Below are 49,987 nucleotides of genomic sequence, written 5' to 3'. Positions count from 1 at the left end.
TATACATTTCAGTATCATCAATGTTCTGATAAAGAGGTGTTTAAATGTTTAGATTTGATAAAAAGCAACAAGTATTCAAGGTAGGAGACGTCCATTTTGGAGGACAACCCGGTGAATATCCTACTGTTCTTGTAGGTACAATGTTTTACAACAGGCATAAAATCGTAACTGATGAAGATAAAGGAGAATTTGACAGAGAAGCCGCCGAAGATCTCTGGAAAACCCAGGAAGAAATGGGCGATATCACCGGCAACCCCTATGTAAACCAGATTGTTGGTGAAACTAAGGAAGCCATCAGGAAGTACATAGACTGGTTTGTGGAAATCGATGACAGCACACCATTTTTAATTGATTCATCAGATGGAAGTGTACGTGCTGAAGCTGCAAGATATGTAACTGAGATTGGAGTTGCAGACCGAGCCATTCACAACTCTATTAACGCAAGTATCCATGAAGACGAAATTGAAGCTGTCAGCCAGAGTGATATGGAAGCTTCAATCGTGCTTGCATTCAATGCAACCGACCCCTCCGTGAAAGGTAAAATCGATATACTTGAAGAAGGCGGAGGAGGTATTGAAAAAGGATTACTTGACATTGCAAAAGAAAGCGGTATCACCAAACCACTGGTTGATGTGGCAGCAACTCCACTTGGTGCTGGTGCTGGTGCTTCAATGAGAGGCGTTACCACTATAAAAGGTCATTTCGGACTTCCTGCAGGTGGTGGATACCACAATATGGCATCTGCATGGGACTGGATGAAACAGTTCAAAAAAGAACACCGTGAAGCCTACATGCCTGCCGATATTGGCACAAACCTTGTTGCACAAACACTTGGATCCAATTTCCAGCTGTATGGTCCCATCGAAAATGCAAAAACTGTATTCCCTGCAACCGCAATGGTTGACATAATACTCGGTGAAAACGCCAAAGAACTTGGTGTAGAGCTTGCAATGGATGAACATCCATTGTACAAACTGGTATAAACACCAGTTTCTTTTTCTTTTTTCAGACAAATAATATATAAGTCCAGAACATATCATCATTTTATGACAGATGTTATGCTTTTATGGGACACGAAAACATTGTTTGAAAAACTGTTCCAGGAAAACGACCTCAACTGTAAACGAGTTTTATCATCATCACTGGGTACACCATTCCTGCCACCATGCAAATCAGTAATAATACCTACAGGTTTTGCCAATCCCCTTTACACAACAATTACATCAGGTATTGAACAAAACAAAAAATCGTTTGAAAAATTCCTGAAAAACGGCGGGATTGTCACGGTATTCGGTCCAATGGTATCTGAATATCAATACCAATGGCTACCTTTGAAATTAACCTATATCCAGGACCATAAATCTGCTCCACTTCAAAAAGTAGGGGAACATGAAGCACAATCCATAATAGAAAATCCCGATTATTCGGTCGAATGCGATGGATATTTTTCAGAAGCTGACGGACAGGTACTATATAAAAACGATGAAGGAAAACCTGTAATGGTTGCCATGGAATACGAGAACGGATTAATCATCGCTACCACAATCCATGAATTTCCATCCAGCAACTTCCTTGGATGGATAAAGCGTTTTGGTAAAAAAACACAAATCTGATATTATTTTTTAGTTTTCACATTTTTATCTGAACGCAGACGTTTTACTTCTTCAGGTTCATCTCTAATTCTCAATACAAATAATCCTGAACACGGTTTAACATACTGAAAAATCAAATCAGAATCCTTAACACCTACAGGTATTTCAGAACCACCCCTTAACACCACTCCAAGCAGTTTATATCCACCCGGTACATAGAATACTTCATCTGAATTTTCTTTAATATATTTTTCACTCTCTCTAGGCGTTACACCACTTAAAACTATTTCATAGGGAAGGTCACTTATACATGTCATATTTGATACCCAATCATTTTATTTAATTACAATATCTGAAACCCGTATTCCGCTCTCAACAATTCTGCCTACTACCTTACCTCCAACTATTTCGGCAGCCTCATCAGCCTGCTCCTCAGGAAGTATTATAACAAATCCCATACCCATATTGAAGGTTTTATACATTTCCGGGTCTTCAATATTACCTTCATCCTGCAGGAATTTAAAAATGTCGTTTACATCAAGAGGGTCATAAAAATCAAACCCCAACTCTGTAATCCTGTTAAGTTTTAAAAGCCCGCTTCCAGTGATATGAGCAAGACCGTGTACATCCAGTTTTTTAATTACATCCAGCACTTCCAGATAAATTCGGGTTGGTTTCAGGAGTTCATCACCTATTATAACTGAAGTGTTGTAAGGACAGGGGTCTGAATAGGAATAACCTGAATTCTCAATGACCTTTCTCGCCAGTGTATACCCATTACTGTGTATCCCGTTACTCGGAATTCCTACAATCGCATCTCCCTGACGGATATTGTCCCCTGTGATTATCGAGTTTTTATCCACCATTCCAAGGCATGTACCTGCAAGGTCAAAACCCTTGACAATATCCGGCAAGGTTGCCGTTTCCCCTCCAACTATTGAGATATTGGACAGTTCTACACCTTTTGCCAGACCTTCACCGATTTGTTCAGCGAACTCTTCACTATAGGATTCAACAGCAAGATAATCTACAAAGGAAAGAGGTTCAGCACCAATAGCAAGCAAGTCATTTACATTCATTGCAACACAATCAATACCAACTGTATTCCATCTTTGCATTTCATTGGCAATCAGTACCTTTGTACCCACACCATCAGTTGTCAATGCTAATGCATATTCTCCAAAATCAATGAGACCGGAATAATGACCAATATCACTCAGTGGTGCACCCAAACCCTTTCGTTTATATTTCATTTTACTGGTAATGGACTTAATAGATGCTTCTTCCTTTTTAATATCAACACCTGATTCCGAGTATGTCATATGTTTCCGCAATTCATTTCCCTCACTTACTTGATTCCAGTTTGAAATCTCTATGCAAAATTCTTACAGCATCAAATGATTCCTTTTCACTGACCACAAAAGAAATGTTGTGCTGGGAAGAACCCTGACTGATAGCAATTACATTGATTTTCTCCCTCCCGAGTGCACTGAAAACCCTACCTGAAACACCCGGGATACCTGCCATTCCTGCACCTACAACTGCAACCACACATATATCATCATCATAGGTCACATCTTTTATAACATTTCTATCAAATTCTGAATTGATAGCATCAACCGCTGCTTCCAGATGGTCTTCATCAACCACTATAGACATATTGGATTCAGAAGATGCCTGGCTAATCATTATTATGTTGACATTTGCGTTTGCAAGTGAATTAAAGACTCTGGCAGCTGTCCCGATGGTTCCTACCATCCCTGCACCAGATATATTGACCAGTGCCACATTTTTAATAAGAGTGACAGCCTTGACTACATCTTCTGTTGGTTTTTGTTCGGACACAACAAGTGTACCAGGGAAATCCGGTTCAAAGGTGTTTTTGACACGTACTGGTATACCGTTCCTGATAGCAGGCTCGATTGTTCTGGGATGTAAAACCCTTGCCCCGAAATATGAAAGTTCCATTGCTTCAGCATAGGATATCTGGGGTATCGAACATGCTTCAAATACAATTTTGGGGTCAGTGGTCATTATTCCATGAACCTCTTTCCACAACCAGATTTCATCCGCACCAATGGCTGCACCTATGATAGAAGCAGTAAAATCAGAACCACCCCTTCCAAGGGTTGTTATTACCCCTCCCCTGTTCTCTGCAATAAACCCTGTTACTACTGGGATGGTATCAGAAAGGATTGGTTTGAGTGTATCTCCAACGTTTCGATAACTCTGTTCAAGGGGTCTGGCGTTTCCGTATTCATTATCAGTTACAATTCCTACATCTCCTCCTGTAAACATTTTCGATTTAATGCCAAGCGACCTGATTGCTCCTGATACTATAGGAGCTGCCAGACGCTCACCATAGGAAGATATGTAATCTATAGAACGTGGTGTGAGTTCTCCCAGATAACATATACCAATAAGTGCTTTTTCCAGTTCATCAACTCTGCAATCAATAGCCTGAATGGTTTCATCGATAATATTTTCATCATCAATAGCTTCATGAACAGCACTGTAATGTTTATGCGTTAAATCAGAGATGAACTCCTTAATCTGGGATACCTTGCCTTTTTTTGAGACTTCAATTGCATTTGTCAACAATCCATCGGTCACACTACCCAACGCAGATGTTACTGCAACAACTTCATAACCGGAGTTGTAATAGTTTTTCAAAAGTTTTGCCACGTGGCGTATATTATTGCCGTCTGCAATGGATGTTCCACCAAATTTCATCACAATTCTCATTATTTAATCCCATCACCGAATTCGTTATTTAATAAAAATTAATTATATGGTCCTTATTGCTTTATTATAGATAGCTCAATCAACCTGTGTTTATAATAGTTTTTCCATTCATGCTCACCAATGTTAACGTAAAAGACTCAAGATAAAATACGCCAGAATAGAAAATACTATCATAGTAATAACAGCCGACAGTGCCCTAACTAAACCAGAATTTCCAGATATTCCTGACACATCAGTACTCACATTTGTACTGGATTCAGTTACTGTATTGTTATTTGTTATCCTGTCAATTACAGACCCTGCAAGCTTTTTCAAGTTATTCGCTGATTTTGATGTATTATCAGATTGATTCATGCCCATTGAGGACTCTTCTGATGCAGAACCAACTACAAAATCTGTTGTTTGTTTCACCTGTGATCCGTCATTATATACTGCTACAACTGTTGTATTGTGGACACCTTCGGTAAGATTGCCTGTCAAAGTGACATATGTACCTGCATTCACATCGCGCCTTATATCAATCTGGTCTCCATCAAGCATTACCTGCACTTTTGAAAAATTACTGTTTTCAAGGGTATAAGAAATAATTGCCTTATCACCCTGATCGAGTCCATTGTTGTTTAAATCCCTCACCCTGATATTTAAATTTATATTAGAATTGAGCCCTGAATCAGGATCCGAGATATTGTCCTTTTTTAAAGTGACATGTTCAAGGAAAGCTGTGTTATAGTCTTTGCTTGTAAATATCTCGCTCAGTTCAGCCAGGAATATGGTGGATTTTCCATTACTGGTAGCTCTGTTGTAGGTGAAAAAATCACCTTTATCTATTTTCTTTTCCTTGACAACTGAACCGTCTTTTTCTAATGTTAAAACTGCTGAATCCTGAATCAATTTACTGGCATATAATGTATATCCATTTTCAAGCTCCAGTGGTTTGATATTATTGACAGATTTTGACCTGTCAATTAGAAGGTAGTCATCTGTACCCATTTCAGGGTCAATATATTGTTCAATTTTGAACTTCACCAGGATTTTGTTCGGACTTTCAATTAACTCTAAAGGCGTAATCCGGAGAATAAGATGGTCTACTTCATCCCCGTTTTCTGTCACAGTTTTTACATATTCAAAAGGGTCATTTTTTTTACTGAACTGGTCATCGGTATCGATTTTATTTCCGTTTAAATACAGTTCTATCCAGCTGTTGCCTGTATCACCATTGGAGTCATGGACTTTAAAAGAATAGCCCTGCTCCAGTGAGTAAGTATCTCCTATACCCAAAGATTCTTCAGAATAATGTATCATCGCATCTGTTTTCTGTGCATATCCTGTGGTAACCAGACCAAAAAATACCAGGATTATAAGTGCAAAATATATATATCTCATAGATAAATCAACATCTATTATTGGTTGGAATTATTTAAATGTCCTTTTTATATTTAGAACATTAATAAATTAATTTATAGATATTATGCTCTGCAAGGTGAATTGATGAAATACATAGTACTTATAGGAGACGGAATGGGAGATTATCCTATTAAAGAATTGAACAATGAAACTGTCCTGCAAAATGCCAGAACTCCAAATATGGATTCTATCGCAAAATACGGAATCACTGGATTTGCAAAAACTGTTCCTGACGAAATGCATCCCGGGAGTGATGTTGCCAATATGTCCATTATCGGATATGACACAAGAAAATACTACAACGGAAGAGCTCCTCTTGAAGCCGCAAGTATGGGTATATCCCTTGATAAAAACGATGTAGCATTTAGATGCAATTTGGTCACAGTCAACGACGATACCTTAAAAGACTACAGCGCAGGGCATATTTCAACCAATGAAGCAAGAGTTGTGATTGAAGAGATTAACCAGCAACTTGGAAGTAAGGATATCCAGTTCTATCCTGGGATGAGTTACAAACATCTCATGGTTGCAAAGAATAACATCGGAGCAAATGCTAACTGTACACCGCCACATGACATTATGAATAAGGATAAACATCATTATATGCCATCAGGTAAAGATTCTGAATTACTTTGCGATTTAATCGACAGATCATACAATATCCTCAAAAACCATAGGATTAACATCAACAGAGTCAACAATAAAAATCTTCCTGCCAATTCTATATGGTTATGGGGTCAGGGTTATGCACCAAAAATCCCGCATTTTAAAAAACTGTATGGATTATCAGGATCCATAATTTCAGCTGTTGACCTTATAAAAGGGATAGGTACATATGCCGGTCTTGATGTGATAGATGTACCAGGTGCGACAGGTTATCTGGATACAAACTATTCTGGTAAAGCCAACTATGCTATAGATTCGCTTAAAAACCATGATATTGTAATCGTACATGTTGAAGCTCCTGATGAAGCAGGACATATGGGCAGTATCAGTGCAAAAACACAGGCAATTGAAGATTTTGACAGTTTGGTTGTGGGTAAAATTCTTGAATATGTACAGAATAATGAATCAAATGAAGACTATACCATTCTGGTAACTCCTGACCATCCAACTCCCATTTCACTAAAAACTCATACATCCGACCCGGTGCCATTTGCAATTTATTCTACAACAATAAACCAACCAGATGAAGTTGATTCATTCAATGAAATATCCATGGAAAACGGAAGTTTGAACACTGTCGATGCCAGCAACTTCATAAACATGTTACTCCAAATCAACCAACAATAAATGGCATCTATCATCTCTTTTTTATAATTATTTGTCCGAAATTTTTATATAGTATCACTGACAATCTATTGTTTGGGTGTAAAATCCAGAAGGAGTGTAAGGGGAACGTAATACAAAAAATACAATTCAAGGAGTGTAAACTGTATGGCACGCGGTATAATCAGATGGGATCCAGTTGAAGACGTAACACGATTACTGGACAGGTTTGCTCCTGGTGGAGAAATGCTTGCTGGTAGAACAATGGCTCCCCTGGTAGATATCAGAGACGAAGATGACAACATAGTCATCACTGCTGATTTACCAGGAGTCGATAAAGATGATATTGATATAACAGTCAGTGATAACACTGTGCAGATTAATGCTTCATTTAAAAAAGAATCCACAGGTGAACATGTATATTACAGACAGGAACGGACATATGAAGGATTCTCAAGAACCATAATATTGCCAGAATCAGTAACTGAAGAAGGAGCAAATGCAAAACTTGAGAATGGGGTTCTGAAAGTTACGCTACCTAAATTAGAAAAGGAACATAAAATAACCATACAATAAAGGGGTGATTTACTAATGGCTGAAATGATAAGAAGGGGACCGACCGGAATACGAAGAAGAAAACCGACTGAAATCGCAAGAAGACCATCATTATTCTCATGGGATCCGTTTGAAGATATCAGAGAAACCCAAAGATACCTGAGTGACCTCTTTGAGGACATGATGCCTGCAGAATGGGCAGAAAGTGAAACCTATGCTCCGCTTGTGGATGTTAAAGAAGAAGACAATAACGTAATTGTCACTGCGGATATACCAGGAGTAAATAAGGAAGATGTGGATATCAATATCAGGGATGATACAGTCGAAATTAATGGTCAGCACAAAGAAGAATCCGAAACTGAAGAAGAAGGATATTACCGACATGAGCGCACATACCGTGCATTTTCCAGAACCGTTCCCCTGCCGGCATCTGTGAATGAAGAAGATGCAAGTGCAAAACTGGAAAACGGTGTGCTACATATCACTCTGCCAAAATCCAGTGAAAAAGGGGAGAAAAAAATCACAGTAGAGTAAAGGAGGTGATACATAATGGCTGAAATGGTAAGAAGAGGACCAACCGGTATACGAAGAAGAGACCCCTTCGAAGAAATCAGGGAAACCCAGGATTATTTAAGTGATTTATTTAACCGCTTTGCACTTGGTGGATTCAGTGGAGTTACAGGCGAGACGTTTTCACCTCTTGTCGATATTAAAGAGGAAGATAATAACGTAATTGTTACTGCAGATATGCCAGGTGTAAATAAGGATGACGTGGATATCACAGTGAGAGATGACACACTGGAGGTCAACGCCAAATGTAGTGAAGAGTCCAAAACCGAGGAAGAAGGATATTACCGACATGAGCGCACGTATCGTGTATTTTCCAGAACCGTTCCCCTGCCGGCATCTGTGAATGAAGAAGATGCAAGTGCAAAACTGGAAAACGGTGTACTACATATCACTCTGCCAAAAGCCGAAGAAGAAAAGGAACGCAAAATCAAAGTTGAATAATGTGGATAATAAAAAACGATTTATCCACTACTTTTTTTGATATCTTGATTTAGCGGCATCAGAAATTATAATTTCATCATTTTTTGCTCAGTCGGGGTAACTCTCATCATCGCCGCAACAGATGTTATATATATGGTATTATATATTCCTACTGCTATTTTTAATTGTTACAGAGAGAGGTATATAAGTGAAACTGGAAGCTTTTATTGTGGATAACATTCCTCTGATTAAAGAAGGGGACAACCTTGCAGAGATTATCTGTAACAACACAAAATTAGAAGACGGTGACATTGTTGTAATCGCTTCCACAATCGTAGCCAAATCAGAAGGTCAGATATTCAGGCTTAAGGATATAACACCTACTGACAAAGCAGTAGAAATTGCAAATAAAAATAGATTCAGCCCTGCTTTTGTACAGGCTGTTCTTGAAAGAAGCAGGGATTGTCTGGTGGATTCTCCCATCATGCTTGTTGAAACGTATAACGGAAATGTTTGCATAAATGCTGGTCTTGATGATTCCAACATCGAGAACGGATTTATCCTTGATCTCCCGAAAAATCCAGATGTAAGTGCAGAATACATTGGTTTACATCTTCAAAACCTGACCAGTAAAAAAATCGGTGTCGTTATCACGGACACCAATGGCAGGGCTTTTAAAACCGGGCAGACAGGTGTAGCTGTGGGATTGTATCATATACCCGCAATCAAAAACTGGCGCGGTAAAAATGACCTATATGGTCATGCTCTCGATATCACAGAAGAGGCGATTGCAGACGAGATTGCCGGCACTGCCAACCTGCTCATGGGAGAAGGTGATGGTGGTACACCCGTGGTAATTATCAGAGGATTGGATGTATTAACCGGTAAAAAAGTGTCAGTAAAAAACATGTACCGCCCGGATGACAAAGATATCATTAAAAAAGGATTGCGCAGTTTAAATCAATCAAATCTCTGACTGAAATTTATGGTTTCAATCCCTGCATCAGAAAAGAATTTCAATGCTTCATCATCAGGGTAATGCGAAAGATATACCACTTTTTTGATGTTTGCGTTAATTATCATCTTCGCACAAAGTATACAGGGTTGATGAGTGCAGTAGATAGTTGCATTATCGGTGCTTACACCATGAAGCGCCGCCTGGATTATAGCATTTTGTTCAGCATGGACTGCACGACATTTTTCATGATGTGTGCCGGATTCAATATTGTACTGTTCCCTGATGCAACCGATATCAAGACAGTGTTCAAGGTTGCTCGGAGCACCATTATAACCAGTGGATATAATCCGTTTGTCCCTTACAATAACCGCTCCTACCTTATTACGCAGACATGTCGCCCGTTTTGCAACCACCGATGCTATTTCAAGGAAATATTCATCTATACCGATTCTGTCCTCATTATCTGTCATCGCTATACACAAAATAAAAAGTGGTATATATAAGTATAAGTGTCTAACCAGTTAAATAATTGAAAAGAAAGTCTTAAAAATATACGGTATCTTTTTCAACCAAAAAGATTTGGAAATAATAAAGAGATTATCTCAAAATTACCAGATGTGGAGTTTTAAACCATGATATTCAGTATGATAGAAAATCTGGATTCATTTGTAAAAAATCATAATAACCGCCAGGTTTTAATGGTTCCTGTTGCAGTATTCCTGACATCGCTTTTAATCATCGGAGTGATGTTTTTAAGCAGTGGTGCTCCTGTTAAACTCGGAATGGAATTTGAAGGAGGGTCAATGATTGCTATGGACACACATGACTCTGTTGAAGAGCTTGAAAATCAGTATTCTGATTATCCCCTTCATGATCTGCGTAAATCCGGTGGCAGGGTAACAATGCAGTTTGGTCCTATGGATAGTGAACAACATATTGCTGTTGAGGAGGATGTGTCATCCAAGTATTCAAATGTTGAAATACGACAAATCGGACCTGTTTATGGAGAATCTTTGCAGAGGCAGGCATTGATGGCGCTACTTATTTCGTTTATAGGTATGGCTGCTGTAGTATATCTGATATTCAGGACACCGGTACCATCTCTTGTAGTCATTGCTTCTGCCGTATCAGATATTACAATAGCTATGGCACTTATGAACATCACAGGGATTGAACTATCCTTTGGAACAGTTGCTGCATTATTGATGATTATAGGGTATTCTGTCGATAGTGACATATTATTGAATAATCGTCTGCTTAAAAGGAAGGGCAATCTTAATGAGAAAATAACCAGAGCAATGCATACAGGAGTACTAATGACTACTACCACACTTGTTGCGGTAATAATGCTCTATCTAGTATCTACCTATGCATATCTCATTATACCATGGCTGTCACAGGTGGGTATGTTATCTGATATTGCTGTTGTACTTATCTTTGGATTGGTTGCTGATTTGATGAATACATGGATGTTTAACACCGGGGTCTTGCGCTGGTACCTTGGAAAAGGTAAAATCAGGAGGTCAAAAGCATGAGTAATGAAGAAGAAAACGGTGGGCTGCTAAGGAACAGGCGTGTCCAGATATTCATAATAGCACTTATCGCATCCCTGATTGCTATACAGCCAATATATGTACCCGGTGAAGGCGCTCAGTCAAATCTCAATTACGGGCTTGACCTTGAAGGTGGTTCGTGGCTACAGCTGCAACTGCAGGGAGCTATAGCCCAGGTTGATGGCGACCCTAGTGAAATGGTAAAAGAGGTTGTTGAATCTTCAACAGGTGCTGAGATTAGGATTTCAGATGTAAATATACCTTCCGATGACAGTGAAAGCGGAACTGTCACATTCACCACTGATACAGATCTTACCCAATCACAAATAAATATACTCAACATCGGTGAACCTACTATAACCAGAGATGAGGAAAAAACTACTGTGCAAATCCAGCCCTCGAAACAGAAATTGATAACTGCCTACCTCTCCGATTCACTGGGTTCTGAAGTGGTTCCTATATCCAGACAGGATGCTACTGAGTACGAAATTCGAACTTCTGTATCACAGCAGGAACTCCAAGAATTGATGGAAAAAGTTGACGGGTCTATTGTCACAGATCCAGATGGGTCGACAATATACAGTCAGGGTGTAACAGAAGATACAAGAGAACTTACCAAAGAAACCCTCAGCGAAAAACTGAATGCATTGGGATTAAAGGACATACCTGTACGCAGCGCTGGTGATAACTATATTTTGATTGATTTTGCCGGTGTTGACCTTTCCACTGCAAAAGAAATAGCCCAACAACCTGGTAAATTTGAGATTAATATTGTTACCGAAGGCAACAGAACCAGACATGTACTCTATGGAGAAGACATAGAAAGTGTAGATGTCCCGAGTTTACAGAATCAGCAGTGGAATGTACCGTTCACACTCTCTGAGTCCGGTGCAAGGTCTCTTCAGAAAGCTGCTAAAGAAACCGGTGCAATCAACAATCCTTCCCAACACCATTTGAAAATGCATCTAGATGACCAGGAAATCTACAGTGCTCCGTTAAGCCCATCAGCAGCCGATAAACTCCGTGACTCACTTATATATTCATGGCAAGCGTCCATTGGTGGTGGCGAAGAAGGTAAGGATGAAGCCAAACAACTCCAGATACACCTTCGTGCCGGTGCACTACCTGTAAACGTTGAAATTATAGGTTCAGGGCATGTGGACGCATCACTTGGAGAACAGTTTAAATTACTGGCTGTTATAGCAGGTGTTTTTGTATTAATAGGTGTAGCTGGTACGGTCTATAATCGGTATCGTGAAAAACGGATACTGATTCCTATGGTAGGTATATCCTTCAGTGAAGTTGTAATGATATTGGGATTTTCCGCTGCTATAGGATGGCAGCTTGACCTCCCAAGTATTGCAGGGATTATTGCCGTTATTGGTACAGGTATCGACCATCTAGTAATCATTACAGATGAGGTGTTATACGAAGGGAAATTACCACCGACAAAGATATATCTGTCAAGAATAACCAAAGCCTTTGGTATTATAATTGGAGCAGCTGCAACTACAATTATTGCAATGTCGCCACTTATGGTTCTGGGCTTCGGTGCGCTCAGGGGATTTGCCCTTACCACCATCGTAGGTGTGTTAATCGGTGTATTCATCGCAAGACCGGTTTATGGAATAGTTATAAAAGAAGTACTCAAAGACACCACAACTGATGGTATCGAACAATAAAAGGTGTGGGTTACATGAAAGATATCTGGACTGTGAAATACAAACCAAAAAAAATGGATGATATAGCAGGGAATGAAATTTCCATCAGTACACTGAAAAGGATTTTACAGTCCAGAAACCTTCCACATCTTATTTTACAGGGTCCTGTAAATTCAGGTAAATCTTCCACTGCTTTTGCACTTGCAAATGAACTCTATGGAGAACATTACGAGAGCAATTTAACCTATTTTAATGCATCTGATTTCTTTGACCAGGGTAAACGCTACCTTGTCAGGGACAGACGTTTCGCACGTATTATCGGCACCCAGGACCCGAAAAAAATACGTACGAGTGTGCTTTCTATATTCAAGGATATAATCAATGAATACGCAAGCATGCGACCCATTGATTCCGACTATAAAATTATTTTCATAGATTGTGCGCAGTCACTGGATACCAGCTCCCAGCAAGCACTTAGGCGTATCATGGAAAAATACACCTCAACCTGCAGGTTCATACTATCCACAGCACAACCATCAAAACTGATACAACCCCTGAGGTCCAGAGGATTGAGATTGTTTTTCACTTACGTATCCAGGGACGAGCTTATAAATTATATCCAGCCAATCGCAGAAAATGAAGGGATACAATTCACAGATGAGGGTCTTGAAGCACTGTGTTATTATTCAAGGGGCAACATTGCCAGAGCCTTGATTACAACGCAGATGGCGTGTATACAGTCGAAAAACAAAGACACAGAAATTACCTCACAGGATGTATATGAATCCATTTTGGATAATATCCCTGAAGAAAATAATATCAGAGAGCTTTATAATGCAGCCATAAAAAAGGATATAGATACTGCACGCAAAATTATCGACAACCTGTTAATTGAAAACGGATTTTCCGGGTACGAAATACTGGAACATCTCTACGATGTGGTGGTTGACTCCAATGAGCCCGATTTAAAGGTTGCAAAAATGGTAAAAAGGATATCAGATACTGATTTCTACATGGGTGATGCTGCAAACCCCCGTATACAGCTGGAATATCTGATTGCTGACTTGTACTGAAAAGTTTTAATTAGCAGGATTAATTAACCTAAAAATAAAAACAATCTCTTTTTGAATAAAAATGTCAGATGAAACTAAAGACGAATTCAGTCAGGTGTGCAGAGAACTTCTTGAAATGGTACTTGATGGTTCAATAACCGACAATATAGAACTGAACAAAGCCAAGAAAAAATTGAGTTCAACTCATAAGTTTTCTTCACTCCCAAGGAATTCTGATATCATAATGGCAGGAACCGAGGAAGAACAAAAACAGGCTATGGACATACTTCGTCGAAAACCTGTCCGCACAATCTCCGGTGTTGCGGTAATCGCTGCAATGACCTCACCTGCTCCATGCCCGCATGGTATCTGTGTACCGTGCCCCGGTGGTCCGAAATCTGATTTTAATTCTCCGCAGAGTTATATGGGACTTGAACCCGCAACCAGACGTGCTATACGCAATGAGTACGACCCATATAAACTGGTAACATCACGCCTATCCCAGCTGAAAGAGATAGGTCATGAGGTTGATAAAGCCGAATTGATTGTCATGGGTGGTACATTTACATCCAGATCAATCGATTATCAGGAATGGTATACAAAACGATGTATAGAGGCAATGAACGATTTCTATGATACTTCCTGGCGCAAACATGTTCACATAATAGGAAAATCTCATCCCTATATCACCCTTGAAGATGTGCAGAAGGAGAATGAAAACGCTGCAATCAGGAACATCGGCATAACCTTTGAGACCAGACCGGACTGGACAAATAACAAACATATTGACAGGATGCTGGAACTGGGCGCTACAAAAGTAGAAATCGGGGTCCAGAATGTATATGATTTTGTCCTGTCAAAAATTAATAGGGGTCACACGGTTAAGGATACTGCAGAAGCAAACCGTATGCTCAGAGATAGCGGTCTCAAAGTAGGGTTCCATATGATGCCACATCTACCCGGGATGGATTATGAGCGTGACCTTAGAGGATTTAAACGGTTGTTTGAGGATTCAAAATTCATGCCAGATTACCTGAAAATCTACCCTACCCTTGTTACAGAGGGTACTCAACTCTACAAAATGTGGGAGAAAGGTGAATATAGTGCACTTAATGACGATGAAGCAGTCGAGTTGATTTCAGATATTAAAGCCCTGCTTCCAAAATGGGTGCGTCTGCAGCGAATCCAGCGTGACATACCATCCCAGCAGATATTTGCCGGAGTGAAAAAAAGCAATATCCGTCAACTTGCAAGAGAACGTCTCCATGAGAAAGGTGGTAAATGCCGTTGTATTCGGTGCAGGGAAGTCGGACACAACATTCTGAAAGGCATCGAACCAGTTGATGAAAATATCAAATTCACTGTTGAATCCTATAATGCCTGCGGTGGAGTTGAACATTTCCTGGCTTTTGAAGATGTAAAACAGGATGTTCTGATAGGGTTCTTAAGACTTCGATTTCCAGCCAATCCCCATAGAAGTGAATTACAGGATGCTGCTGTTGTAAGGGAACTACATGTATACGGGTCACTGGCGCCTTTTGGATGTTCAGAGATGAAATACTGGCAACATAGAGGTTATGGATCTGAACTGCTTGGACAGGCTGAAAAAGTATCTCTTGAAAACGGATATAATAAACTGGCAATTATCAGTGGTATCGGTGCACGGGGGTATTACCGCAAATTAGGGTATCATCTTGATGGAGTATATATGTCAAAAATACTCCAGTAATCACATATCAAACTTTTCTTGTTTCATAAATACAAACATATATGCTACCATAGAAGCAATAGAAAAACTTTACTTGTTTTAGGTTAAAAGATATTTTTTGAAAGTTTTTAAATAATATCTCCATCATCATACCGGTTGTAGAACAGAAAACCCTTATGATTACAATGTCAGAAAATGATACCCTAAACGATATATTAGATAAATTGAATGAAATCAATAGTAAAATGGATAAACTGTTGCAGGATACAAACCGTGATGCTGGCGATAAACAAAACGAAACCATCCTGTCAAAATCAATGGATGTAATGACACTTATATCCCTGCCTGAACATCTACGTACCACCGCAACCACCCTTCTGAGGTTGGAACAGGCTACTGCTGATGAAATATCAGAGATTACTGGAAAAGAAAGAGCAGTTGAAAGCAATTATTTGAACCAGCTTGTTAAACTGGGTTATGTAACCAAGTTCAGAAAAGGAAAAAGAATATACTTTAGATTCCATGAAAACATTAATTAAAACTAAATGGAATAAGATTATAATAAACCATTTTTGAGGGAAAGTATCTTATGAGTTTTACACTGGCTGTTCATTCTTCCAAAGGTGGCACAGGCAAAACAAGTATTGCTATAAATCTTGCAGGTGTTTATGCATCACAGGGTCAAAATGTATGCCTACTTGATTATGATTTTAAAGCCCCCTCGTTTACCAATTTTTTCAATATCTACCCCAAATACTGGATAAATGATGTTCTTCATGACAAATGCAGTATAAAGGATGTTGTCCATGACGTCAGCAGTGATTTTGGGACAACGGGATATTTGTATGTAGGGCTCACGAACCCTGATGTTGACTCTATCCGGGATATTTCGAGTAAAGACCGGGACTGGCAGGCAAAAGCTCTCAGGTTACTTATCAGAGCAAAAAAGAAGCTAATCCAATCCGGAATAGATGTGGTCATACTTGATACAAGTCCGGGTATTGATTACGAATCGATTAATGCTGTTGCAGCATCTGATTATGTTGCAGTCGTGCTCAAACAGAACTATACCTGTATCAAAAGCACTGAACAAGTCATAGATGGCATATATAATCTACTCCATAAAAAATGTGTGATTATCGAGAATATGTGTCATGAGGGGTATCTGTATCCGCAAAACATAAAAAAATTCGATACACCTGTGATTGAATCGATACCTTGTATGTGTGATGTGACCTCAAAAACAGATAAAGACCTCATTGTATTTTCTGACCCTGAACACAGGTTTTCAAGGGCAGTGTACAAAATATCTGAAAAGTTCAAATGAATATATATCAATGTTAAAATCTGTTATAGTTTTTTTAGGGTTCATCATCCTGTTCTTCTTCAAGTATACGTTTGACATCGTGTTGTGCGTAATTCATGAGGTTGTCCATTTTTATATCTTCGATATTATTGTCACCCATATTAAGTTCTATGATTGAATACTGGAGCACAGCTACAATAATAAACATTATAAAAGCAGCTCCGAATGCAAGTATCATGCGCTCCAGTGGATACATAAAAACACTTGATTCAAACAATTGAGCTGATAAATCCAATGTCAACAACGCTGCGATATTGCCTGCCATATGGTCTGAAAGTACTGCAATAAGTGAGCCCATAAACAACAATATGAATGTGTATACACTTACATGCATCAACTTATGCTGATATTTCTTATAGAATATAATAAATGTCACAAGGACAATTATATGGAACCACGGTAAATAGAAAAGTTCCCGACCAATATCAAAAAAATACCACAGGACAATTAATGTGGAATAAATATACAGTGCTGGTTTTTCTCTCCTGGTTATTATAAGCCCTGCAATAAGTGATGAAAGCATGACAAACACAGGTGTCACAAGCAGGAATACATCATCTCCAAGACGACTGGTATTGGTTATAACATGTGTTATAATACCAAAAAATGATACCAATGGTCCGATATATGGACCCAGAATCATACCGTTTAAAGGTCCAAAAGCTGCAACTGAACTTATTATTGATCCTTCCACACCCTGTAGATGAAAATCAGGAAGCCAGCTTGCAAAATAAGTCAGGATAAATGCCAGTGTAATGTAAATCAGCTTGAGCTTCCGTTTTTTGAGCAGTTGATAATGATATTGTATGGACACAATATCATTCTTGAAACCTTTATATTTATATAACTTGGCATTAATTATTCATTTTTACAGACATACTTCCACTAACCTACATATCTATTTTATGTTAGAAATAATAATCTTTAAGTAGTATAGTGTATATACAGAAAAATCACATTGTGTAAATTATTTTACGCAATATAACAAAAAACCACTAAAATTAGTAAGGGATACTATGAAAATTCGAGTTGTAAGTTCAAAAGAAGAAATTGAAAACCTGGATGAAAATGAAGAAATCGTTCATCTAGCTTTCAGACCATCCAATACCGACATCTTTTCATTGGTAATGAAATGTCCAAACCTGAAAGCGTTACATATACCAAGCTCCTACAAGAGGACAATTTCCAGTTCCGCCAAGATGTTTCTGGATATGCAGGGAATTGGATTGCTGGAAGGTGATGTATGGGGACACAGAAAAGACATCAACGAATATTCTGAAGTATCCAAAAATGTATACAAAAGAATAAAAGATTTGAAGGAAAGTGGTGTATCTGATGAAGATATCGTTGACAGGATGGTCAAAGAAACCAGACTTAGTGAAGATTTTATCCAGTTCCTTATGAAACAGCAGGAGTCCCCAGAAACTCCGAAAGCTACAGTTTCGAAATAAAATATCAGTTTTTGGTCCAACCGTAATGGTTGGACTTAAACATTTTTTTACTCTCCATATATCTGGAGTATTAGTTCTCTGTATCGTGGTCTGTTATCCAGATTTATCAGTACAATCTGCTGCCACTGACCATTGGCAAGTTCACCTTCTATTATCGGAAATGTTTCACTTTGACCCAGAAGAGATGCACGAATATGTGAAAAACCATTTCCATCATTCCATTTTTTGTCATGTTGATATTCAACATCACTTGGTGCTATTTTCTCAAGCGTCTGGGAAAAATCATATATCAAACCTGGTTCGTATTCTATAGTTGTTACGGCTGCTGTTGAACCAGGTGTAAAAACTGTGATTATGCCGTTCTTGATACCTGAATTTTTAATGGTTCCTGCCACATCCGACGTTATATTTACCATATCGATATTTGCTTGTGTTTCATACTGGAGTTGTCTTGTCAATACACCCATAATAGACCAATCCTCACTGTTGTTCACCATAATCAATTTTTACCAATTTTATACCCAACAACGTAACAAGCAGTATAAATATCAAAAACGATATAATATAACCTTCTGGTGTCAATCCAGTCTCCTCTACCAGTATCATCAGGAATATTAGTATTCCTACTGAACCTATTGCCGATAAAATTTCAAAACTTTTCTTATTCATCATATATCAGATGTGAAATTAAATACATCAAGTTAACGCAAATTTAAATATACCTTTGCAAGCTAAACAAAAAATACATTTTACTAGGACAAATCCCATTAAACATATCATTTATAATAATCGAGATATATTTAGGTCGTGATTAGACAGAAATTAAAAATGATAAAGACAAAAATAAAGATATAGCAATGTATGTAATATTTTGAGCTAATCTAGAAAAAACAGGTATCTGGTTTACCCATGACAGAATTTGAAAGAGTACTTGTACAATCATTCAACTCATTTTTTGAGCAAAAAGATATTAAAGGAATTGCACATCGCCTTAAACAACATAGATTTGCCCAGCAATTTCTGGATGTACTTGTAGATTCACTCGACCCTGACTATTATCTGGGTATTGAATGCAAGAGCATATCGGTTGATAAAGGTGCAAATGCACTGTATTTCACCCAGCATTTTACAACAGACAAAAACGATGTGCATCAGATAGACCGCATCACAGATTTTTTAAAAAAATCAGGAAGGACAGGATTTCTTGCTGTGGAGCTCAGAATGGGGTCAGGAAGTTCCAGAAAAGCACATATCATTCCATGGACTGAACTTGTTGAACGGTTTTATAATGGTGATTCAAAGTATAGCGTCTCTGAAATACAGTGTTTTCCTGAAATTGAAAGAGATGGCAGTGGATATATAATAGACCCAAATAAATGGCTACTTGGAAGCAGAGTTTGAAAAGAGGTTAAGTATAAAATGGATTACAATCAGGTAATGCAGGAAATGCGAAATCGTGCTTTAAAATGCGCAGATGAGATAAAGAAACATGATACAGTACATATTGTATCTCACATAGATGCAGATGGTTTGACATCGGCAGGTATCATCTGTAAAGCCCTCCAACGCAGAGATATTAACTACTCCACCCGTTTTTTAAAACAGCTGGATGAAAATGCCATAGAAGATATTGCCGGTGAAAACTATGACCTTGTGATATTTACAGACCTTGGAAGCGGGATGCTTGAGCATATAGTTTCAGCAGGAATCAATGCCGTGGTTTCAGACCATCACCAACCCAAAGGTGATACCCAGATAATACAAACCCATCTCAACCCGCATCTTTTTGGTGTAAACGGTTCGTCCGAGCTAAGTGGTTCCGGAACCACATATATCCTTGCATCAGTTCTTGGTAACAACCATGACCTGGCAGATCTGGCGATCGTAGGTGCTACTGGTGATTTCCAGCATTCAAAGAAAGGGTACCTTACAGGAATAAATCGATTGATACTTCGAGAAGGAGCTGAAAACGGTGTACTTCATTATAAAAAGGATTTAACACTTTTTGGCAAACAGACCAGACCTGTATTCAAATTGCTCCAGTTCTCATCTGACCCGTTCCTTCCAGGACTTACCGGTGATGAAGACGCATGTATTGAGTTTTTGCACAATCTCGGTATCCGGTTCAGAGGTGATGAGAGATGGAGACGGTGGGTCGATTGCACCCAGGACGAAAAACAGCGTATTGTTTCAGCACTTATGCAGCATTGTGTGCACTCAGGTGTTCCGTCCTACAAAATAGAAAGGCTTGTGTCTGAGGTATATGTCCTTTTAAAAGAACAAGAAGGTACAGAAATGCGTGATTCTTCAGAATTTTCCACACTTCTTAATGCTACAGCACGGTATGATCATGCAGATATTGGTCTTGCGGTCTGTATCGGTGACCGTGGTGAAGCCTACGAAAAAGCGAGCAAATTATTGAGCGAACACAGGCAAAATCTTGTTAACGGATTGATGTTTGTAAAGGAGAATGGTGTTGCAAAACTCAATAACCTTCAATACTTTGATTCAGGGTCGAATATAAAAGAGACTATAGTGGGAATAATTGCAGGCATGAGTACAACTGTTGTCGGTGACCGCTCATACCCAATAATCGGATTTGCAGATACCGATGACGGTGTAAAGGTATCAGCACGCGGAACACAGGACCTTCTAAGACAGGGATTGAATCTTTCTGAGGCTATATCCAGAACCTGTGATGAAGTCGGCGGTGCTGGTGGTGGGCATGATATTGCATCAGGCGCCACTATACCACATGAAGTAAAAGATGAATTTATAAAAAAGCTGGATGAAATTATAGGTACACAGATTGGAAGGTCAAAAAAGAATTCCTAATATTATTCATCAATCCAGACTTATATTTTTAATATCACTCATCTCTTCGATATCTATTACAGCAGACATTGCGTTTGTTTCAATAGGAATTCCGTGTTCTTTGACAATTGCCATCGGATTGGTACCGCCAATAACAACGATTCCGAGATGGTCTCTTTCAATTGGCACATCCAGAATCCGTCGATTTGGTTCCCCTACTTCCAGAATTCCGCTAAACCCCGCATCCATCATCTCTGAAAGAACATGGTCTATATCATATCTGGCAGCGATTGGCACTTCCCGCAGGTTCGCCAGTATTTTACCTGAACCGGTTCTTATCATCTGGGTTACTGATGTAATCTCTTGTGACATCAAAGCTTACAATGGGTCTATGGAAGTACTTGCATATGTCAGGACATCGGTAAAACGCACCGGTGATCCTTCTTCAATCTGGACCAGACCACCGAATTTTGGATTTACAATAATACCTTTTTTTAACAGTATACCATCGATTGTTATGCTACATACTGTAGCAAGACCTATTTTTTCTTCATCAACTGTTAAACTTCCGATGGTGTCCCCTTCATTGAGTATTTTTATAAAAGGGTTTACTGTCAACCCACTCATCATTGCTGTCTTGAAAATTTCAAGTACCCTGTTAAGATCCTGTTTGTTGATAAGAGAAATGTTGACTATTACATCACCTTTACCTGTTTTCAGATCATAGTTTGTCCTGAACATCAGGTCTTCAATCTTGGATAATGTAAATTGTACACGGTAATCCTTTTTATTTTCCTGTTTTTGCATTTAATTCCTCTCTTTATATCCTACATATATCAGCCTTGTATACCTTTGTGTTATCATCCAACCGGAACTATAAGCATTGATTATATTCCTATTATGTAGTTAAAATCGTCCATGAACTCTTGGGGTTTTTTAAGGAATCTCAACTTTCCAATCCCTGATACCAGATTATACATATCCTGACCTTCATTAAGACCGAATTTGGGATATTCAGTAGGAGATATATACCTTATCTGCGGAATTTCATAGTATTCCGGATTTTTGATGAAACCTGTATCAAGAAGATAATAAGCTCCTCCACTATGTCTTTTTATAGGGTCATAAATTGAAGAAAATTCACGGCATACCCAATTGGACATTTTTAGTGTTTTATCTGATGTATTGATTGTGATATGGCAGTAACCCGGTGGGATTATAACATAATCTCCTGCCTGTGCATTAATAACAACCACATCATAGACTTTACCACCTTCCATTTTTTGCAATAGGTAGGTACCGTGCCCTTCTAGAATTTGATACACTTCTGGATAAGAAACATCCGTACCTGGAACCTTGGGATGACAGTGACCTGCTGTTTTAACATATTCTCTACCTATCATCCTAGGGGGAATGACAGTGATATCGTATCTCAGGTTATGCTTTTTGATGGTTTCAAAATCATAATCATCTTTATAAATCTCACGATACATATAATACAGTTCAGGATTTCTTCGTATACTGACCTGGGACTTGTCATAAAGTACTTCACGCATATCATTTAACATTCTGACATCAGCAGTTCTGGTGATTCTGCCAAATTTAATCTCTTTAACCATGAATTACACTCCCGTTATCTGACCCTATTACCATTTAATCAGTTCATTAATCTATGCATAAGCAATATCGTTAACTTGAAAACTGTTGCAAATTTAATTTGGATGCGCTATGTTTTAAGTTTTACTATCTAATACATGAATGATTTAAGAATTCCACAATTATGATATAATCATTTTTGAAAGTATTGGGATATAAAAATTATTTGACCCCTTCTATAGAGCAGACATTTTCAGAAAAGCTTGTTAGATTAACAATTAACTCTTTTCGTTCTCAAAATAATCCACAATTCTTTGTGCAAGATTTTTACTGATACCTTCAACTTTCATCAGTTCTTTTACCGATGCATTCATTATACCATCAATCGAACCAAAGTACTCCAATAACGCACGTTTTTTTGCACCACCTATCCCCTGAATGCCGTCGAGTGCTGAATGAGTAAGTTTTGCAGTACGTTTTCTGCGGTGTGAAGAAACTGCAAATCGATGAGCTTCATCACGTATCCGCATGATCAGTTTTAAAGAATCCGATTTTTGAGAAAGAATTATTACCTCGTTATCCGGCGATATTATATGTTCATACTGTTTTGCAAGACCAATCATGGGTATATTACCCAGATTCAAACCTTCAAGGGATTTTTTTGCAGCACTGACCTGCCCGGGCCCCCCGTCGATAAGTATCAAATCAGGGAGTGGTTTGTTTTCATATAAAACCCGGCTGTATCTTCGATACACTACTTCAGATATCATTGCAAAATCATCGATGCCTTCCACATTTTTGATATTGAACTGCCGGTATTTGCTGTTAACAGGTGCACCGTTTTCAAATACCACCATCGAACCCACGGCATCTGTACCGGAAATATTGGAAATATCAAAAGCTTCTATATGATAGGGGAGTGTTTCAAGTAAAAGGTCAGATTTCAGTTTTTCAAGCACCTCATTTGTTTTTTGAGATTCCTGTTTCATTTGTGACTGTTTCATAGACATTTGAGCATTTCTGGCAGCAAGGTCAAGAATTCGTTTTTTATCACCCTTAAGAGGAACATGGATGTGAACATCCATCCCAGATTTGTGATACAGCCATTTTTTAATCAGGTCCCTTTCAGGGATATCATACTGCACTAGGATCTCAGGCGGAACAGGTGAATCCTGATAGTACTGTTTGATAAATCCGGACAATACCTCTGGAACCAATACTTCTCCATCACCCCTGTCCATTATAAATTCCGATCTGCCTACTATATTTCCGTTTCTGATATAGAACAACTGGACATAGACTGCATCTTCATCAGCAGCAGTTGCTATCACATCCCTCTCGTCTGTACCAGATATTACAACCTGTTGCTGAGTTAAGTTCTTAAGAGCTACAACCTGATCGCGTACTACACCTGCGGCTTCATATTCCTGATTGAGGGATAATTGCTGCATCTTCTCATCAAGGTCCTTTATTAGACCAGTACTTTCACCTTTTAAAAACCTGACAGCCGAATCCAATTCTTTTTTATATTCGGTTTCACTGACCGCACCTATACAGGGTCCAAGACAGCGTTTGATGTGGTAATTGAGGCATGGTCTTGACTGGTCTTTGTTTGCATCGATTTTTGTTTTACATTTTCTGATCTTGAAAATTCTAGAAATAATGTCAAGGGTTTTTCGTACTGCTCTGGTATTTGTATATGGTCCAAAATAGAGTGCATCATCCATCATCCTCCGGCGTGTCAGATAAATTCGAGGATATTTTGAATTGGTTACTTTGATGTAAGGATATCGTTTGTCATCTTTTAGGCGGACATTGTATCTGGGTTTATGTTTTTTTATCAGGCTGGCTTCAGTGATCAGTGCCTCTAATTCTGATTCTGTAACTATATACTCGACATCGTCAATGTGTTTTACAAGTGTCCTGGTTTTTGGAGAGTGGTACCTCTGAGACTGGAAATACTGGCTTACCCTCTTTTTAAGAGAACGTGCTTTCCCGATATAAATCACTGTATCTGATTTATCCTTCATCAGATACACACCGGGTAGGTCTGGAAATTGTGAAATATCAAAATTATAAGACATCTTTTTTATGCAGTTTTTTGCTGTTTTTTTAAAGCGATATTGTATCAGACAGTATTATTTGCGTCTGAAAATGTTTTATCAACTAATTTGGGATGAATGGTATCAAGGATTGTTTCAAGGTTTACTATATCTTCACGATTGTACTTAAGCAGTAAATCAAGGGCTCCTTCATCCCCTTTTTGATACCTGTCCCACAATACCACCGCGTAGAATCCTGAAATTTCTACCGTGTCATCACTCCTTGCAATACCAAGATTTTTCTCTATAGTTTTGAGACCACCTTTTAACCCGAGTTTTCGCAGCGGATACATCAAATCCACATGGAGTTGATTAAATTCCAGTTCTGGATACTCTTTTTTGATAAACGGAAGGTCAAAACAGGCTCCATTATACGTTACAATGAATTCGTATTTGTTCAACTCATCCTCTACATCATCGAGATTGATACCGTGTACAAATGACTTTACATGGTCTCCGTTGTATACACCTATCACTGTGATATGATCATCACTCTTGGAAAGACCGGTAGTTTCAATATCAACATAGGCAATGGAATTCGAAAAATTACGATAAGCCCTCCAGTGTTCTGAACCGGGTAATGTATTCGCAAAAAATTCAGAATCCCTGTTATCCAGCCGCTCCATTGATTCATCGATACCTTCCAGTATTACATTCCTCTTGGATCTAGGTATAGGAACTGTATCATGGTGCTTTATAAATTCGTTCCATGTTGTTATTCCTGATGCCCATATCTTATGTTCGGTCGATTTTCCGACTTTCGGGATGTGTATATAAGTACTTGTAAGCATAATCAACCCAAGTATAGATTTTTGAAGGCTTCCACCACCCGTTTGTTCTGGATATGCGTTCCTACTGTTACACGAATCAATGAATCTCCTGCATCTCTGAAAGATGTGCAGTCCCTGACAATAATTCCTTCCTCAAGCAGCCGCTCACATATCTCCTGAGCTTTTTGAGGTGCAACATCCACAAGTACAAAATTCGACTGTGAGTCATATACTTTAAAAGGTATATTGTCTTTAAGATATTTTCGTCCATTCCTTGCCAGTTCAACACTCTGTTTTAGGTGTCTGGTATCCGAGAGAGCAGCAATTCCTGATGTTATTGCCGGTCTACTCAAATTAAAAGGTGTGGATACTCTCATGTATTCGGATTTCAACCACTGCGGCATGATTCCGTATCCTATTCTCATACCAGCCAGGCCGAAAGCCTTTGAAAAGGTTCTACCTACAACAAGATTATCGTATTCAGTAACAAGGTCAGACATATTCCTGTATGCGAACTCTGCATAGGCTTCATCCACAAATACGAGACCTTTTGCGGATTCCGCAATACTGCGAAGTTCTCTTTCATCGATGAGGTTCCCGGATGGGTTGTTCGGTGAGCAGATAAAAATCATTTTGGTTCGGGATGATTCTGCTTCAAGTATGGATTCTGCTCCTACGTTAAAATCATTCCCCCTTTTCACAAAAACTGGTGATGCTCCGTTTGCACGTGCTGCGATTTCATAATAGGAAAACGTAGGAGTGGGAATTATAACTTCGTCACCCTTTGAAATAACAAGACGCATCAGATTATCCATCAAACCATCCATACCTGGTCCTGAAGCTACAAGATTTGATTCAGGAAATTCTGTATATTCAGAAAGCGCTTTTACAAGTTCACCTGCATCTGCAGATGGATACACACTTAGTTGGGAGTGTGCCCTGTGTCTTTCAAGTGCATCAACAGCCTCAGGTGATGGACCAAGCGGATTCTCATTCGAACCCAGTTTTATGATTGCATCAGGGTTAAGGCCATAGGACAATGCTATCTCGTCAATGGATTTTCCGGGCACATATTCTGATATCTCTTCAATACCGTTTTTAATGAGTTCACGCCTGCTCAATAATATCCACCACCCTATCTATCTGCTCTCTGGTTATAACAAGTGGAGGTACAAGACGCAGTACCGAATCCGATGTACAGTTTAAAAGCACCCCATTCTCACGTGCATAATTCAAAATGTCTTTACAACCAGATTTCAACTCTACACCAATCATAAGACCCTGTCCACGTACATCTACTACATCCTCACGTGAGAGACTTTTAAGACGTTCTACAAAATAATCCCCGAGTTCCTTTGAATGCTGTACCAGTGATTCTTCTTCGATGGCTTTTATAGCTCCAAGGGATGCTGCACAGGCAAGTGGATTACCTCCGAATGTTGATGCATGTTCACCTTTATCAAAGGTAATTCCTTTTTTTGATGCAATCGCACCCATAGGAAAGCCTCCACCCATTGCTTTTGCCATCGCCATTATATCAGGCTGCACACCGGAATGCTGTTTACAGAACCATTCACCGGTTCTTCCAAAACCTGTCTGTACTTCATCAAATATTAAAAGTGTATCTGTATCATCGCATATCTTTCGTACTTCTCTGAGATAATCACCAGATGGAATGTTTACCCCGCCTTCACCCTGTATGGGTTCAATTATAACCGCTGCTGTGTTTTTAGTTATTGATTCGGCAATAGCCTGCGAATCATTATAAGGAACAAAAGTAGCACCCTGTATTAAAGGGGTAAATGGTCTCCTGAATTTTTCTTTATGAGTTACACTGAGTGAACCCATGGTACGTCCATGGAATGACTGTTCGGTTGCAACAAAATCCGTTTTATTCGATACCGACCTGGCAAGTTTCATTGCGGATTCTATTGCTTCAGCCCCTGAATTACAGAAGAAAATGCGGTCCATTTCTGTAAGTTCAACCAATTTTTCAGCAAGTTCAGTCTGGATTTCTGTATAGTACAGGTTTGATACATGAATCAACTGTTCAGCCTGTTTTTTTATCGCATGTACAACATATGGATGGCAGTGTCCTACATTATTTACCGCAATACCTGCCAGACAATCTATATACTGGTTTCCATCCACATCATAAACAACCGCACCATCTCCTCTTTTTAATGCTATGGGTTGACGGGTGTAATTCTGCATCACATATTTTTCATCCTTACTAACTATTGATTCGTATATTTCTGACCGGGGCAATATTTCTCCCTCAACTGAATCCTATTAAATACAAGTAGACTAGTTAACTTAATTTTTTAAGTATAATCAAAGTTCATTTAATGAGCAATCTAATCCCTTAATACTGAATTTATTAATCCTATCAAATATATTAAGTTGCTGTATAATGGGGATGTTATATTGAATTAATGGTCATAATCACAATTTTGTTGTTAGGTTCTTTCCTAACAAGAAGAATGATTTCATAAAGTTATAAGCAGGATTTATATCTGGTGGTAAATATGAAACCTAACTTAAAAAAAGCAATTCTAATAATGGGCATGATTGCAGTACTTATAATTGCGGTACCTGCTTAGGTATATGGAGTGAACGGGGATTCAAATGAGAACTACCTAATCTATGATTCAAATCAGGGAAGTATAGTAGAGAAGGACATCAGACTTGAACTTAATAGTGGTGTCCAATGGATTGAACTTGAAGACCTTAAAAACTTGAAAAATGTCAATCCAGATTCCATAAAAGTTGAACCTGAAAACATGAATGCGGATGAAGTAATGGGTATCAAAACAAGTGTTGGAGACGATTTGAGAAACAACATCGGTAAACAAATCGAAATCGAACTCACTTCCGGAAAAACTGTTACAGGCATTCTTCTAAGAATTGAAAATAACTATCCTTCAGGCTATCTGGTTTTGGAAAATGAAGACGGTGTATTCTACATTACTGAAAACAATATCAATCAGATAAAAACAACAAATCAAACAGGTACAAAAGTTATGGCAAAGATTGATGCTACAAGGAGTGGAACTCATGATTTCCAGCTCAGGTACCAGATAGATGGTATCACATGGGATGCGTCCTACAACCTGTACATGAAGGATTCGGATAGAAGCAACAGGTTCAGTGGAGACATGATTATCAAAAACCCCAGCAATAAAAACTTCGATGGAAACTTCTATTTGATTTCAGGTCAGGTTATGAACAGATATGTTGGTTTTGCTGAAAGTCCTATGATGGACGAATTCGAAAGGTCAATTTCTGAAACCCAAAAAGTAGGCAGAATGTACCTGTACGACCTCGGACATCTGACACTGGACCAGCACTCCCAACAGTCCACCAAATATCTGGATCAAAGAATCGATTCAAAAACCGAATATCTATACACAACATTTAGGCAAAGTGGAAACGAAAATGTCCAGCAGTTATTGTCCTTTACAAATGATAACGAACCACTGCCAAAAGGTACTGTAAATGTATATAAGGAAAAAGACGGTTTACAGGTAATGATTGGTCAGAGTTCAATTGACAGAACTCCTGCTGGTGCAGAGGTTGAAATCAACCTGGGTAATACCTTTGATCTAAAGGGTGAGACAAGAATTCTTGAAGAAAACAAGAAAGAAAATAACATCACTAGAGCCGGTGAAATCACCATTACAAACTTTGACAGAAGCCCAAAAACTGTTACCGTCCATTACATGTGGGTATTTGGCGAACTGCTGAATTCCAATATTGATACCGTTGACAGAACTGCAGATTATATTGAATGGAAAGTCAATGTAGGAGCAAACAGTGAGAGAACCATAGAATTTGAAGTTGCAGAAGAAATCAAAGAAACAACAGTTAAAGGGTCTAAAGCCTCCGCTGAAAAAGAGATTTCACCTGGAAATTAATGAGATGAGACTTTTACCTCATCTTATCCTATTTGTTTTTTTTACTCAACCAGTGGGGAGCTTCTTGTTTTGAAATACCAGATTGCGACAGAAAGCATTACTACTGCAACACCCAGTAAAATAACTGTATCCCATGGTATAATAGAAAATAAATCTTCTAGTGGAGGTGCAGGAGCATTTTCAGAGGCTTCTCTGGATTCTTCATCCATTGGCATCATTTCAGTTCCAGTCTGGAAAGGACTGAAATACCTGAACAATTGAACAAACCCGGTAATAAACGCCACAACAGATGTTGCAAGTAATATCTTGATTCTTATGTCTGATTTTGGCTCTAAAAGATTCCTGCTTTTATCTGTTAACCGGTAGTAGACCCACTTTTCTCCACGATTTTCTTTATCAATCAAACCGGATTCTTCAAGTTTTTTTAAATGTTCGATAAGTGTAGGTTTGGATAACTGCATTTTTTCAGCAAGATCAGTAACCCGCATGTTATTTTTGTTGAGATTTTTGATGATTTCAATGCGGGTATCAGAAGCCAGTGCCTTGAATGATGATTTATCTAGTTCTACTCGATCCATATTTGATTCATCGTTACATAAACAAAAAAGTTAATAAAACTTTTGTAAAGCATATCACAATTAGTCAGATATCCAGTTTGATAAGTTCCTTTTTATCAGATTCTACCTCTTTTTCATCACCCATATTTTCTACTTCATCTTCACGCTCAAAACTGAGCCCACTAGGTGCTCTCATCAGACCATCCACAAGTGCACTCTCATGAATATGAATGGTGTTGGCACTCACTTCACCAAGTATATGGGTTCTTTCATCAATGGTTACATCACCTTTGGAAACAATATTGCCATGGATACTGTCATTCTTCCCTATGGTTATATCATTGCGGGTACGTATACTGCCATAGAGTGTTGTATTATCACCCATTTCAAGGGATGATGACCGGATATTCCCGATTAACCGGCAATTATTTCCTATAATGGCATGTGCAGGTACATGTATGGAATCCACTGAGATTCTGGAACTGTTTGGTACAACCATTGCACCGGATTTCATTGATTCTTCAAGCTCATCATCGGTAAAGAGGTCTTCAAGCGCCTTTTCAACCTCTTCATCTTTCCCAAGTCTGAGAAGTTCACTGATGTACAAGAACAGGTATACCATGACAGGTATTGGATTCCTGACAAGTATCCAGCCCTTTGCCACGAATCCGTCATTGATTTTTACATTGTTTCCAACATCAAGGTCGCCATTAACCATCAGTTTACCATCTATTGACACAAGTTCTCCTATATAGGCATTGGATTCGGTTTTTACATTTCCACCTATTTTGGACCAAGTGTCAATCCTGACATCTGATGTGGAGGATATATCACCTGATACCTGAACACTTTCACCTAATATCACAGAGTTTGCTATTATTCCGTAATTGAGACTGGAATGATTACCTACGATGGCTCCTCCATCCACAACTATGTTGTGCTCTTCCATTTTTGTATTATCAGGGATTACAAAATTATTCAGGAAATCGTCTTTTGTATCGGTGATTGTTTCACTCTCCAGAATCAGGATACTTGCCAATCCATTCAATTACTCATTTTAGTGTTGAAAACTATAAATTACACAATTCTATTCTATACAGACTATAATATTAGATAATATATATAGATTTATTAATATTATTCATTACTCCTGGATACCTGTTCTTACATCAACAGCGCTGCCTCTTTCTATAGTATGAATTTCTTCAGGTGATAATAGAAGTTGCCCCGTTGCCAGTAGATTGTCGGATTCATCTACAACAAGTACCTCTTCACCTGCACGAAGTTCAGGGTCTATTTCAATAACATGTTTGGCAAATGCTGTTTTTCCTCTGGAAACAAAAGGAACAGATTCCTCACAGACCACTACCCTTTGACCTGGTTTTGAAATGTACCCATGGACAATTTCTGCTCCTTTAATACTCAATGTCAGCACCCCATCACTGGCTCTGATTGTTGCGATTCTTTCGCCATCATGCAGAATCTGTCTTATCCGTCTGGTTCTGGATAATAAAAAAGATACATCATCAGTAAAAAGTTGTTTACCACAACCTTTACCAAACTGATAATCCGCCATTATTTGAACCGTTGATAATTTTTTTGGCTTGTTTCCCATGGGTTTTTAAATATAGTGTGAATACTATAAGTTTGGCGGTCATAAATAGTATCTAAATGAAAATAAATTCCTTAAGTATTGAACAACTTTAAATATAATAATAAACTACTCAATATTTGAGGAAACGGAAATTGCTTGCATATAAAATTACAGTTACCAAGCAAACCATTCATCCCCTCTAAAAACAAAACCGTTTCCTCCATCCTACTTTTTTTAACCTTTGATAACACCAACAGGACTTAGCCGGGCTACTTTTCTGGCTATTCCCACATCATGGACCACATCAACCACTTCACTACTGGACTTATACGCTTCAGGTGCTTCTTCAGAAATCATCTTAGGATTTGCCACTTTAACTGTAATCCCCATTGACTCGAGACGTTTCTGTATCCCTTCACTTGACAATTCCTTTTTCGCATGTTTGCGACTCATGAGGCGACCTGAACCATGGCAGGCACTGCCAAAAGAGATATCCATTGAATCTTTTGTTCCGTGCAGTACAAAGGATGGTGTGCCCATACTGCCTGGAATTAGTACAGGTTGTCCAGATTTTTGATAGTCTTTTGGTAACTCCGGATGATATGGAGGAAATGCGCGAGTAGCTCCCTTACGGTGCACATAAACCTGTTTTCTTTCCCCATTGATTGTATGTTCTTCAAGTTTGGCAACATTATGTGCCACATCATAAACAAGGTTTATATCAAGGTCATTACCGAATATATTCTCAAAAACTTCCCTTGTCCAGTGGGTAATTACCTGTCTGTTAGTCCATGCATAATTGGCTGCACAAGCCATTGCCTTGAAGTAATTCTGCGCTTCTCTAGAGTTTGCGGGTGCACATGCCAGCTGTTTGTCCGGTAAATCGATTCCATACCTTTTTACCGCCTGTGTTAATTCACGAAGATGATCAGAACATATCTGATGACCTGCACCCCTTGAACCGCAGTGTATAGAAACTGTTATCTGTCCTTCCTCAAGGCCGAAATCCGATGCAATATTCTCATCATAGATTTTATCCACACACTGGACTTCCAGGAAATGATTGCCGCTTCCTAATGTACCTAGTTGAGGTTTCCCGCGTTTGCGTGCCTCTTTGCTCACTTGTGACGGGTCAGCCCCTTCAATCAAACCCTTTCCTTCACAGTGATCTACATCAGCTTTTACTCCATATCCGTTCTCAATCGCCCATTGTGAACCCTTAACAAATACATCATCCAGTTCGGCATCTGATACACGAAGCTTGGCTTTTGACCCTAGACCCGAAGGAATCTTGTTGAACAAATCATTGACAAGCCGTTTCATTTGCGGTCGGACATCATCCATCTGTAAACTGGTGCTAAGAAGCCTTACACCGCAGTTTATATCAAAACCCACTCCACCAGGACTGATAACTCCTTCGTCTTTATCAAAAGCAGCGACCCCTCCAATAGGAAATCCATATCCAAGATGAGCATCAGGCATTGCCATCGAATAATTTTGTATACCCGGTAGAGATGCAACATTTGCTACCTGGTCCAGTGTTTCTTTTTCCAAATCCTCCAGCAATTCACTGGATATAAACACACGTCCTGGTACTTTCATAATTGATTTATAACCAATTGGTATATCCCATATATTATCATCGACTTTTTTAAGTATTTGATAAACTTCACTGTCTTTAATATCATCACCTTTCATTTGTACCGCCCCAGAAATATTAAAAATTGTTATTCAGACAAAATCCAATAATAACCTATATCCTCATTGATCGTGATTAGATATCCACTAATACCTGTAAAGTCCATCCATTGGGACCTTCTTTGACTTCCAATTGATTGTAGGTAACTGCTTTTACTTCAGTATCAACTTCATGTTTTTCCAGGTCCAAAATTTCCCCAAAAATCCGGGCTGATAACAGGTACTTGTTCCCCTGTTTTTTAATCGAATCTACATCAAATTTTGAATAAACTACCTGATTCACATCAAACAAATACAATAATTCAGATAACCAGTCAACCAGTAAAGTATCCAGATCTGGAGACTCTATATCTATTGATTCTGATATTATATCAGAGACATTACCTGTATTGACCATTACATTAAACATTGCAAGTGCTGCATTTTCAAAAGCCTCTTCCAGAGTATTTCCATATGCCCTGAATTGTGCATCTGCCGTATGTTCCAGAAACTCATACCTTTGATTGCCATGATGAGACATATAATATAAGATTGATGATTGTGCTACATTAAATTAACCGATAATTAACTTCTAACAGGCGTTTTTATAAATTGACAACAAATCATAGTTGTTTCCAGATATGGTATATTCTCTGAATAGCAGTAATATGACTTGCTACAGCAATCACCATAATCACCCATCCAAGTAATGAAAATCCATAGATAAGAGATGGATACGCAAAATATAACAGTGAACCGGCAATAATTAAAACAAGTCTGTCTGCTCTGCCCATAATCCCGCCGTAATACCTGCCTATATCCAACGCCTGTGCCTGGGTACCAAGATAACTTGTCAATAACACTCCAATGATTGCAACCAACCCTATCTGCCAGTGAATATGACCTGCCAGAAATATACTGCAGATTATAACTATATCAGAATACCGGTCAATAACATGGTCCAGAAAATCCCCTTTTAAACTATCGGTTTGCATATATCTTGCCATAATTCCGTCCATGGCGTCAAGGATTGAATTAAAAGCCACAAACAATCCGGCTATCAATACATATATCGGGTTTGCATAGGAATAATAAAAGAATACTCCTGCGATTACCGCAAGTATAAGTGATAAAAATGATACAGTGTTGGGTGACAAACCTGTACTTGATGCCGCTCTTGCAACTGGTTCTATAAACTTTGAAGCCAATGGTCTCAGTGAATCGGATGTCATCAGTAGTCACATATACAAATTGGTTATTGCTGGATACTATTGAAAATAAATATTTAAATTCAATTGTTTATTTTTTAGCCATATCATACCAGTATTTAATTTTACAGGAATGTTCTATCTGGGTTGTTGTTACATAGGCATCATCCAGAATTTTCCCTGTTGCAAAGGTTCCGTGGCTGTAGACGATTAATCCTTTGAACTTACCAAGTGCCTGCGCAGTGTTATAAGCAAGTTCCTGGGTACCGATATCACCTTTTACAACAGGTATCTCACCAAGAAAATATTTACCCTCACTGTCAACCGGTACTATTGAGCCTGTATCAACAAGCAATGATTGTGTAACCGCAAAAATACAGTGTGCATGGATTATTGCGAGTGCGGATGTTTTTTTGTAGATCTCTCGATGAACAATTGATTCAGATGATGCGATTATGTCCATACTGCAGGGATTATCAACATCAATTTCTACCACATTACTTTCTGTTACCTCATCCAGCGGACAACCGCTTCTTGTAATCAGCATCTTGCTACCGACACGGACACTGATGTTTCCAAAATGAGACTCCACCAGCCCGTGCTCTACAAGTTTCTTACCTATTCGGGATATTTCCTGCCACATATTTCTCAAGTTTGTTTCGATTCATCCATAACATTTATCTGTAATGATTGTCTGTATGATAGTTCGCTTCAATAAAAATATATGCCTCGGTAGCTCAGCCCGGAGGAGCGAGTGATTTGTAATCACTAGGTCGCGAGTTCGAATCTCGCCCGGGGCTCTATTCTTGCAGTTTGCTTCGTCTTATCCTGTTTATGAAGGTTTAATATCAACCAGATAAATTGATTAATATTTCGAATTTCATTTTTATCTTCTATCTGTGTCTTAATTGAGCAACAACATAAAACAACCTATAAAATATAAATAATAATTATGTTAATCTAAAATTGATAATTTATATAATCTGTAACATGGAGAAAAATGGTACTAGAAAATTATTTCCCTGATTGGTTGTTGAAAAACCTTCAAAGTATTATATTCATATTTGCTGTTATTATAGCAAGTTACATAATAGCAAAAGTTGTGGACAGGGCACTTAAAACCTATTTTCATATTGTAAGTAAAAAAATAGATGTTGATGAAACCATCTATAATCTTGTCCGACGTATCTGTGTTGCTTTAATCTATTTTGCAGGTCTTGTAATAATCATTTTGAGTGTACCAACTCTCCGAGACATTTCCCTTGCCCTTTTTGCAGGTGCAGGATTTGCAGGAATAGTCGTCGGTATGGCAGCCCAGAGTACCTTATCAAACGTTATCGCAGGAATTTCTCTTGCAGCGTATAGACCGTTCAGAGTGGGAGACCGTGTCACCATAAATAACGAATACGGCGAGGTATCTGATATCACGCTCGGGCATACGGTTGTGGCTACATGGGACAACCGCAGACTCATTATACCAAACCATATAATCAGTGACCAGTCAATAATCAACTGGACGATTGAAGATACCAGAGTAATCTGGCCAATTGATATGGGTATCAGTTATGATTCCGACATCGATTATGCCAAATCATTGATGATTGAAGAAGCAAAAAAACATCCCAATGTGATGAAATATGATGACTTAAATAGATACCACCCTAAAACCAGCAAAGGAGAAGGAATAGAAGTTTACGTCACCGAATGTGGTGATTTTGCTGTGAACTTACGACTTTTTGTGTGGATCATCAGCAGGAATATTGCTTACACCACCGGATGCGAAATAAGAGAAGCCATAAAGAAAAGGTTTGATGCAGAAGGAATCGAGATACCGTTCCCATACCGTACCATTGTTTACAAAAAAGATATTATGCAGGAAAATGAATAATTATATAGGGAATAAACATGAAATATATCATATTCACAGACCTAGACGGTACGCTCATCGACCACGATACATATTCCTATGAACCTGCAATACCTGCACTCAAGCTTTTAAAAAAACATGATATACCACTTATATTCTGCACAAGCAAAACAAGATCTGAAATAGAGGTTTATGTTAAAAAACTGGATATTTTACACCCGTTTATATCCGAAAACGGGGGAGCTGTTTTTATACCGAAGGGATATTTTGACGTGGATTATGATTATACAGCAATCCATGAAAATTACAATGTTATAGAACTCGGTACAAGGTATTCGAAATTAAGACAGGTTCTGGAAGAAATCAAGGGTTTAGTTGATGTTGATATCATAGGTTTTGGAGACCTTGATGATGAAGGTGTAAGCAAGGATACAGGATTGGATATTGAATCTTCACGGCTTGCAAAGATGCGGGAATATGACGAAGCATTTAAAGTTATAGGACAAGAAGAAAAAGTAGCAGACAGGATAATAGATATTATAAAATCCCATGGTCTGAATTATACCAGAGGGGGAAGGTACTGGCACCTTATAGGTGATAATGACAAAGGAAAAGCAGTAAAAATTTTGTCAGACATCTATCGCAAACAATTCAGTGACCTGCAAACTGTTGGTCTCGGAGATAGTTTAAATGACCTTCCAATGCTACAATCTGTAGATATACCATACCTAGTTAAAAAACCCGGTGGCAAACATGACGAATCCATTACTGACAGCCACATATATAAGATTGAAGGAATTGGACCTGAAGGATGGAATCAGGCGATAATTAATTTGATATCTGATAAAACGAATTAACAATATTTAATACCAAATTAATACAATTAAGTAGGGGAGAGTACATAATGATAAGACTTGAGAATATGCTACCCAAAGCGCTTCTAACCGGTGTGGTAAAAATGGTGGACCTTGATGGCCCTGAAAAAACCTTACGATGGCTTGAAGATATCGGCAAAGACCTAGCTGAAATTGAGGGTGCAGGATTTGAAGGGGCAAGAGATGATAATATACTTTATTTACCCATCTGCCCTTTTGGAGGTGAATTGATAGAATATATTGAAATCTATGGAGAGCAGCCCGTGCAATTTAAGAAAGTAATCGAAGCCTCTGATAAGGAAAGGGATAATTCTGACAAACCATGGGATTATCCTGCATTATCGAATATATTAGGCATCCTGCATTATAGCTATATAAAAAGAAGAGGTGAAATGGCAGGATTTAAAATATTCAGCCTTGGTTGCAGGTCACCCATGAAGGGTTCTGATTGCATCGCATACAATGAATATGCGATAAAAAGGGCAGATTTAACCAAAGAAAAAGTTGATAAGTACCTTGAAAAAGCCTATTGTGTGTTTAAAATTGAACCCGCTGATACGGAGTGAGTCTTTTGAACCGGATGGTAGCCCACAGATTATACGAAAACAGTATAGAAATACTAAAACAAAACCAGCATGAAAAAGGAGGATTCTATGCAAGCCCACCTGGAACAAGGTACCCATTCATCTATCCAAGAGACCACTCGATAGCAATACTTGGTGCTATTTCCGCCGATTTAATGGAACAGGCAAGATTGGGACTGGAATTCATACTTAATGCCCAAAAGCCGCTGGGAGAGTTTTCACAAAGATATGATATTGATGGAAACGATGCCAGCTACAAAGATTTACAGATAGATGGAACCGGTCTGGTGCTCTATACATTGGGCAAATATTTTGAAGCAACCGGAGGGTCATTTTTTGAAGAGATGGCTGACAGGGATTTTGTGTTAAAACACTGGAGTACCATCAGAAAAGCAGTGGAATTTGTTTTGATGAACAAAAACGAGGAAGTGGATCTAATCCATACAATAAACAGCATCCATGAATATCCTGCCTATGAACACGGTTTTGAAATCTATGCAAACTCCGCCTGCTGTGCAGGGATATTTGCAGCTGTTGAAATGGGTGAAGCTATTGGTACTGATGAAAAAGAACTGGACAAATGGAAAAACGAGGCAGAGAAGGTCAAAAATGCGATCCTGACCCGTATGTACAGCCCCAGAAGACGTTCATTTATAAAATGTATTCGTGTAAAGGATAAAAACAGTGAACCAATCGCATACGATGCCTTTGCTTCTAGTGTCATTGATGTTGATGCTGCCGAATATGCACCAGCCTATTTTGAATTAATCAGTGACCATGACATGAAAACCCGGACAACTGTTAAACGAATCCACAGGAACCTCTGGGATGATGAAATAGGTGGGTTAAACCGCTATCCTGGACATTGGGACCGGAACAATGGTGGTTATGGACCCTGGTGTCATTTCACCTGTGAACTGGCAAATCATTATATAGAAAATAATGAAAAGGACATGGCAGAAAATTATCTTGGATGGGTAGTGGATATGGCTCATGATTATCAGTTGCCCGAACATATATCCACAATTCAGCGTTTTGAACTCTGGGTTGAAGACTATACCAACGCCAATATCCTGAGGGACAGCAAAATAAAAATGATAGAACAAACCCGCAATCATCCCAAATGGCAGGATGGATTAGCATACATTACAATCCCACTTATCTGGCCTCATGCTGAATATATCAGAGCATACAATAACTATATGGATAAATTCCAGTAATTAATATACAAAGGACTTCTTTATTTTTTTCTTAATTTATGTAAAATGTTGTCAGGCATATCCTATTGTTAAACTAAAACAAGATTTTTCAATCACAGAAATATATGGTAATACATTAAGTTTTTAAAGCAAAAATCTAACAGGTGATACCATGTCAGCAGAAATCTATTACAAATCAATACCGATTACTAAATCACTAGTACCTGATTTTGAAACTATAGCACCCGAAATATCTGACATACTGGAAAGCGGCAGAACAACCAATGCAAGAAATGTAGAAGAGCTGGAAAAAGCTGTTGCTGACTATCTTGGGGTAGAACACGCTGTGGCAGTATCAAGTTCCACTGCCGGGATGATGTTAACAATCAAAAGTCTGGGTTTGAGCGGAGAAATCATCTTACCTGGGTTTAATTTCCATTCTGCAGCAGATGCTGTGTTATGGAACGGATTGAAACTGAAATTTGTAGATATAGACCCTGAAACCTGGACCATCGACCCTGAAAAAGTTGAAGATAACATAACAGAAAATACATCCGCAATCTGTGGTGCACATATCTTTGGAAATCCGTGTGACATTGAAAAACTGCAGCAGATAGCAGATGATAACAATCTCAAACTGTATTTTGATGCTGCACATGCCTTTGGATCAAAATATCACAACAAATATATAGGAAACTTCGGAAACGCTGAAATATTCAGTTTGAATTCGTCAACTTCTAGTTCTCCGGGGGAAGGCGGTATAGTTACCACAAACGATGAGGAATTGAAGGATTACCTGTTAACCGGCAGAAATTATGGCGATGAAGTCGAACTGGGTTCCCAGTTCCCGGCATTTAATGCAAGAATGTCCGAGTTTAATGCCATACTCGTCAGGTACTCCCTGCAAAATATTGAAGAAGGTATCAGGTCGCGTAATGGTGTAGTTACTAAATATAGAAATGTCTTGAAAAACGTACCTGGCATTTCATTCCAGGAAACAACAACCCATTCAAGAAGCGCGTACAACGAATTTGCTATTTCAATCAATACTGATGAGTTCGGTATGACAAGAGATGAATTGGCTGAAAAATTATCAGAATTTAATATCGAAACCAGAAAACATTATTATCCACCGGTACACAGGCTAAAGGCATATTCAGAACATGTACAATCAAGTATCGACCTCCCGGTAACAGATGAATTATCAGAAAATGTATTGAGCCTGCCTATATGGTCACAGATGTCATCCAATATCGCAGGCAAAGTATGCTCAAGTATTCAGAAGATAAGGATGGATACTGTCAAATAAGATGCCAGTACACCCCATTTTCATTATTTTTTATGTTCAATATCCCATACACCCACAAAAACAAGGCTTGTTTCAATAGGTGTCCTATCACTACCATCCATGGTGATATCTTCCCGTTTCATATCAATCTTAACCCCACTTTTATCCAATCCTGCATCATCCATATAATTAAATATTAATTCATGACCAATTTTTCTTGCAAAATCGAGCGCATCATCGTAATCAGAAAATTCATCCCTTCTGCCTGGTGAAAAGACTATAGTTCTTACCTCATCATTTTCATAATTATAAACGGATTTAAGGAGGATATAAACTCTTTTGATGCCTTTACCAGCTACCGCTCCTACAGCATTCCCAACTTCTGCAAATTCTGGTACTCTGATATCAGCATCTATTAAACTGTTTAAATCGCTCTGATAAACTCTTGCAGATGCTCCTATTAAAACCAGTGGTACAAGAAGTTTGAATTTTGATAGATTAGTATTATGAAGAATTTTATCGATTTCTGATTTTTGCACATTTTTAAAGATAAATGATATGACATTCAGAGCAAGTGTATGTGTTACTTTGTCTTTAACAGACCTGCAGAATTTATAGTTGAGTGTGTTTGCAACTCGGGACAGAAGAGTTGCACCTATATGTGCTGCATTAATGTTCCATCTTTCATAATCTCCAAGTATATGAAGAGCATCAGTAGGGGTAAATCCAATCGCCTGAATTAGACGTTTTTGAGTCAATGAGTTTAAAAATATATCAGGTGTAGATGTTTCCTGGAGAATGTCATTAATGGAAGCAGGCTCGTTGTTTTTAATTTTTTCAAGTATTATGCTCTCAGGTTCAGTAAGATGTATAGGCTCTTCTTCTGTTTTAATATAAAATATAGTAGGCTGGATATTTTCGGTTAACTGTTTATTGGAGGGTATCCGCTCTTTTTTTAATTTATCCACCAAACCTGGATATTTTTCTGCAGCTACACACAATGGGATTACTCTTCTTGGACCGATATGAATTTTCTGATTCTTTACCCAGACATGACTATCTCCACCCATAGCAGAGGTTTCCATACGAAGTGCTCTGACCTTGGTCTGCCAGCCACCAACCAATGCACCGGTTTCTGTTAGTTCCGGAAGTCCGTTTTCCATAAGGGATACATCTGTACTCGTACCACCAATATCTATAACTGCACAGCTATCAAGGTTAGTCAGGTATGATGCTCCCATGAGACTGGCTGAGGGACCTGAGAATATCAATTCTATTGGTTTCTCAAGTGCCTCTTTAATTCCAACTATAGAACCATCACATTTTAACATCCGCATTTTTGCATTTATAAATCTTCTCTCGGTTTCGAACCTGACGGACTGTATGAATCTGGTAGTAATAGGTAATAATTGAGCATTCAAATATGCGGTAACTCCTCTCTCATAAACTCCGAGGTCCTGGGACAGTTCATGGCCGCATACGACCGGATAATCTGTTAGGTCCCGTATGATTTGCTTTATCCGCAATTCATGGTCTGGATTTCTTACACTAAAATATGATGATACTGCAAATGCTGAAACATTGTCCTTTACCCTTTTTACAAAATCTGCAACCTTTTTTTCGTCCAGTTCAGAATACTCATCTCCTCTTGTAGTATGACCCCCGTTTACTACAACATAATATTCCACATCCAAATCTTCAGGTACCTCATATTTACCTACTAGTATCAGACCTACCGGATACCCAGTCCTTTCAAGCACAGTATTTGTAGCCAGTGTGGTAGATACAGAAACAATATATATATCCTTTAAATAGGATTGGTCCAGTCCATAGATTGCATTTTTTACACCCTCGATAAGGTCTGGGTAAGTCGTCAGTGACTTGTTAAAGTTTACAATGACTCCATCATTATTTCTCATCAAAACTGCATCGGTATATGTCCCTCCAGCATCAATTCCAAGACTGTATTTCATATTTAAAGCCCCTTAAAACATACAGTCAATGTATGTCTTTCTTATTTCTAGCCAATGTGAACTAAGACAACTTATCATAAATATATCGTGTTTCCATATTTATATTAACCTTCCAAAATTAATATCCCAAATCCCAATATGGGAAATAAATATGCAAACGAATTAAACGAGAAAGATGATACTTTCTCACCTAAGTTTACATCATTTTATGTAAATTTAGGAGTGCGGAAATAACATATAAATACTTATTTCAATAAAATTTGAAATATACTAAAACCGATTTTAATTCGTAATAAAAAAATCAAAAACGAGGGACAAGGATGATGGTCCTTGAAATTATGGCAGATCACATCGCCTCAGCAACCGGAGTAAACGGGAATGCTGCTGATATCCTCCATTTCTGAATATATGATAGTCTGAAAGTCGTTACTATTTTATTGCTGGTCATATTTGCCATTGGATTTATTTATCTTAAAGGCAAATATAGTATCTTTGAATATGGTATGTAGCTGAATTATCGTTCCCGGGATTTGTAATGGTCAAAAAGGTTATGAAAAAAGAGCTTATTGTTACCTATGTATTTATATTGGGGTTGGGAAATACATTGATAGAATCAATATTTAGCATCATATTCTGACCCATTTCCTGAAATAAAAGGATTTAAAGAAGTTAAACCCCTTCTGTTTTTTAACTGTTATTGTTACTGTAACCTGTATAATTATCCTGCCCCATGTGCCCAAGTATGTGGTGATAATGATATACCGGCATCGCAAAATAAAAAGCATGGGTAACGACTTCACTAAGGGATGGATGAATTGTCATACTATTCATGATAGGTGCAGGACTCTGATCTGGTGTATACATCAAAGGTATTACCTGGTGGATCAGTATCGATGCATGGGGGCCTATGATATGTGCACCAAGGATTTTTTCTGAATTTTGCTCCATGATGATTTTTACAAAATAATCCTCTGCATTCATCGCCTGTCCCTTGGCAGTTTCTTCATAACTGTAAAAACCTATGAGTATGTTGTCTTCACCATACGTATCAATAGCATCTTTTTCCCTGATTCCTACACCGGCAATTTCAGGATAGGAGAAAACTGCGTGTGGTACGGCATGATAATCAACTTCTATATCACGTTTTAAAACAGCATTCTGGAAAACAATACCAGATTCGTAATTGGCAACGTGTTTGAAAAGATATTTACCGTTTGCATCCCCTAACGCCCAGACATTGGACATGGATGTCTCAAGGTGGTTATCTACTTCTATCCATCCTTTATTATCGGTTTTTATGCCTCCTTTATCAGGGCGCAGTATATCTGAATTTGGACCCCTCCCTGTAGCAACCAGTATTTCATCCACGACTACTTCTTTATGAGTTCCACTGCTTCGGTCTTTAAAAACCAATTTCTTTTTGTTGCCTTCCTTTTGAACTTCAACAGCTTCATGGTTGGTATGTATTTTCATATAGTCCGACATCTTCCTCTGAGAAAGTGCCGATATTTCTGGTTCTTCTTGAGGTATAAACTGAGGGTTGCGTCCGATCAATGTCACACTGGAACCCATCGCCGAGAAGAAATGTCCGTATTCTGCAGCGATATATCCCCCTCCAATAACTGCCAGATTTTCCGGAAGTGTATCCATATCAAGTACTGTGTCACTTGTAAGATAACCAACCTCATACAGACCTTTAACAGGTGGGATAATAGGCTTAGAACCTGTACAGATAAATATCATATCCGAAGATATGGTTTCATTACCTACCTTCAGTTTATAGGGTTCTATAAATTCTGCAACTTCTGGATAGTAATCCACATTTTTACTTTCGGATAAACCCTGTCTTATCATCTCAATATCTGATGATATTTTGTCCCTCATGCTGTCCATGACCTTTTTGAAATCGATATTTTGTATATCTACATTAATCCCGAACTCACCGGCTGATTCAATATCTCTGATAAGTTCGGCGGGATAGAGTAGCAATTTGGAGGGTATACATCCCCTGGTAAGGCATATACCACCAGGTGCATCCTTATCAATAACTGCAATATTAATATCTGGTTTTCTGTCGATTAATTCGTTTACAAAATTCATTCCTGAACCTGTACCTAGTATAATCAGGTCGTATTTTTTCATTCACAAACCCCTGTTCAAAAGATTTAGAATATCCTGTTATTAAATATTTATTACATTACACCATTTTAAAAATATTAGCCAAAAAAATCAATTACTTTAAATTTTAATCCGATTAGAGTTAAAATACTAATCAAAATCCAAATAGGTGAATATAATTGGACACCAGTAAAAAAGTATACATTGCAGGACCTCTGTTTTCAGAGGGTGAACTTGATTTTAATACAAAATTAAAAGAGGCTATTGAGAAAAAAGGATTTGCAGTATATCTACCGCAGGAAAATTCAGAAGATAATGTTCATATGCGCCATGAACACAAACAGAATTACATATTCCAGAAAAACGTTGAAATTATCGATGATTCGGACATAATAATTGCAGTCCTCGATGGTGCAGATGTGGATTCAGGTACATCCTGGGAAATCGGATATGCTTATGCTAAAGGAAAATCAATATTTGGTCTTAGAACCGATTTCAGAACACTTGGTTCAGAAGGTATGATTAACCTTATGATAGACCAGTCTGCTGATGCCATTGCATTTGACATTCCCGGAGTTCTGGAGATACTTGAACAATAAACCTGAGTGGTCAATCAATGTAATTCATGTGTATTTTTCTGACACAAGTTGACCCGTAGGGACCTATTGTGTCCGACTTAAATTCAATATAATAACTGGTATTCAATGACCTGCCGCAAAGTTTGCATCTCCCTTTATCTTCCTGTTTTATTATTCGGGGTTTTTCAAATTCCAGAGAGGATGCCTCATGAGTCATAATATATACTTCATCCCTTCTTTCAACCAGCCCCATATCTCTGGCTGATTTTAATATCTCATCAACGGTTTCGTAATTTTTCGCAACTGTATGATAGAGGATATCCCTGAGTTCAATCGGAGATAGTTCATCGACATCCATTGCCGCAATGATTTCAAGCCCTTTATCAGTTATGTTATTGCTCATTGTTTCCTGACATCCCTTCTTCTACACTTTTTCGTATAATGAATCCCGCTTCATGGAGGATAGTATCACCCAGTTCTACATCTCTTTCCATACTTGCAGTACATGGATAGGCATGATGTGCACTGGAAACTGTCTCCTTGTAATCTTTTACATCTGTACCAGTAAGCTGCTTGGCTACAAACCATGTTGAACCACATGGTGCGTCCCTCATTACCCGCACAAACCTGAATGTGTCCTTGTTTGTATTCAATTCAACCTTTAACAGTGGTCTCCCAAAACCCAAATCCACAAACTGGTCGATTACAGGTTTACCGGTTTTTTTAAGCGAACAAAAGGGTTTTGGGAATTCTGCTTCCACTCCTAATTCTTCCAGTTCCTTTTTCACCTGTTCAACAAGTCCCGGTGGAGCAAGCTGGGGTCTTTCAACAGGAGAAATAACAGCTGATGCTTTTGTTCTTCTGGTAATCTCCGGAAGAATGGTCAGCAAATCGGGGTGCAGGTCTATAGCTAAGATGAGATCAGTATCTGATAATTTTTCAGGTATGTACTCTGTCGGGTCATCTATAAACTCTGGCAAATCTTCCGGGAATTCATGGGTTTCCACTATCATATGGGATATGCCCTTGCGTACACTCCTGCAGTGGTCACATAGAAACTCACCACATGAGGTGCAAAAATTTGTAGTATTGATAAGATTGCCGATTACCTTCTCACCAAATGTTCCTGTGTAAAATACACTGATTTTCATCTGCTTACCTATTTTGTTTCAATATATTAATCGCTTTTCACCTATATTTCCTATTTTTTATACTGAATTTTATAAAAATATTAAGTAATTTACTTACGTAAAATTGTTACATAAGTAACATCAGATAAAAAGAATATCTGTTAGTTACAACAAAAATAAAGTAAGAATACACAGATTTCAACTCAAGTCTTTGTATGAGAGAGGGTATCCAGACATATTGAAAGAATTACCAGATAAATCACCATCTAACAATGTAAGTGGTTAATTCCAAAAGGAATTGGGCGATGGAAATACTATGTACAGGTTTGACGGGTACTGGGTATATATCTGTGACTCCAGTACAACCCATGAAACATCTGTAATACCTGTCCATTCAACGTCTGAAGTAGTAGAAAACCTGGAAAAATAATTGGTTAAAATTCTTACCGCTGGAAAACTCCAGTGGTCACCTTTTCTAGGAGGGTTATAAAATGGAGTACAAAAGTAGAGATTAATACCCATGATGAAGTCAATAACGCTGCCATTACCATCATAGAACTGGATTCCAGACCTGACAGCACGGAAAAAGAGGCGAAGGGTACTCTTTATAAATATCTGAACATCGAATTAAAGGATATAGAAGATGAAAACATTGAAAGCGTAGATGTTAAATTCAATATCAACCGCCAATGGCTTCAGAATAACAACGAAGAAGCTGAAGATATTGTCCTCGATAGATACGTTGATGGTAAATGGTCAACCAATGAAACATCTGTGTAGATGAAAATCAAAACAGTGTTAAGAAACTACTATAGAATCTGACCCCAGTGTCAGGTCAGAATCCGAAGAAAAAAATGATACCAAAGAAAACACCTGTAAATCTCCACAACCTGAAGAAACTCCTAGTTTTGCAGGTATACTTGGAATCGCTGGTATAACAGCTGTGGCTTTCCTATTGCACAGGAGATAAATTAAAAAGGAGGGGTCAAACCCTCTATAATATTATTTTAAAGAATAAAACATGGACACATAGCCTTTGTGGTACACATCATCCAGTTTCAAAAATCCAAGTTTTCCAAAAAATTCAGGCGTAACAGTCTGCACATAAATATATTCTCTCCAATCAGGCTGCCTTTCCAGTAAATAATTAACAAGTTTTGAGCCTATACCTTTTGAGCGGTAGCTTGGATGAACTGCGACTGTATGTATTTCGGGATAGTTGCGGTTTATTTCTACAGCTGTACCCACTATTTTATTTTTATAAGCAATCTCAGCAACAATGAAATTCTCTGCAGGTAAATCATACATTTCAAGCAGACAATTGGATAAGAGCAAATAGACAGATAACAAATCTTTGTTAGTAGCCCTTCGTATTGTTATATTTGGATTCATGCAGGGTCTGGTTAACAGTATGTTCTCAATAATATTTATATCAAATATTGATTTAAGGGTTAGTACAAAAATATCCATAAACCTAAATATGTTATAAATGTATTGCTCTGATACACGAACAAATTGTAAAATAGTGGTGGAATTAAATGGGATTATTTGGAACTAATGGAGTAAGGGGTATTGCCAACGATTATATTACACCCGAACTGGCTGTTGATATTGCTAAAAGCCTTGGTACCTATTTGAATAACAGCGGAAAAGTGATTATAGGAAGAGATACCCGGATTTCAGGAAATATGTTAAAACACGCTGCAATATCAGGTGCTCTTTCTTCCGGGTTATCGGTTATCGATGTCGATATGGTACCAACTCCATCGATTCAGTATTATATCCGCAATTATAAAGCGGATGCAGGAATAATAATCACTGCTTCTCATAATCCGCGGGAATACAATGGAATCAAACTGATAGATGGTGACGGAACAGAATTTTCTAGGGAAGGAGAACAAAAGGTGGAAAATACCTACTACACAAAACAATATGTTTCTGCTGGGTGGGAGAACACTGGTAATTTACAGTCGGATTATAATGTAAATGATCATTATGTACATGGTATCATTGAATCCATAGATGCAGAAAAAATTCGAAATCAGAACTTCAAAGTTGTTGTAGATACTGGGTGCGGAGCTGGTTCCCTTACCTTACCGTTTTTACTCAGAAAACTGGGTTGTGAAGTGATTACAATCAACGCCCAGATTGATGGAACATTCCCATGGAGAAATCCTGAACCAACCCCTGGGGTATTGAAGGAACTTTCAGAGATTATACGGCTAAGTAGAGCAGACATAGGCGTTGCACAGGACGGTGATGCAGACCGTGCTGTGTTTATAGATGAAAACGGAAATTTTGTGGACGAAGAGGTACTGCTTTCACTAATGGCTAAAAATATATTGAGCCAAAGGAAAGGACCGGTAGTCACACCAGTGAGTTCCTCCCAGCGCATGGCTGATATTGCAAAGGAGGCAGGTGTTGAACTGATATGGACCGCTGTAGGCTCTATCAATGTAGCCCGGAAAATGATGGAAACAAACGCTGTTTTTGGCGGAGAAGGTAACGGTGGTCTTATATTCCCTGAACACCAGTACTGTAGAGACGGTGCTATGTCATGTGCAAAACTACTGGAGATTATGGCATCCGGTGCGTCACTATCATGGCTTGCTGAAGGAGTGCCTGTATATTACAATTCCAAAACAAAGGTTCCATGCAAGAACCTGGAACATACCATGGAATGTATCAAAAATAAAGTACATGAGGACTATACAGGCGTTCAAATTGATACTATTGATGGGGTCAAAGTCTGGTTTGATGACGGATGGGTTCTTGTAAGACCATCTGGTACCGAACCGATTATCAGGATATTTGCCGAATCAAAGACTATGAGCAGAGCAGAAAGCCTGATGAAAGATGGTGTTGGCTGGGTAAAAGATTGTAAATAATTTCAGGCTTTACCCCTTGATTCCCCGAATACTACACCTGTAGCTATAAGGTGCGCCACCCTTATAGGCTCTGGAATATTGCTCCTTGTAGATGTCAATTGTACTATACTGCGGGCATCTTCCTTTTCAATTCCCACCCACTGGATATAAAGCGGCCTGGCTCTGTGGTCGATATAATTAGTTACTTCGGCAATTTCCCCTGCCTTTTTAATTATTTCCATTCGTTTCTCAGGGTCTGGCAGATGTTTAAGTGCCGATTCTATCTTTTCAAAAACAGGATATTTACGCATTATTACTATTACAGGCAATCCTGTTTCTTCATTGATTTTCACAATGTCAATCGGATTAAAACCCCCGAAAGTGATGCCATCAAGCATGATTACCCTGAGCTGTACAAAATGTTTGCTTGATGTTACCATTCTGATTATGGTCTCCGTACCATCCATACCATCCCGGGTAATCTCAGATCGCAGTACACCATCAAGCCAGTCACCTCCCCGAAATACTGCCCCGATTATCATTATCCTGTCACATATAAGTGCAGAATCATCTATACCCAGAACCCTTATTTCGGATTTTATATGAAATCCAGGTGATTTATCTGAAATATTCCCACTCCTGCACTAAAGGTTGAATTATAAAAAGATATATCTAATATTCAATAAATTCAAAAAGGGAGTGGATATACATAACATTAGAATATTAACAATCCAACGATAATTGTGATAATCCACATCGAAAACATAACCCACATTATATTTCTCATGGTTCCAGGAGATACTTCATCTGAACTCATATAACCGCCTTAAATTATTATTCTATAGATATAGTTTGTAAGTCTATATCAATTTAAATACATAAAAATTGTGATATTATCCTTGCGTTAATAACCTGAGATTATCAAATTAGCTCATAATATCACCCATTCTAATTCGATTATATTTTCTC

General features: G+C 38.4%; 51 protein-coding genes, 1 tRNA gene and 1 pseudogene. 26 read left to right on the top strand and 27 right to left on the bottom strand.

Annotated elements, in window-relative coordinates:
- Positions 1–44 precede the first annotated feature (44 nt).
- Both mtrH and ACLFMM_RS00260 read left to right on the top strand, forming a co-directional pair.
- Positions 45–983 carry a tetrahydromethanopterin S-methyltransferase subunit H gene (gene mtrH / locus ACLFMM_RS00265; protein WP_410806708.1) on the top strand — a complete coding sequence of 313 codons (939 nt, stop codon included), beginning with the start codon at positions 45–47 and terminating at the stop codon, positions 981–983.
- A 63-nt stretch (positions 984–1,046) separates the two neighbouring features.
- On the top strand, positions 1,047–1,613 hold the full coding sequence (locus ACLFMM_RS00260) for a hypothetical protein (protein ID WP_410806707.1): 567 nt from the start codon (positions 1,047–1,049) through the stop codon (positions 1,611–1,613).
- Between the two features lie 2 nt (positions 1,614–1,615).
- Here ACLFMM_RS00260 and ACLFMM_RS00255 read toward each other — a convergent pair whose 3' ends face one another.
- From ACLFMM_RS00255 to ACLFMM_RS00240, 4 genes are all read right to left on the bottom strand, one after another.
- Positions 1,616–1,909 (bottom strand): DUF1894 domain-containing protein, encoded by a 294-nt coding sequence (locus tag ACLFMM_RS00255; RefSeq protein ID WP_410806706.1) that lies wholly within the window; start codon positions 1,907–1,909, stop codon positions 1,616–1,618.
- 18 nt (positions 1,910–1,927) lie between these two features.
- Positions 1,928–2,914 (bottom strand): phosphoribosylformylglycinamidine cyclo-ligase, encoded by a 987-nt coding sequence (purM, locus tag ACLFMM_RS00250; protein WP_410806705.1) that lies wholly within the window; start codon positions 2,912–2,914, stop codon positions 1,928–1,930.
- Positions 2,915–2,936: 22 nt separating this feature from the next.
- Positions 2,937–4,325 (bottom strand): aspartate kinase, encoded by a 1,389-nt coding sequence (locus tag ACLFMM_RS00245; RefSeq protein ID WP_410806704.1) that lies wholly within the window; start codon positions 4,323–4,325, stop codon positions 2,937–2,939.
- A 135-nt stretch (positions 4,326–4,460) separates the two neighbouring features.
- Positions 4,461–5,720 carry a hypothetical protein gene (locus ACLFMM_RS00240; RefSeq protein ID WP_410806703.1) on the bottom strand — a complete coding sequence of 420 codons (1,260 nt, stop codon included), beginning with the start codon at positions 5,718–5,720 and terminating at the stop codon, positions 4,461–4,463.
- 105 nt (positions 5,721–5,825) lie between these two features.
- Between ACLFMM_RS00240 and ACLFMM_RS00235 the strand changes: the two genes are divergently transcribed.
- From ACLFMM_RS00235 to ACLFMM_RS00215, 5 genes are all read left to right on the top strand, one after another.
- Positions 5,826–7,034 (top strand): cofactor-independent phosphoglycerate mutase, encoded by a 1,209-nt coding sequence (locus ACLFMM_RS00235; RefSeq protein ID WP_410806702.1) that lies wholly within the window; start codon positions 5,826–5,828, stop codon positions 7,032–7,034.
- Between the two features lie 144 nt (positions 7,035–7,178).
- Positions 7,179–7,586, top strand: a complete 408-nt coding sequence (locus ACLFMM_RS00230; RefSeq protein ID WP_410806701.1) for an Hsp20/alpha crystallin family protein — start codon at positions 7,179–7,181, stop codon at positions 7,584–7,586.
- A 15-nt stretch (positions 7,587–7,601) separates the two neighbouring features.
- Positions 7,602–8,099 carry an Hsp20/alpha crystallin family protein gene (locus ACLFMM_RS00225; RefSeq protein WP_410806700.1) on the top strand — a complete coding sequence of 166 codons (498 nt, stop codon included), beginning with the start codon at positions 7,602–7,604 and terminating at the stop codon, positions 8,097–8,099.
- Between the two features lie 15 nt (positions 8,100–8,114).
- A complete protein-coding gene (locus tag ACLFMM_RS00220; RefSeq protein ID WP_410806699.1) occupies positions 8,115–8,576 on the top strand; it encodes an Hsp20/alpha crystallin family protein in 462 nt (153 codons plus the stop codon).
- A gap of 187 nt (positions 8,577–8,763) precedes the next feature.
- The gene (locus ACLFMM_RS00215) at positions 8,764–9,531 is read left to right on the top strand and encodes a coenzyme F420-0:L-glutamate ligase (protein WP_410806698.1); all 768 of its coding nucleotides are present in this window, start codon (positions 8,764–8,766) and stop codon (positions 9,529–9,531) included.
- On the opposite strand, the gene ACLFMM_RS00210 is transcribed toward ACLFMM_RS00215, so the two are convergent.
- A complete protein-coding gene (locus ACLFMM_RS00210) occupies positions 9,516–9,983 on the bottom strand; it encodes a deoxycytidylate deaminase (RefSeq protein WP_410806697.1) in 468 nt (155 codons plus the stop codon). The two genes, ACLFMM_RS00215 and ACLFMM_RS00210, sit on opposite strands and share 16 nt — an antisense overlap.
- Before the next feature lie 162 nt (positions 9,984–10,145).
- Between ACLFMM_RS00210 and ACLFMM_RS00205 the strand changes: the two genes are divergently transcribed.
- From ACLFMM_RS00205 to ACLFMM_RS00180, 6 genes are all read left to right on the top strand, one after another.
- Positions 10,146–11,048, top strand: a complete 903-nt coding sequence (locus ACLFMM_RS00205) for a protein translocase subunit SecF (protein ID WP_410806696.1) — start codon at positions 10,146–10,148, stop codon at positions 11,046–11,048.
- Entirely contained in the window at positions 11,045–12,748 is a 1,704-nt protein-coding gene (locus tag ACLFMM_RS00200) for a preprotein translocase subunit SecD (RefSeq protein ID WP_410806695.1), read from the top strand. The genes ACLFMM_RS00205 and ACLFMM_RS00200 overlap by 4 nt, the downstream gene beginning before the upstream one ends.
- Positions 12,749–12,762: 14 nt before the next feature.
- Positions 12,763–13,800 carry an AAA family ATPase gene (locus ACLFMM_RS00195; RefSeq protein WP_410806694.1) on the top strand — a complete coding sequence of 346 codons (1,038 nt, stop codon included), beginning with the start codon at positions 12,763–12,765 and terminating at the stop codon, positions 13,798–13,800.
- 61 nt (positions 13,801–13,861) lie between these two features.
- On the top strand, positions 13,862–15,508 hold the full coding sequence (locus ACLFMM_RS00190; RefSeq protein ID WP_410806693.1) for a tRNA uridine(34) 5-carboxymethylaminomethyl modification radical SAM/GNAT enzyme Elp3: 1,647 nt from the start codon (positions 13,862–13,864) through the stop codon (positions 15,506–15,508).
- A gap of 164 nt (positions 15,509–15,672) precedes the next feature.
- Positions 15,673–16,026 (top strand): helix-turn-helix domain-containing protein, encoded by a 354-nt coding sequence (locus tag ACLFMM_RS00185; protein ID WP_410806692.1) that lies wholly within the window; start codon positions 15,673–15,675, stop codon positions 16,024–16,026.
- Between the two features lie 50 nt (positions 16,027–16,076).
- Positions 16,077–16,814 (top strand): MinD/ParA family protein, encoded by a 738-nt coding sequence (locus ACLFMM_RS00180; protein WP_410806691.1) that lies wholly within the window; start codon positions 16,077–16,079, stop codon positions 16,812–16,814.
- Between the two features lie 34 nt (positions 16,815–16,848).
- On the opposite strand, the gene ACLFMM_RS00175 is transcribed toward ACLFMM_RS00180, so the two are convergent.
- Complete coding sequence (locus tag ACLFMM_RS00175) at positions 16,849–17,667, bottom strand: hypothetical protein (protein WP_410806690.1); 819 nt, start codon at positions 17,665–17,667, stop codon at positions 16,849–16,851.
- A 202-nt stretch (positions 17,668–17,869) separates the two neighbouring features.
- Between ACLFMM_RS00175 and ACLFMM_RS00170 the strand changes: the two genes are divergently transcribed.
- Positions 17,870–18,304: a DUF1699 family protein gene (locus tag ACLFMM_RS00170; protein ID WP_410806689.1), complete on the top strand. Its 435-nt coding sequence runs from the start codon at positions 17,870–17,872 to the stop codon at positions 18,302–18,304.
- A gap of 47 nt (positions 18,305–18,351) precedes the next feature.
- On the opposite strand, the gene ACLFMM_RS00165 is transcribed toward ACLFMM_RS00170, so the two are convergent.
- On the bottom strand, positions 18,352–18,798 hold the full coding sequence (locus tag ACLFMM_RS00165; RefSeq protein WP_410806688.1) for a secondary thiamine-phosphate synthase enzyme YjbQ: 447 nt from the start codon (positions 18,796–18,798) through the stop codon (positions 18,352–18,354).
- Positions 18,785–18,973 carry a hypothetical protein gene (locus tag ACLFMM_RS00160; RefSeq protein WP_410806687.1) on the bottom strand — a complete coding sequence of 63 codons (189 nt, stop codon included), beginning with the start codon at positions 18,971–18,973 and terminating at the stop codon, positions 18,785–18,787. The genes ACLFMM_RS00165 and ACLFMM_RS00160 overlap by 14 nt, the downstream gene beginning before the upstream one ends.
- A gap of 240 nt (positions 18,974–19,213) precedes the next feature.
- Between ACLFMM_RS00160 and ACLFMM_RS00155 the strand changes: the two genes are divergently transcribed.
- Both ACLFMM_RS00155 and ACLFMM_RS00150 read left to right on the top strand, forming a co-directional pair.
- On the top strand, positions 19,214–19,705 hold the full coding sequence (locus ACLFMM_RS00155; protein WP_410806686.1) for a hypothetical protein: 492 nt from the start codon (positions 19,214–19,216) through the stop codon (positions 19,703–19,705).
- 18 nt (positions 19,706–19,723) lie between these two features.
- A complete protein-coding gene (locus ACLFMM_RS00150) occupies positions 19,724–21,139 on the top strand; it encodes a DHHA1 domain-containing protein (RefSeq protein WP_410806685.1) in 1,416 nt (471 codons plus the stop codon).
- Between the two features lie 9 nt (positions 21,140–21,148).
- On the opposite strand, the pseudogene ACLFMM_RS00145 reads toward ACLFMM_RS00150, so the two are convergent.
- From ACLFMM_RS00145 to ACLFMM_RS00120, 6 genes and pseudogenes are all read right to left on the bottom strand, one after another.
- Positions 21,149–21,925 (bottom strand): annotated as a pseudogene (locus ACLFMM_RS00145) (DUF128 domain-containing protein).
- Between the two features lie 80 nt (positions 21,926–22,005).
- On the bottom strand, positions 22,006–22,737 hold the full coding sequence (locus ACLFMM_RS00140) for a glucose-6-phosphate isomerase family protein (protein ID WP_410806684.1): 732 nt from the start codon (positions 22,735–22,737) through the stop codon (positions 22,006–22,008).
- Positions 22,738–22,992: 255 nt separating this feature from the next.
- Complete coding sequence (gene uvrC / locus ACLFMM_RS00135) at positions 22,993–24,798, bottom strand: excinuclease ABC subunit UvrC (protein WP_410806683.1); 1,806 nt, start codon at positions 24,796–24,798, stop codon at positions 22,993–22,995.
- Between the two features lie 44 nt (positions 24,799–24,842).
- On the bottom strand, positions 24,843–25,607 hold the full coding sequence (locus tag ACLFMM_RS00130; RefSeq protein WP_410806682.1) for a ribonuclease H-like domain-containing protein: 765 nt from the start codon (positions 25,605–25,607) through the stop codon (positions 24,843–24,845).
- Between the two features lie 2 nt (positions 25,608–25,609).
- Positions 25,610–26,707 carry a histidinol-phosphate transaminase gene (gene hisC / locus ACLFMM_RS00125; RefSeq protein ID WP_410806681.1) on the bottom strand — a complete coding sequence of 366 codons (1,098 nt, stop codon included), beginning with the start codon at positions 26,705–26,707 and terminating at the stop codon, positions 25,610–25,612.
- Positions 26,694–27,800, bottom strand: a complete 1,107-nt coding sequence (locus ACLFMM_RS00120; RefSeq protein WP_410806712.1) for an acetylornithine transaminase — start codon at positions 27,798–27,800, stop codon at positions 26,694–26,696. Before ACLFMM_RS00120 ends, hisC begins: the two co-directional genes overlap by 14 nt.
- Positions 27,801–28,198: 398 nt before the next feature.
- Here ACLFMM_RS00120 and ACLFMM_RS00115 point away from each other — a divergent pair, with 398 nt between their 5' ends.
- The gene (locus ACLFMM_RS00115) at positions 28,199–29,503 is read left to right on the top strand and encodes a DUF4139 domain-containing protein (RefSeq protein ID WP_410806680.1); all 1,305 of its coding nucleotides are present in this window, start codon (positions 28,199–28,201) and stop codon (positions 29,501–29,503) included.
- Between the two features lie 41 nt (positions 29,504–29,544).
- Here ACLFMM_RS00115 and ACLFMM_RS00110 read toward each other — a convergent pair whose 3' ends face one another.
- The 7 genes from ACLFMM_RS00110 to ACLFMM_RS00080 all read right to left on the bottom strand — a co-directional run bounded on the left by ACLFMM_RS00110 (position 29,545) and on the right by ACLFMM_RS00080 (position 35,182).
- A complete protein-coding gene (locus ACLFMM_RS00110; RefSeq protein WP_410806679.1) occupies positions 29,545–30,081 on the bottom strand; it encodes a winged helix-turn-helix domain-containing protein in 537 nt (178 codons plus the stop codon).
- Between the two features lie 64 nt (positions 30,082–30,145).
- Positions 30,146–31,108: an acyltransferase gene (locus ACLFMM_RS00105; protein WP_410806678.1), complete on the bottom strand. Its 963-nt coding sequence runs from the start codon at positions 31,106–31,108 to the stop codon at positions 30,146–30,148.
- A gap of 96 nt (positions 31,109–31,204) precedes the next feature.
- Positions 31,205–31,675, bottom strand: a complete 471-nt coding sequence (locus ACLFMM_RS00100; RefSeq protein WP_410806677.1) for a PUA domain-containing protein — start codon at positions 31,673–31,675, stop codon at positions 31,205–31,207.
- A gap of 213 nt (positions 31,676–31,888) precedes the next feature.
- The gene (locus ACLFMM_RS00095; protein ID WP_410806676.1) at positions 31,889–33,352 is read right to left on the bottom strand and encodes an RtcB family protein; all 1,464 of its coding nucleotides are present in this window, start codon (positions 33,350–33,352) and stop codon (positions 31,889–31,891) included.
- Between the two features lie 76 nt (positions 33,353–33,428).
- Positions 33,429–33,872, bottom strand: coding sequence for an archease (locus ACLFMM_RS00090; RefSeq protein WP_410806675.1), 444 nt, complete (start codon positions 33,870–33,872; stop codon positions 33,429–33,431).
- 82 nt (positions 33,873–33,954) lie between these two features.
- A complete protein-coding gene (locus ACLFMM_RS00085; protein ID WP_410806674.1) occupies positions 33,955–34,563 on the bottom strand; it encodes a CDP-alcohol phosphatidyltransferase family protein in 609 nt (202 codons plus the stop codon).
- 67 nt (positions 34,564–34,630) lie between these two features.
- Positions 34,631–35,182, bottom strand: coding sequence for an aldolase (locus ACLFMM_RS00080; protein WP_410806711.1), 552 nt, complete (start codon positions 35,180–35,182; stop codon positions 34,631–34,633).
- An 83-nt stretch (positions 35,183–35,265) separates the two neighbouring features.
- On the opposite strand from ACLFMM_RS00080, the gene ACLFMM_RS00075 reads away from it, so the two are divergent.
- The 6 genes from ACLFMM_RS00075 (at position 35,266) to ACLFMM_RS00050 (ending at position 40,373) form a co-directional block, all read left to right on the top strand.
- Positions 35,266–35,339, top strand: a tRNA-Thr gene (locus ACLFMM_RS00075).
- Positions 35,340–35,539: 200 nt separating this feature from the next.
- Positions 35,540–36,427 (top strand): mechanosensitive ion channel family protein, encoded by an 888-nt coding sequence (locus tag ACLFMM_RS00070; protein ID WP_410806673.1) that lies wholly within the window; start codon positions 35,540–35,542, stop codon positions 36,425–36,427.
- 17 nt (positions 36,428–36,444) lie between these two features.
- Positions 36,445–37,263: a mannosyl-3-phosphoglycerate phosphatase gene (mpgP, locus tag ACLFMM_RS00065; RefSeq protein WP_410806672.1), complete on the top strand. Its 819-nt coding sequence runs from the start codon at positions 36,445–36,447 to the stop codon at positions 37,261–37,263.
- A 47-nt stretch (positions 37,264–37,310) separates the two neighbouring features.
- Positions 37,311–37,847 carry a hypothetical protein gene (locus tag ACLFMM_RS00060; protein WP_410806671.1) on the top strand — a complete coding sequence of 179 codons (537 nt, stop codon included), beginning with the start codon at positions 37,311–37,313 and terminating at the stop codon, positions 37,845–37,847.
- A gap of 14 nt (positions 37,848–37,861) precedes the next feature.
- Positions 37,862–39,085, top strand: coding sequence for a glucoamylase (locus ACLFMM_RS00055; RefSeq protein WP_410806710.1), 1,224 nt, complete (start codon positions 37,862–37,864; stop codon positions 39,083–39,085).
- 151 nt (positions 39,086–39,236) lie between these two features.
- Positions 39,237–40,373, top strand: a complete 1,137-nt coding sequence (locus ACLFMM_RS00050; RefSeq protein WP_410806670.1) for a DegT/DnrJ/EryC1/StrS family aminotransferase — start codon at positions 39,237–39,239, stop codon at positions 40,371–40,373.
- Positions 40,374–40,396: 23 nt separating this feature from the next.
- Here the strand turns inward: ACLFMM_RS00050 and ACLFMM_RS00045 are convergent, their stop codons facing one another.
- Together ACLFMM_RS00045 and ACLFMM_RS00040 are read right to left on the bottom strand one after the other, a co-directional pair.
- Positions 40,397–42,325 carry a hydantoinase/oxoprolinase N-terminal domain-containing protein gene (locus ACLFMM_RS00045; protein ID WP_410806669.1) on the bottom strand — a complete coding sequence of 643 codons (1,929 nt, stop codon included), beginning with the start codon at positions 42,323–42,325 and terminating at the stop codon, positions 40,397–40,399.
- A 687-nt stretch (positions 42,326–43,012) separates the two neighbouring features.
- Positions 43,013–44,467, bottom strand: a complete 1,455-nt coding sequence (locus ACLFMM_RS00040) for a dihydrolipoyl dehydrogenase (RefSeq protein WP_410806668.1) — start codon at positions 44,465–44,467, stop codon at positions 43,013–43,015.
- A gap of 155 nt (positions 44,468–44,622) precedes the next feature.
- On the opposite strand from ACLFMM_RS00040, the gene ACLFMM_RS00035 reads away from it, so the two are divergent.
- Positions 44,623–45,042, top strand: a complete 420-nt coding sequence (locus ACLFMM_RS00035; RefSeq protein WP_410806667.1) for a nucleoside 2-deoxyribosyltransferase — start codon at positions 44,623–44,625, stop codon at positions 45,040–45,042.
- A gap of 10 nt (positions 45,043–45,052) precedes the next feature.
- On the opposite strand, the gene ACLFMM_RS00030 is transcribed toward ACLFMM_RS00035, so the two are convergent.
- Together ACLFMM_RS00030 and ACLFMM_RS00025 are read right to left on the bottom strand one after the other, a co-directional pair.
- On the bottom strand, positions 45,053–45,424 hold the full coding sequence (locus ACLFMM_RS00030; protein WP_410806666.1) for a DUF5830 family protein: 372 nt from the start codon (positions 45,422–45,424) through the stop codon (positions 45,053–45,055).
- Complete coding sequence (locus ACLFMM_RS00025) at positions 45,414–46,172, bottom strand: DUF166 domain-containing protein (protein WP_410806665.1); 759 nt, start codon at positions 46,170–46,172, stop codon at positions 45,414–45,416. Before ACLFMM_RS00025 ends, ACLFMM_RS00030 begins: the two co-directional genes overlap by 11 nt.
- 441 nt (positions 46,173–46,613) lie before the next feature.
- On the opposite strand from ACLFMM_RS00025, the gene ACLFMM_RS00020 reads away from it, so the two are divergent.
- Positions 46,614–46,931 (top strand): PGF-pre-PGF domain-containing protein, encoded by a 318-nt coding sequence (locus ACLFMM_RS00020; protein ID WP_410806664.1) that lies wholly within the window; start codon positions 46,614–46,616, stop codon positions 46,929–46,931.
- A 222-nt stretch (positions 46,932–47,153) separates the two neighbouring features.
- Here the strand turns inward: ACLFMM_RS00020 and ACLFMM_RS00015 are convergent, their stop codons facing one another.
- On the bottom strand, positions 47,154–47,543 hold the full coding sequence (locus ACLFMM_RS00015) for a GNAT family N-acetyltransferase (RefSeq protein ID WP_410806663.1): 390 nt from the start codon (positions 47,541–47,543) through the stop codon (positions 47,154–47,156).
- Between the two features lie 146 nt (positions 47,544–47,689).
- Between ACLFMM_RS00015 and glmM the strand changes: the two genes are divergently transcribed.
- Positions 47,690–49,039, top strand: coding sequence for a phosphoglucosamine mutase (gene glmM / locus ACLFMM_RS00010; RefSeq protein WP_410806662.1), 1,350 nt, complete (start codon positions 47,690–47,692; stop codon positions 49,037–49,039).
- Positions 49,040–49,041: 2 nt separating this feature from the next.
- Here glmM and ACLFMM_RS00005 read toward each other — a convergent pair whose 3' ends face one another.
- Positions 49,042–49,647, bottom strand: a complete 606-nt coding sequence (locus ACLFMM_RS00005) for a DUF99 family protein (protein ID WP_410806709.1) — start codon at positions 49,645–49,647, stop codon at positions 49,042–49,044.
- Positions 49,648–49,987 lie beyond the last annotated feature (340 nt).

Source organism: Methanohalobium sp. (assembly GCF_046546175.1).
GTDB lineage: Archaea > Halobacteriota > Methanosarcinia > Methanosarcinales > Methanosarcinaceae > Methanohalobium.
The sequence above is the reverse complement of the archived record's forward strand: the minus strand, read 5'-3'. Positions and strand labels throughout refer to the sequence as shown.

Coding starts and splice junctions, on each gene's coding strand:
- mtrH (WP_410806708.1), top strand. CDS start 45: ATGTTTAGATTTGATAAAAAGCAACAAGTATTCAAGGTAGGAGACGTC.
- ACLFMM_RS00260 (WP_410806707.1), top strand. CDS start 1,047: ATGACAGATGTTATGCTTTTATGGGACACGAAAACATTGTTTGAAAAA.
- ACLFMM_RS00255 (WP_410806706.1), bottom strand. CDS start 1,909: ATGACATGTATAAGTGACCTTCCCTATGAAATAGTTTTAAGTGGTGTA.
- purM (WP_410806705.1), bottom strand. CDS start 2,914: ATGACATACTCGGAATCAGGTGTTGATATTAAAAAGGAAGAAGCATCT.
- ACLFMM_RS00245 (WP_410806704.1), bottom strand. CDS start 4,325: ATGAAATTTGGTGGAACATCCATTGCAGACGGCAATAATATACGCCAC.
- ACLFMM_RS00240 (WP_410806703.1), bottom strand. CDS start 5,720: ATGAGATATATATATTTTGCACTTATAATCCTGGTATTTTTTGGTCTG.
- ACLFMM_RS00235 (WP_410806702.1), top strand. CDS start 5,826: ATGAAATACATAGTACTTATAGGAGACGGAATGGGAGATTATCCTATT.
- ACLFMM_RS00230 (WP_410806701.1), top strand. CDS start 7,179: ATGGCACGCGGTATAATCAGATGGGATCCAGTTGAAGACGTAACACGA.
- ACLFMM_RS00225 (WP_410806700.1), top strand. CDS start 7,602: ATGGCTGAAATGATAAGAAGGGGACCGACCGGAATACGAAGAAGAAAA.
- ACLFMM_RS00220 (WP_410806699.1), top strand. CDS start 8,115: ATGGCTGAAATGGTAAGAAGAGGACCAACCGGTATACGAAGAAGAGAC.
- ACLFMM_RS00210 (WP_410806697.1), bottom strand. CDS start 9,983: ATGACAGATAATGAGGACAGAATCGGTATAGATGAATATTTCCTTGAA.
- ACLFMM_RS00205 (WP_410806696.1), top strand. CDS start 10,146: ATGATATTCAGTATGATAGAAAATCTGGATTCATTTGTAAAAAATCAT.
- ACLFMM_RS00200 (WP_410806695.1), top strand. CDS start 11,045: ATGAGTAATGAAGAAGAAAACGGTGGGCTGCTAAGGAACAGGCGTGTC.
- ACLFMM_RS00195 (WP_410806694.1), top strand. CDS start 12,763: ATGAAAGATATCTGGACTGTGAAATACAAACCAAAAAAAATGGATGAT.
- ACLFMM_RS00190 (WP_410806693.1), top strand. CDS start 13,862: ATGTCAGATGAAACTAAAGACGAATTCAGTCAGGTGTGCAGAGAACTT.
- ACLFMM_RS00185 (WP_410806692.1), top strand. CDS start 15,673: ATGTCAGAAAATGATACCCTAAACGATATATTAGATAAATTGAATGAA.
- ACLFMM_RS00180 (WP_410806691.1), top strand. CDS start 16,077: ATGAGTTTTACACTGGCTGTTCATTCTTCCAAAGGTGGCACAGGCAAA.
- ACLFMM_RS00170 (WP_410806689.1), top strand. CDS start 17,870: ATGAAAATTCGAGTTGTAAGTTCAAAAGAAGAAATTGAAAACCTGGAT.
- ACLFMM_RS00160 (WP_410806687.1), bottom strand. CDS start 18,973: ATGAATAAGAAAAGTTTTGAAATTTTATCGGCAATAGGTTCAGTAGGA.
- ACLFMM_RS00155 (WP_410806686.1), top strand. CDS start 19,214: ATGACAGAATTTGAAAGAGTACTTGTACAATCATTCAACTCATTTTTT.
- ACLFMM_RS00150 (WP_410806685.1), top strand. CDS start 19,724: ATGGATTACAATCAGGTAATGCAGGAAATGCGAAATCGTGCTTTAAAA.
- ACLFMM_RS00140 (WP_410806684.1), bottom strand. CDS start 22,737: ATGGTTAAAGAGATTAAATTTGGCAGAATCACCAGAACTGCTGATGTC.
- uvrC (WP_410806683.1), bottom strand. CDS start 24,798: ATGTCTTATAATTTTGATATTTCACAATTTCCAGACCTACCCGGTGTG.
- ACLFMM_RS00130 (WP_410806682.1), bottom strand. CDS start 25,607: ATGCTTACAAGTACTTATATACACATCCCGAAAGTCGGAAAATCGACC.
- ACLFMM_RS00120 (WP_410806712.1), bottom strand. CDS start 27,800: ATGCAGAATTACACCCGTCAACCCATAGCATTAAAAAGAGGAGATGGT.
- ACLFMM_RS00110 (WP_410806679.1), bottom strand. CDS start 30,081: ATGGATCGAGTAGAACTAGATAAATCATCATTCAAGGCACTGGCTTCT.
- ACLFMM_RS00100 (WP_410806677.1), bottom strand. CDS start 31,675: ATGGGAAACAAGCCAAAAAAATTATCAACGGTTCAAATAATGGCGGAT.
- ACLFMM_RS00095 (WP_410806676.1), bottom strand. CDS start 33,352: ATGAAAGGTGATGATATTAAAGACAGTGAAGTTTATCAAATACTTAAA.
- ACLFMM_RS00090 (WP_410806675.1), bottom strand. CDS start 33,872: ATGTCTCATCATGGCAATCAAAGGTATGAGTTTCTGGAACATACGGCA.
- ACLFMM_RS00085 (WP_410806674.1), bottom strand. CDS start 34,563: ATGACATCCGATTCACTGAGACCATTGGCTTCAAAGTTTATAGAACCA.
- ACLFMM_RS00080 (WP_410806711.1), bottom strand. CDS start 35,182: ATGTGGCAGGAAATATCCCGAATAGGTAAGAAACTTGTAGAGCACGGG.
- ACLFMM_RS00070 (WP_410806673.1), top strand. CDS start 35,540: ATGGTACTAGAAAATTATTTCCCTGATTGGTTGTTGAAAAACCTTCAA.
- mpgP (WP_410806672.1), top strand. CDS start 36,445: ATGAAATATATCATATTCACAGACCTAGACGGTACGCTCATCGACCAC.
- ACLFMM_RS00060 (WP_410806671.1), top strand. CDS start 37,311: ATGATAAGACTTGAGAATATGCTACCCAAAGCGCTTCTAACCGGTGTG.
- ACLFMM_RS00055 (WP_410806710.1), top strand. CDS start 37,862: ATGGTAGCCCACAGATTATACGAAAACAGTATAGAAATACTAAAACAA.
- ACLFMM_RS00050 (WP_410806670.1), top strand. CDS start 39,237: ATGTCAGCAGAAATCTATTACAAATCAATACCGATTACTAAATCACTA.
- ACLFMM_RS00045 (WP_410806669.1), bottom strand. CDS start 42,325: ATGAAATACAGTCTTGGAATTGATGCTGGAGGGACATATACCGATGCA.
- ACLFMM_RS00040 (WP_410806668.1), bottom strand. CDS start 44,467: ATGAAAAAATACGACCTGATTATACTAGGTACAGGTTCAGGAATGAAT.
- ACLFMM_RS00030 (WP_410806666.1), bottom strand. CDS start 45,424: ATGAGCAATAACATAACTGATAAAGGGCTTGAAATCATTGCGGCAATG.
- ACLFMM_RS00025 (WP_410806665.1), bottom strand. CDS start 46,172: ATGAAAATCAGTGTATTTTACACAGGAACATTTGGTGAGAAGGTAATC.
- ACLFMM_RS00015 (WP_410806663.1), bottom strand. CDS start 47,543: ATGAATCCAAATATAACAATACGAAGGGCTACTAACAAAGATTTGTTA.
- glmM (WP_410806662.1), top strand. CDS start 47,690: ATGGGATTATTTGGAACTAATGGAGTAAGGGGTATTGCCAACGATTAT.